Origin of the sequence: Streptomyces sp. SLBN-118 (genome assembly GCF_006715635.1) — a bacterium.
Lineage (GTDB): Bacteria > Actinomycetota > Actinomycetes > Streptomycetales > Streptomycetaceae > Streptomyces.
The window spans coordinates 3,418,894-3,474,579 of the sequence record NZ_VFNP01000002.1; the positions used below are offsets into that span (position 1 = coordinate 3,418,894).

52 protein-coding genes (2 of these 52 cut by a window edge) are annotated in these 55,686 nt (G+C 70.6%); 19 read left to right on the plus strand and 33 right to left on the minus strand.

The features are described 5' to 3' along the window. The 3 genes from FBY35_RS34070 to FBY35_RS34080 all read right to left on the minus strand — a co-directional run. Positions 1-562: the 5' portion of a Zn-dependent alcohol dehydrogenase gene (locus FBY35_RS34070; RefSeq protein WP_142217749.1), read on the minus strand. The gene continues 488 nt to the left of window position 1, outside the view; the window shows 562 of its 1,050 coding nt (coding positions 1-562); it begins with the start codon at positions 560-562; the stop codon falls past the left edge of the window. Further along, on the minus strand, positions 559-1,692 hold the full coding sequence (locus FBY35_RS34075) for an acyl-CoA dehydrogenase family protein (protein ID WP_142218320.1): 1,134 nt from the start codon (positions 1,690-1,692) through the stop codon (positions 559-561). The genes FBY35_RS34070 and FBY35_RS34075 overlap by 4 nt, the downstream gene beginning before the upstream one ends. 99 nt (positions 1,693-1,791) lie before the next feature. Further along, positions 1,792-2,703: an SDR family oxidoreductase gene (locus FBY35_RS34080; RefSeq protein WP_142217750.1), complete on the minus strand. Its 912-nt coding sequence runs from the start codon at positions 2,701-2,703 to the stop codon at positions 1,792-1,794. A gap of 86 nt (positions 2,704-2,789) precedes the next feature. On the opposite strand from FBY35_RS34080, the gene FBY35_RS34085 reads away from it, so the two are divergent. Continuing rightward, a complete protein-coding gene (locus FBY35_RS34085; RefSeq protein ID WP_142217751.1) occupies positions 2,790-3,716 on the plus strand; it encodes a cyclase family protein in 927 nt (308 codons plus the stop codon). Between the two features lie 3 nt (positions 3,717-3,719). Here the strand turns inward: FBY35_RS34085 and FBY35_RS34090 are convergent, their stop codons facing one another. From FBY35_RS34090 to FBY35_RS34105, 4 genes are all read right to left on the minus strand, one after another. Then, positions 3,720-4,187 (minus strand): ATP-binding protein, encoded by a 468-nt coding sequence (locus FBY35_RS34090; RefSeq protein ID WP_186357132.1) that lies wholly within the window; start codon positions 4,185-4,187, stop codon positions 3,720-3,722. A gap of 389 nt (positions 4,188-4,576) precedes the next feature. Then, entirely contained in the window at positions 4,577-5,500 is a 924-nt protein-coding gene (locus tag FBY35_RS34095) for an acyl-CoA dehydrogenase family protein (RefSeq protein WP_142217752.1), read from the minus strand. After that, positions 5,500-6,633: an acyl-CoA dehydrogenase family protein gene (locus tag FBY35_RS34100; protein ID WP_142217753.1), complete on the minus strand. Its 1,134-nt coding sequence runs from the start codon at positions 6,631-6,633 to the stop codon at positions 5,500-5,502. The genes FBY35_RS34095 and FBY35_RS34100 overlap by 1 nt, the downstream gene beginning before the upstream one ends. Continuing rightward, positions 6,633-7,826: an amidohydrolase family protein gene (locus FBY35_RS34105; RefSeq protein ID WP_142217754.1), complete on the minus strand. Its 1,194-nt coding sequence runs from the start codon at positions 7,824-7,826 to the stop codon at positions 6,633-6,635. Before FBY35_RS34105 ends, FBY35_RS34100 begins: the two co-directional genes overlap by 1 nt. Before the next feature lie 142 nt (positions 7,827-7,968). Between FBY35_RS34105 and FBY35_RS34110 the strand changes: the two genes are divergently transcribed. Continuing rightward, complete coding sequence (locus FBY35_RS34110) at positions 7,969-9,480, plus strand: class I adenylate-forming enzyme family protein (RefSeq protein ID WP_142217755.1); 1,512 nt, start codon at positions 7,969-7,971, stop codon at positions 9,478-9,480. A 13-nt stretch (positions 9,481-9,493) separates the two neighbouring features. On the opposite strand, the gene FBY35_RS34115 is transcribed toward FBY35_RS34110, so the two are convergent. After that, the gene (locus FBY35_RS34115; protein WP_142217756.1) at positions 9,494-10,810 is read right to left on the minus strand and encodes a zf-HC2 domain-containing protein; all 1,317 of its coding nucleotides are present in this window, start codon (positions 10,808-10,810) and stop codon (positions 9,494-9,496) included. Next, positions 10,807-11,388: a sigma-70 family RNA polymerase sigma factor gene (locus FBY35_RS34120; protein ID WP_142217757.1), complete on the minus strand. Its 582-nt coding sequence runs from the start codon at positions 11,386-11,388 to the stop codon at positions 10,807-10,809. The genes FBY35_RS34115 and FBY35_RS34120 overlap by 4 nt, the downstream gene beginning before the upstream one ends. Before the next feature lie 263 nt (positions 11,389-11,651). Here FBY35_RS34120 and FBY35_RS34125 point away from each other — a divergent pair, with 263 nt between their 5' ends. Next, on the plus strand, positions 11,652-12,026 hold the full coding sequence (locus FBY35_RS34125; RefSeq protein WP_142217758.1) for an STAS domain-containing protein: 375 nt from the start codon (positions 11,652-11,654) through the stop codon (positions 12,024-12,026). 125 nt (positions 12,027-12,151) lie between these two features. After that, the gene (locus FBY35_RS34130; RefSeq protein WP_142217759.1) at positions 12,152-12,664 is read left to right on the plus strand and encodes an EF-hand domain-containing protein; all 513 of its coding nucleotides are present in this window, start codon (positions 12,152-12,154) and stop codon (positions 12,662-12,664) included. A 291-nt stretch (positions 12,665-12,955) separates the two neighbouring features. Here the strand turns inward: FBY35_RS34130 and FBY35_RS34135 are convergent, their stop codons facing one another. From FBY35_RS34135 to FBY35_RS34165, 7 genes are all read right to left on the minus strand, one after another. Beyond that, positions 12,956-13,963, minus strand: coding sequence for a protein-L-isoaspartate O-methyltransferase (locus tag FBY35_RS34135; RefSeq protein ID WP_142217760.1), 1,008 nt, complete (start codon positions 13,961-13,963; stop codon positions 12,956-12,958). A 15-nt stretch (positions 13,964-13,978) separates the two neighbouring features. Then, positions 13,979-14,398 (minus strand): lasso peptide biosynthesis B2 protein, encoded by a 420-nt coding sequence (locus tag FBY35_RS34140; protein ID WP_142217761.1) that lies wholly within the window; start codon positions 14,396-14,398, stop codon positions 13,979-13,981. After that, positions 14,395-14,682: a PqqD family protein gene (locus FBY35_RS34145; protein ID WP_142217762.1), complete on the minus strand. Its 288-nt coding sequence runs from the start codon at positions 14,680-14,682 to the stop codon at positions 14,395-14,397. Before FBY35_RS34145 ends, FBY35_RS34140 begins: the two co-directional genes overlap by 4 nt. Next, entirely contained in the window at positions 14,675-15,406 is a 732-nt protein-coding gene (locus FBY35_RS34150; protein ID WP_142217763.1) for an asparagine synthase-related protein, read from the minus strand. Before FBY35_RS34150 ends, FBY35_RS34145 begins: the two co-directional genes overlap by 8 nt. A gap of 43 nt (positions 15,407-15,449) precedes the next feature. Further along, positions 15,450-16,334, minus strand: a complete 885-nt coding sequence (locus tag FBY35_RS34155; protein WP_160159366.1) for an asparagine synthase-related protein — start codon at positions 16,332-16,334, stop codon at positions 15,450-15,452. Positions 16,335-16,546: 212 nt separating this feature from the next. Next, complete coding sequence (locus FBY35_RS34160; RefSeq protein WP_142217765.1) at positions 16,547-16,693, minus strand: putative RiPP precursor; 147 nt, start codon at positions 16,691-16,693, stop codon at positions 16,547-16,549. Next, positions 16,686-17,240 carry an ATP-binding protein gene (locus tag FBY35_RS34165; RefSeq protein WP_142217766.1) on the minus strand — a complete coding sequence of 185 codons (555 nt, stop codon included), beginning with the start codon at positions 17,238-17,240 and terminating at the stop codon, positions 16,686-16,688. The genes FBY35_RS34160 and FBY35_RS34165 overlap by 8 nt, the downstream gene beginning before the upstream one ends. A 180-nt stretch (positions 17,241-17,420) precedes the next feature. Here FBY35_RS34165 and FBY35_RS36700 point away from each other — a divergent pair, with 180 nt between their 5' ends. The 4 genes from FBY35_RS36700 to FBY35_RS34180 are packed head-to-tail and all read left to right on the plus strand — an operon-like array spanning position 17,421 to position 19,625. Further along, entirely contained in the window at positions 17,421-17,600 is a 180-nt protein-coding gene (locus FBY35_RS36700) for a helix-turn-helix transcriptional regulator (protein ID WP_222123172.1), read from the plus strand. 10 nt (positions 17,601-17,610) lie between these two features. Further along, positions 17,611-18,576 (plus strand): transcriptional regulator, encoded by a 966-nt coding sequence (locus FBY35_RS34170; RefSeq protein WP_222123173.1) that lies wholly within the window; start codon positions 17,611-17,613, stop codon positions 18,574-18,576. 10 nt (positions 18,577-18,586) lie between these two features. After that, positions 18,587-19,318 carry a 5-formyltetrahydrofolate cyclo-ligase gene (locus FBY35_RS34175; protein WP_142217767.1) on the plus strand — a complete coding sequence of 244 codons (732 nt, stop codon included), beginning with the start codon at positions 18,587-18,589 and terminating at the stop codon, positions 19,316-19,318. 4 nt (positions 19,319-19,322) lie between these two features. Next, positions 19,323-19,625, plus strand: a complete 303-nt coding sequence (locus FBY35_RS34180; protein WP_260848906.1) for a hypothetical protein — start codon at positions 19,323-19,325, stop codon at positions 19,623-19,625. 330 nt (positions 19,626-19,955) lie between these two features. Here the strand turns inward: FBY35_RS34180 and FBY35_RS34185 are convergent, their stop codons facing one another. After that, positions 19,956-20,261 (minus strand): trypco2 family protein, encoded by a 306-nt coding sequence (locus FBY35_RS34185; RefSeq protein WP_142217768.1) that lies wholly within the window; start codon positions 20,259-20,261, stop codon positions 19,956-19,958. A gap of 36 nt (positions 20,262-20,297) precedes the next feature. Between FBY35_RS34185 and FBY35_RS34190 the strand changes: the two genes are divergently transcribed. The 3 genes from FBY35_RS34190 to FBY35_RS34200 are packed head-to-tail and all read left to right on the plus strand — an operon-like array spanning position 20,298 to position 26,397. Continuing rightward, complete coding sequence (locus FBY35_RS34190; RefSeq protein ID WP_142217769.1) at positions 20,298-23,990, plus strand: tetratricopeptide repeat protein; 3,693 nt, start codon at positions 20,298-20,300, stop codon at positions 23,988-23,990. After that, complete coding sequence (locus FBY35_RS34195; RefSeq protein ID WP_142217770.1) at positions 23,987-25,129, plus strand: hypothetical protein; 1,143 nt, start codon at positions 23,987-23,989, stop codon at positions 25,127-25,129. The genes FBY35_RS34190 and FBY35_RS34195 overlap by 4 nt, the downstream gene beginning before the upstream one ends. Then, the gene (locus FBY35_RS34200) at positions 25,126-26,397 is read left to right on the plus strand and encodes an extracellular solute-binding protein (protein ID WP_142217771.1); all 1,272 of its coding nucleotides are present in this window, start codon (positions 25,126-25,128) and stop codon (positions 26,395-26,397) included. Before FBY35_RS34195 ends, FBY35_RS34200 begins: the two co-directional genes overlap by 4 nt. A gap of 182 nt (positions 26,398-26,579) precedes the next feature. Here the strand turns inward: FBY35_RS34200 and purU are convergent, their stop codons facing one another. Both purU and FBY35_RS34210 read right to left on the minus strand, forming a co-directional pair. After that, a complete protein-coding gene (gene purU / locus FBY35_RS34205) occupies positions 26,580-27,431 on the minus strand; it encodes a formyltetrahydrofolate deformylase (protein ID WP_142217772.1) in 852 nt (283 codons plus the stop codon). Positions 27,432-27,476: 45 nt separating this feature from the next. Beyond that, the gene (locus tag FBY35_RS34210) at positions 27,477-27,923 is read right to left on the minus strand and encodes an SCO4402 family protein (protein ID WP_142218322.1); all 447 of its coding nucleotides are present in this window, start codon (positions 27,921-27,923) and stop codon (positions 27,477-27,479) included. Positions 27,924-28,096: 173 nt separating this feature from the next. Here FBY35_RS34210 and FBY35_RS34215 point away from each other — a divergent pair, with 173 nt between their 5' ends. After that, a complete protein-coding gene (locus FBY35_RS34215; RefSeq protein WP_142217773.1) occupies positions 28,097-29,413 on the plus strand; it encodes an ABC transporter substrate-binding protein in 1,317 nt (438 codons plus the stop codon). A gap of 69 nt (positions 29,414-29,482) precedes the next feature. On the opposite strand, the gene FBY35_RS34220 is transcribed toward FBY35_RS34215, so the two are convergent. Together FBY35_RS34220 and FBY35_RS34225 are read right to left on the minus strand one after the other, a co-directional pair. After that, on the minus strand, positions 29,483-31,282 hold the full coding sequence (locus FBY35_RS34220) for a hypothetical protein (protein ID WP_142217774.1): 1,800 nt from the start codon (positions 31,280-31,282) through the stop codon (positions 29,483-29,485). Positions 31,283-31,421: 139 nt separating this feature from the next. Next, entirely contained in the window at positions 31,422-32,804 is a 1,383-nt protein-coding gene (locus FBY35_RS34225) for a transcriptional regulator (RefSeq protein ID WP_142217775.1), read from the minus strand. Between the two features lie 245 nt (positions 32,805-33,049). Between FBY35_RS34225 and FBY35_RS34230 the strand changes: the two genes are divergently transcribed. From FBY35_RS34230 to FBY35_RS34240, 3 genes are all read left to right on the plus strand, one after another. Further along, complete coding sequence (locus FBY35_RS34230; RefSeq protein WP_142217776.1) at positions 33,050-33,748, plus strand: bifunctional DNA primase/polymerase; 699 nt, start codon at positions 33,050-33,052, stop codon at positions 33,746-33,748. A 66-nt stretch (positions 33,749-33,814) separates the two neighbouring features. Then, positions 33,815-34,636: an ABC transporter ATP-binding protein gene (locus FBY35_RS34235; RefSeq protein WP_142217777.1), complete on the plus strand. Its 822-nt coding sequence runs from the start codon at positions 33,815-33,817 to the stop codon at positions 34,634-34,636. Then, a complete protein-coding gene (locus tag FBY35_RS34240; protein ID WP_142217778.1) occupies positions 34,633-36,228 on the plus strand; it encodes a transporter in 1,596 nt (531 codons plus the stop codon). The genes FBY35_RS34235 and FBY35_RS34240 overlap by 4 nt, the downstream gene beginning before the upstream one ends. Positions 36,229-36,326: 98 nt before the next feature. Here the strand turns inward: FBY35_RS34240 and FBY35_RS34245 are convergent, their stop codons facing one another. Then, a complete protein-coding gene (locus FBY35_RS34245) occupies positions 36,327-38,189 on the minus strand; it encodes a hypothetical protein (protein ID WP_260848907.1) in 1,863 nt (620 codons plus the stop codon). A gap of 687 nt (positions 38,190-38,876) precedes the next feature. On the opposite strand from FBY35_RS34245, the gene FBY35_RS34250 reads away from it, so the two are divergent. Next, on the plus strand, positions 38,877-39,350 hold the full coding sequence (locus FBY35_RS34250) for a subtilase-type protease inhibitor (protein ID WP_142217780.1): 474 nt from the start codon (positions 38,877-38,879) through the stop codon (positions 39,348-39,350). Between the two features lie 195 nt (positions 39,351-39,545). On the opposite strand, the gene FBY35_RS34255 is transcribed toward FBY35_RS34250, so the two are convergent. After that, a complete protein-coding gene (locus FBY35_RS34255) occupies positions 39,546-40,409 on the minus strand; it encodes an alpha/beta fold hydrolase (protein ID WP_142218323.1) in 864 nt (287 codons plus the stop codon). Between the two features lie 562 nt (positions 40,410-40,971). Further along, on the minus strand, positions 40,972-41,664 hold the full coding sequence (locus FBY35_RS34260; RefSeq protein WP_142217781.1) for a metal-dependent transcriptional regulator: 693 nt from the start codon (positions 41,662-41,664) through the stop codon (positions 40,972-40,974). Between the two features lie 244 nt (positions 41,665-41,908). Here FBY35_RS34260 and FBY35_RS34265 point away from each other — a divergent pair, with 244 nt between their 5' ends. Then, positions 41,909-42,664, plus strand: a complete 756-nt coding sequence (locus FBY35_RS34265; RefSeq protein ID WP_142217782.1) for an SIS domain-containing protein — start codon at positions 41,909-41,911, stop codon at positions 42,662-42,664. Positions 42,665-42,754: 90 nt separating this feature from the next. Here FBY35_RS34265 and FBY35_RS34270 read toward each other — a convergent pair whose 3' ends face one another. Together FBY35_RS34270 and pdxH are read right to left on the minus strand one after the other, a co-directional pair. Then, positions 42,755-44,140 carry a PAS domain-containing protein gene (locus tag FBY35_RS34270; protein WP_142217783.1) on the minus strand — a complete coding sequence of 462 codons (1,386 nt, stop codon included), beginning with the start codon at positions 44,138-44,140 and terminating at the stop codon, positions 42,755-42,757. A gap of 367 nt (positions 44,141-44,507) precedes the next feature. Beyond that, complete coding sequence (gene pdxH / locus FBY35_RS34275) at positions 44,508-45,140, minus strand: pyridoxamine 5'-phosphate oxidase (protein WP_260848981.1); 633 nt, start codon at positions 45,138-45,140, stop codon at positions 44,508-44,510. A 324-nt stretch (positions 45,141-45,464) separates the two neighbouring features. Here pdxH and FBY35_RS34280 point away from each other — a divergent pair, with 324 nt between their 5' ends. Next, on the plus strand, positions 45,465-46,565 hold the full coding sequence (locus FBY35_RS34280) for a citrate synthase 2 (RefSeq protein WP_142217785.1): 1,101 nt from the start codon (positions 45,465-45,467) through the stop codon (positions 46,563-46,565). On the opposite strand, the gene FBY35_RS34285 is transcribed toward FBY35_RS34280, so the two are convergent. From FBY35_RS34285 to FBY35_RS34315, 7 genes are all read right to left on the minus strand, one after another. Continuing rightward, positions 46,544-47,569: an isopenicillin N synthase family oxygenase gene (locus FBY35_RS34285; protein ID WP_142217786.1), complete on the minus strand. Its 1,026-nt coding sequence runs from the start codon at positions 47,567-47,569 to the stop codon at positions 46,544-46,546. The genes FBY35_RS34280 and FBY35_RS34285 overlap by 22 nt on opposite strands. A gap of 218 nt (positions 47,570-47,787) precedes the next feature. Next, positions 47,788-48,366, minus strand: coding sequence for a TetR/AcrR family transcriptional regulator (locus tag FBY35_RS34290; protein WP_142217787.1), 579 nt, complete (start codon positions 48,364-48,366; stop codon positions 47,788-47,790). Further along, a complete protein-coding gene (locus FBY35_RS34295) occupies positions 48,354-49,124 on the minus strand; it encodes an enoyl-CoA hydratase family protein (protein ID WP_142218324.1) in 771 nt (256 codons plus the stop codon). Before FBY35_RS34295 ends, FBY35_RS34290 begins: the two co-directional genes overlap by 13 nt. A gap of 20 nt (positions 49,125-49,144) precedes the next feature. Then, positions 49,145-50,722, minus strand: a complete 1,578-nt coding sequence (locus FBY35_RS34300) for a 4-coumarate--CoA ligase family protein (RefSeq protein WP_186357133.1) — start codon at positions 50,720-50,722, stop codon at positions 49,145-49,147. Positions 50,723-50,771: 49 nt separating this feature from the next. Then, positions 50,772-51,911, minus strand: coding sequence for an acyl-CoA dehydrogenase family protein (locus FBY35_RS34305; RefSeq protein ID WP_142217788.1), 1,140 nt, complete (start codon positions 51,909-51,911; stop codon positions 50,772-50,774). After that, positions 51,908-53,812 (minus strand): biotin carboxylase N-terminal domain-containing protein, encoded by a 1,905-nt coding sequence (locus FBY35_RS34310; RefSeq protein WP_142217789.1) that lies wholly within the window; start codon positions 53,810-53,812, stop codon positions 51,908-51,910. The genes FBY35_RS34305 and FBY35_RS34310 overlap by 4 nt, the downstream gene beginning before the upstream one ends. A 7-nt stretch (positions 53,813-53,819) precedes the next feature. Beyond that, a complete protein-coding gene (locus FBY35_RS34315) occupies positions 53,820-55,418 on the minus strand; it encodes an acyl-CoA carboxylase subunit beta (RefSeq protein WP_142217790.1) in 1,599 nt (532 codons plus the stop codon). A gap of 124 nt (positions 55,419-55,542) precedes the next feature. Between FBY35_RS34315 and FBY35_RS34320 the strand changes: the two genes are divergently transcribed. After that, positions 55,543-55,686, plus strand: the 5' portion of a protein-coding gene (locus tag FBY35_RS34320; RefSeq protein ID WP_260848908.1) for a transposase. Its footprint extends 1,077 nt past the window's final position; only the first 144 of its 1,221 coding nucleotides appear in the window; its start codon is at positions 55,543-55,545; its stop codon lies off the right edge, out of view.

Here is a 55,686-nt window from a genome sequence, read left to right on the forward strand (position 1 = left end):
GCCCGATGCCGCCGGTCCCGATCACGACGACGGTGTCGCCGCGCTCCACCTTTGCCCGGTTCAGTACGGCTCCGACGCCCGTCAGAACCCCGCAGCCGATCAGCGCGGCTGACGTCAGCGACAGCGCGCTGGGGATCTTCACCGCCTGGACGGCCCTGACGATCGTGCGTTCTGCGAAGACGGAGCTGGAGGCGAACTGGAAGAGAGGTTCGCCGCCGCGGGAGAAGGGCTGCCCGGGACGGCCGATCGCCTTGCGGCACATCGTGGGACGGCCGCGGTCGCAGTCGGCGCAGGCGCCGCAGTTGGCGAGTGTGGAGAGCGAGACATGGTCGCCGGGCACGACATGACCGACGCCCGCGCCGACCGCCTCGACCACGCCCGCGCCCTCGTGTCCGAGGACGACCGGCACGGGGAAGGGGATGGTGCCGTCGATCACGGACAGATCGCTGTGACACAGCCCGGCGGCGGCGACGGCGACCAGCACCTCGCCGGGCCCCGGGTCCCGTATCTCCAGATCGTCGACCACCTGGGGCTGCTTGCCGTCGAAGACGACGCCTCTCATCTCGGCTCCCTCGGTAGGCCGAGCACCCGCTCGGCGATGATGTTGCGCTGGATTTCGTCCGAGCCGCCGTAGATCGTGTCGGCGCGGGTGAAGAGGAACAGGTGCTGCAGTGCGTCGAGTTCGTATGGGCGCTCGCGGCTCCAGTCGTACGGGCCGATGGCCGCGGCGGCGCCCCGGACGGCCATGGCGAGTTCGCCGAGACGCCGGTGCCAGCCGCCCCACAGCAGCTTGGCGACGCTCGGTGCGCCGGGGTCATCCGAACTGCCCAGCGTGCGCAGGGCGTTCCAGCGCATGGTGCGCAGCTCGGCCCACTGGCGTACGAGCCGGTCCGCGAGCACGGGATCGCCCGCGGCGCCGCTCTGAAGGGCCAGCCGGATCACGCGCTCCAGCTCTTCGGCGAATCCGATCTGCTGGGTCAGGGTGGATACCCCGCGCTCGAAGCCGAGCAGGCTCATCGCGACCTGCCAGCCGTTGCCCTCGCCGCCCACGAGATGCTCGGCACGGGCCTCGGCGCCGTCGAAGAAGACCTCGTTGAACTCGCTCGTGCCGGTCATCTGGCGGATGGGGCGTACGTCGATACGGCCCGGCTGGTCCATGGGCACGAGGAGGAAGGAGAGACCATGGTGGCGCCGCGAGCCGGGCTCTGTCCTGGCCAGGACGAAGCACCAGTCGGCGTCCTGGGCGAGGGAGGTCCAGATCTTCTGCCCGTCGATCCGGTACGTGTCCTGGTCCCGGACCGCGGCGGTCCTGATCCCGGCGAGATCGGATCCGGCGCCGGGTTCGCTGTAGCCCTGGCACCAGAGCTCGTCGCCACGGGCGATCGCGGGCAGGAAGCGCGCCTTCTGCTGCTCGGTGCCGTGCTCGATGAGCGTGGGCGCGAGCAGGTTCTCGCCGATGTGGCCGACGCGGGCGGGGGCGCCGGCGCGGGCGTACTCCTCGGCCCAGACGACCTGCTGGGTGAGATCGGCCCGCCGGTTCCCGTACCCGGCTTCGGCCCAGCCGATCCCGATCCAGCCGGCGAGGCCGAGCTCGCGTTCCCAGGCGCGGGGGGTGGGGACGGGGTGCGCGTCGAGCCAGGCGCGGGCGTCGGCGCGGAAGGCCTCGTCGGCTGGGCCGAACTCGAAGTCCACGGTTTCTCCCAGGAGTTGTGCCGCGCATGCGACCTTCGGCCGCATGTCCTCAAGCGCCGCACGGGCTGGATATGCGGCTCGGCCGCACGGGCGGGCCTTCTATCCGTTCGGGCGGTCCCCCGACGCCGCCGCCCTCGCCATGTCCTCGACGCGCGCCAGCATCGGCATCGGGTCCACCCCCACCGTCCCCGGCAGGAAGTCCGCGATCTTCTCCGGGGTCCAGCCGCCCTCCGCGTATCCGGCCCGCAGTTCCCTCGGCTGCGCCCACACCGCGATCTTCGGGCCTGCGATCGTGTAGACCTGGCCCGTGATCCGTTCCTCGCGGGCGCGATCGGAGAGCAGGTAGACGACCAGCGCCGCCACATCCTCCGGCTCGCCGATCTCCTTGAGCTCCGTCGGGACGTTCGCGGACATGCGCGTACGGGCAACCGGCGCGACCGCGTTCGCCGTGACGCCGTATTTGCTGAGGCCCAGCGCCGCGCTGCGGACGAGTGAGATGATGCCGCCCTTCGCTGCGGAGTAGTTGGCCTGCGCCACGCTCCCCTGGTGGTTGCCGCTGGTGAAGCCGATCAGGGTTCCGGCGCCCTGTTTGCGCATCACCGCGGACGCCGCCCGGAAGACCGTGAACGTGCCCTTGAGATGGGTGGCGACCACCGGGTCCCACTCCTCCTCGGACATGTTGAAGAGCATCCGCTCGCGCAGGATCCCGGCCACGCACACGACTCCGTCGATCCGCCCGTACTCGGCGAGCGCGACGTCCACGAGCCGCCGGCCCCCGGCCATGGTGGAGATGTCGTCGGCAACGGCGACCGCTTCGCCGCCCGCCGCGACGATCTCCTTGACGACCGCCGACGCGATCTCGGACGTCGGCTCGCCGCCTCCGACCAAGACGCCGTAGTCGTTGACGACCACCCGCGCCCCGGCCGCCGCAGCGGCCAGTGCGACCGCCCGGCCGATGCCGCGGCCCGCGCCGGTGACGGCCACGACCTTGCCTGCCAAGAAGTTCCCCACGTCCGGCCCCTTCCCGCGGTTTCTGACGGTTCGTTAGATTCTACGGTCAGTCGGACACGTGAGCACAAGCCCCAGGAGGCAGCCCGATGTCACTCCCGGCCGAGTTCCACGAGATCGCCAAACGCGTCAACAACTGGGGCCGTTGGGGCGCCGACGACGAGATGGGCACGCTGAACCTGATCACGGACGACATCGTCAAAGCCGCCGCCGGGGCCGTCCGCAGCGGTCGTCGCGTCCCCCTCGCCCTCCCCCTCCACCAGGACGGCATCCAGACCGGCGTCATCCCGGGCCGGGTGAACCCCCTGCACACGATGGTCCAGATCAATCAGGAGCTCTTCGGCCCCGGCACCGTCGCCACCAGCGACGACGCCGTGACCATGGGGCTCCAGGCCGCGACCCACTGGGACGCCCTGACCCATGTCTCCCATTCGGGGAAGATCTACAACGGCCGTCCCGCCGACACCATCACCCCGCACACCCGGGCGCAGTTCAGCGGCATCGACAAGGCCATGTACATCGTCTCCCGCGGCGTCCTGCTCGATGTCGCGCGCGCCAAGGGACTGGACCGGCTGCCCGGCGGGCATGCCGTGACGCCCGAGGATCTGGACGAGGCGGCGGAGTTCGGCGGTGTCACCGTCGGGCCCGGTGACATCGTTCTCGTACGGACGGGACAGATCCAGGTCGTCCTGGGCGGCGACAAGCACGCCTACGGCTATCCGTCCCCGGGCCTGTCGGTCCGCACCCCCGAGTGGTTCCACGCCCACGATGTCGCCGCCGTCGCGAACGACACCTTCACCTTCGAGATCTTCCCGCCGGAGATCGAGGACCTCTGGCTGCCCGTGCATGCCCTCGATCTCGTCGAGATGGGCATGCTCCAGGGCCAGAACTGGAACCTGGAGAGCCTGTCCACCGCCTGTGCTGAGGACCGGCGGTATGCGTTCCTGCTGTCCGCGATGCCCGAGCCGTTCGTCGGTGCCACCGGAACCCCCGTCGCTCCGGTCGCGGTCCTGTGAGGTCTACAGCGTGGTGACGAAGCCCCGCACTCCGGGCTCGTACACAGCCTCCGGTGCGCCCCGGCCCACCTCACACCGGTCCACCTCGCACCAGATGGACTTGCCCGTGCCCTCCGGCTTCCAGCCCCACCGGTCGGCGAGGCCGTCGACCAGTTCCAGGCCGCGGCCGTTGGTGTCGTCGCCGTCGGCGTGCCGTGGCCGCGGCGGGCAGGAGCTGATGTCGGCGACCTCCACCCGTACCGTCCCGGCCTCGGTCACTCCCGCGCCGAAGAGCATGCGCAGAACCGCCGGACATCCTGTGTGCACGACCGCGTTGGTGACCAGCTCCGAGATCAGCACGATCAGCGTCTCGGCCAGCGGCTCGTCGGCCCCTATCCCTGACCCTGCGAGCCGCGATCGCGCCCACCTGCGGGCTCGTCCCACCTCCGCGGGGTCGGGTCCGACTTCCAACTGAACCAGAAGCACCTGCACCGCTCACACCATCCGAACCGGCGGACACATCGCCTCGCGCCTCGACAAGGTCCTCGACCAGGTCACCGAACGTGACTCCGTTACGAGACAGCATGGTTGACGTACAGTCACCGCAACAAGCGCTTCGGGCATATTCCAGCGCGAAGGAGTACCCGTGGTGCATACTGTGCGACGCACGTTGCGGGGAGTCGAACACAGGCTCGCAGCCCGTACTCTCAGGGGGCGAGCGGCGCGCATTCCCGGGGCCGGAGTCGCCGCACCGGCAACACCGTGACACCTCTGCCTCGGAAGCACTCGCATCCAACGGAGGGTACCGGAGCGTGACCCCGACTCCGGGCCGTGACGAGTCATCCCAAGGACACAACCCGGTATCGACGCACAGTGACGCTTCAGAGTGCTGAGGCCAAGGCATCGGCCTGGATCTCCTCCGCCTCCGCGGCGGTCAGCCACATCTGCCCGCGCAGCCAGGCCCGTTTGAGATGCAGATGCACCTCCGCCTCCCATGTGAAGCCCATCCCGCCGTGCACCTGAAGACAGTCGCGGGCGTTGCGCACCGCGGCCTCGTCGGCGAGCAGCTTGGCGCCGGCGATCTCGGTGAAGTCCTCGGTGATGGCGGCTGCGTAGACGGCGCTGCGGGCCAGTTCCGTGCGTACGAGCATCTGGGCACACAGATGCTTGACTGCCTGGAAGCCGCCGATGGGCTGCCCGAACTGTTCGCGTTCCCCCGCGTATCGCACGGCCATGTCCGTGGTGCGGGCGGCGCTGCCGAGCTGCTCGGCAGCGGTCAGGAGCACGGTGTCCGGGCGTGGCGGGGCCTTCGGCGTCCCGTCCGGGATCCGGTGCAGGGGGGTGAGCGGGTCCATGGACCGCACGGGGCGGGTGTGGGGCAGGTCCTTGGGGCGCCGCGTGCGTATCCCGGTGCCGTGGATCACCAGGGCCGCGTCCGCCGCGGCGAAGTGCGTGATCAGCGAGCGCAGTTGGGTTGCGCAGGTGACGACGCAGGTGCCCTCCGCCGCCTCCGGGCTCCGCTCGGCGGCCACATGGGTCGCGACCAGTGGCCCGTTCAGCAGCGCCCGGCCCGCCTCCTCGAAGACCAGCACCGCCTCGGGCAGCCCGAGCCCGGCACCACCCTGCGCCTCGGGCAGGCGCAGCGAGAAGAACCCGGCCGCGCCGAGCTCGCGCCACAGCTCACGGTCGACCGTGCCGCCGCGGTCCACGGCGGCCCGCAGCGCCTCGGGTCCGAACCGGCCCGCCAACAATTCCCGTACGCCCCTCTGGAGGGCACGCTGGTCGTCGGTCAACCGGAAGTCCATCAGCGCCCTTTCGGCAGGCCGAGGATCCGCTCGGCGACGATGTTCCGCTGGATCTGGGAGGTGCCCGCCGCGATGGTGTACGAGAGCGAGGAGAGCCGGTCGGCGGCCCACTGCCGGTCGAGGTCGAAGGCATCGGGTCCGAGAATCTGGGCGGCAGCCTCGTACAGCTCCTGGCGCGCGTGGGAGTAGCGGAGCTTGAAGACCGAGCCGCCGACGCCGGGAACGCCGCCGGTCTTCTGGGACTCGCTGACGTTCCACTGGATGAGCCGCCACAGGGCGCTGAACTCGGCGTTCAGGCGGCCGAGCCCGCGGCGCAGCACCCGATCGTCCCAGGTGCCGTTCGCGCGTGCGGCCGCGGCCAGTTCGCCGAGCGTACGGCGGCAGGCGACGACCTCTCCCACGAAAGCCGTGCCGCGCTCGAAGGAGAGGGTGACCATGGTGACGCGCCAGCCGTCGTTCTCCTCGCCGACCCGGTTGGCGACCGGCACCCGGACCTCGTCCAGGAACACCTCGGCGAACTCCGCCGACCCGGCCAGCGTGCGCAGCGGGCGGACCGTGACCCCGGGCGCGTCCATCCGCATGGCCAGCCACGAGATACCGCGGTGCCTGGGCGCGTCCGGATCAGTGCGCACCAGCAGCTCGCACCAGTCGGCGACCTCCGCGTGAGAGGTCCAGATCTTGGAGCCGGTGACGACATACGAGTCGCCGTCCCGTACGGCTTTCGTCCGCAGGGAGGCGAGGTCCGAGCCCGCGTCCGGCTCGCTGAAGCCCTGGCACCAGATCTCGTCGCCGCGCAGCACGGGCGGCAGCCAGCGTTCGCGCTGCTCGGCCGTGCCCTCGGCGGCGATCGTGGGGCCCGCGTGCAGCAGCCCGACGAAGTTCGCGCCGACATAGGGCGCGCCCGCCCGCTCGGTCTCCTCCAGGAAGATCAGGCGCTGGGTCGGGGAGGCGTCCCAGTGGACGTCCGCGTATCCGGCGTCGTACAGCATCCGCTGCCAGGTGGTGTCGTACGCCCGGCGGCCCGGCCAGTCCAGCGGGTCCGGCCGGGCGGACAGCTTCGGAAGCGAGAGGTCCAGCCACTCGCGCAGCCGCGCCCTGAAGGCCTCTTCCTCCTCCGTGTACGTCAGGTCCATCAACGGTCCAGGTCGAGGTCGAGCATGCGGATGGCGTTGCCGCGCATCAGCTTGTAGATCGTCTCGTCGTCCAGGCCCTTGACGTGGTCCAGCGCGACGTCCTTGGTGTGCGGGAAGGTCGAGTCGACGTGCGGGTAGTCGGTTTCGAAGGTGGCGTTGTCACGGCCGACGACGTCGAGGGACGCGACCCCGTGCTTGTCGCGGAAGAAGCAGCAGAACATCTGCCGGTAGTAGTACGTCGAAGGCGGTTCGGGGATCAGATCGCGCACCCCGCCCCAGGCCCGGTGCTCCTCCCACACGTCGTCGGCGCGCTCCAGGGCGTAGGGAATCCAGCCCATCTGGCCCTCGCTGTAGGCCAGCTTCAGCCGTGGGAACTTCACCAGGACGCCGGAGAAGAGGAAGTCCATCATCGAGGCCATGGCGTTGTTGAAGCTGAGCGAGGCCTGCACGGCGGGCGGCGCGTCCGGCGAGGCGGCGGGCATCTGGGAGCTGGAGCCGATGTGCATGTTCACCACGGTGCCGGTTTCCTGGCAGATGGCGAAGAACGGGTCCCAGTAGCCGGAGTGGATCGACGGCAGCCCCAGACAGGTGGGGATCTCGGAGAAGGTCACGGCCTTGACGCCGCGTGCGGCATTGCGCCTGATCTCAGCGACGGCCAGGCCGATGTCCCAGAGCGGGATGATGCACAGCGGGATCAGCCGGCCGCCGCTGTCGCCGCACCACTCCTCGACCATCCAGTCGTTGTAGGCGCGTACGCAGGCGAGCGCGACCTCCTTGTCGTGGGCCTCGGCGAAGGTCTGCCCGCAAAACCGCGGGAAGGTGGGGAAGCACAGGCTCGCCTCGACATGGTTGAGGTCCATGTCCGCCAGGCGTTCCTTGGGGTCCCAGCACCCCCGGCGCATTTCCGCGCGGGTGATGCCTTCGAGGGTCATGTCGTCGCGGTCGAAGCCGACGGCGGCGATATTGCGCTTGTACGGGAACTTGAGGTCCTCGTAGATCCACCAGTCGGTCGGGGGGCCGTCGGGATCCATGGTGATCCGGTATTTCCCGCCGATGTACGCGAGCTCGCCGATACCCGCGGTGAGCGGCTGGGGGCCGCGGTCCCGGTACTTCGCCGGGAGCCAGGTCTCGAAGAGGTGGGCCGGCTCGATCACATGGTCGTCGACGCTGATGATCCGAGGCAGTTCGGTCATGGTGTCCCTCCGCGGTGCCCAGCACTCAATCTGATGACCCGTCAGATAGCAGGCTAGCCCCGCACCCCTGGACCGACAAGGCGGTGAGCTCTACGCTCTCGGCACGATCTGACTACCCGTCAGCAACGGAGGGTCACGGACGATGAACGAGACCGCGCACGCCCTGGGCGCATCGCCCACCCTGTGGGAACTGGTCCGGCGCAGGGCGGCACTCACCCCCGACCGGCCCGTGTTCCTCCAGGGCGACCGCAGCCTCACCTTCGGCGAGCTGCGGGACCGCTCGGAGCGGGTCGCGGCCGGTCTGTACCAACTGGGCGTACGGCCCTCAAGCGTGGTCGCCTGGCAGCTGCCGACCCGGATCGAGACGGCTCTGCTCTCCTTCGCACTCGCCCGCATCGGCGCCGTACAGTCGCCGGTCATCCCCTTCTACCGGGACCGCGAGGTCGGCTTCGCGCTACGGGAGTCCAAGGCCGCGTACTTCGCCGTGCCCGGGACCTGGCGCGGCTTCGACCACGCGGGCATGGCGCACCGGCTCGCGCTGGAACTGCCCGAACCCCCGCTGGTCTTCGAGGCGTACGACACGCTGCCCGACGCCGATCCGGCGGTGCTGCCACCGCCGCCGGAATCCGGGACGGACGTGCGCTGGATCTACTGGACCTCGGGCACCACATCCGATCCCAAGGGTGTGCTGCACACCGACCGTTCGCTGATCGCCGGCGGCGCGTGCCTGGCCCACGCGCTGCATCTGTCGGCCGACGACGTCGGCTCGATGGCCTTCCCCTTCGCGCACATCGCCGGGCCCGACTACACGGTGATGCTGCTGCTCTACGGGTTCCCCGCGGTGATGTTCGAGCAGTTCGCGCTGCCCGACGCGCTGGAGGACTACCGCAGACACGAGGTGACCGTCGCGGGCGGATCCACCGCGTTCTACTCGATGTTCCTCGCAGAACAGCGCAAACAGCCCGGGCGGCCGCTGATCCCCAGCCTGCGGCTGCTGGCCGGGGGCGGGGCGCCCAAGCCGCCGGAGATCTACCACGCCGTCGTACGCGAGATGGGCTGCGGGCTCACCCACGGGTACGGGATGACCGAGGTCCCCATGATCACCATGGGCGCGCCGGACGACACCGCCGACAACCTCGCCACGACGGAGGGCCGGCCGCCCGCGGGCATGGAGATACGCATCGTCGACGGCGAGGTCCGTCTGCGCGGCGAGGCCGTCTGCCAGGGCTACCTGGATCCGGCGCAGTCCGCCGCGGCGTTCGACGGCGAGGGCTTCTTCATCACCGGCGACCTCGGGCACGTCACGGAATCAGGGCATCTCGTGCTCACCGGGCGGCTGAAGGACGTCATCATCCGCAAGGGCGAGAACATCTCCGCGAAGGAGATCGAGGACCTGCTCCACGAGCACCCGGGGGTGGCGGACGCCGCCGTGATCGGCCTGCCGGACGCGGAGAGGGGGGAGCGGGTGTGCGCGGTGGTGGAACAGGAGACGGGCGCCGAGGAGTTGACGCTCGACGCCGTCACGTCGTTCTTGCGGGGGGCGGGGCTGTCGGTGCACAAGCTGCCGGAGCAGCTGGAGATCACTGATGCGTTGCCTCGGAACGAGACCTTGCGGAAGGTGCTCAAGTACAGGCTGCGGGAGCGGTATTCGTGAACGCTGCCGCCCCCTAGAGCCTGCTCAGCGACGCCGCCGCGAACAGCACGTCCTGGATCGCCTCCCGGTCGCCGTCCTGGCCCACCGCGGCTTCCTGCGGTGAGACATGCCCCGCTACCAGGCGGCAGAACTCCACGCCGTCCAGTGCGACTTGGGCCACCGCCTGGTCCGCCGATGCGACGGCCGCCGGTGAGTCCAGGGCGACGTACCAGTTCCCGCCTCCCGAGCCCTCGACCTCCAAGTGCAGGGAGCGGCCGGGAGCGCCCGCCGCCACCAGATGCCTGGCCGGTCCGGCGAGCCCCGCACGTCTGCGATCGGCGAGTGCCGCGGGCAGCAGCCGCGCCGCCAGGTCGATCATCCGGTGCAGATGGGAGCCGCTCGGCGGCTCATAGGGATAGTCCACCGCGTCCGCGATGTCGCCCGCGTGAATCCAGCACTCGAAGGCCCGGTCCAGCAGGGAGTCCCGCAGCGGCAGGGTGAAGTCACCGTACGACACGGACAGTTCGGCGACTCCGCGGCCCGCGAAGGACACCGTCCTGATCAGGCTGTGGCTCTGATCGCGCCACGGCTCGCGGACGGTGTGCGTGGGATGCAGGTCGGCGGTGCGCCAGTACGCCTCGGTGCGATCCCCCGGCACCTTCGGTGCGTGCGCCCCGAGAGGATCGTCCAGGCCGAGCGCGCCCGCGACCAGGCCGTCGACGGTCATCAGATGCCCGATCACCCCGCCGACGGTCGTCCGGCGGCTCACCTGCCGCTCGCCCTCGAACCACTTGAGGCGCACCGGCGCGTGCCACTCCGACTCGCCGATGTCCCGCAGCAGCGCGTCGAGCCGCGCGGCCTCGGCGTCGTACGGAGTCGCCCAGGCAGGTACAGGGATACGCGCGGGCCTGCGCCCCAGACAGTTTTCCAGCACCCGGAAGCGCAGCAGCGGGTCGAGGTCCAGATCCCGGTCGGTGTGCAGCAGTGCGACGGCGTCGCGCAGCCGCAGGGCTTCTTCCGCGCAGGGCGCGCATTCGCCGAGATGTTCCTCGACGGCCGCGGTCTCCTCGGCGGAACAGGCGGACAGCGCCCACGCCCCGAGCAGCGACTTCAGCACGTTGTGGGACGGCCGTTCGACGGCTGCAGGACGCGGCTCGGGCGCGGGCGGCACTTCGGGCGCCGTCTGTGGCACCGGCTCGGGCACGCCGCGGAGCGGCAACAGGCGCGCGGGCGGTTCCAGATCGTCCGCCGCCGGCCGCGGTCCCGGTATGCGCGGACCGCCCCGCACCTCGTCGCGGCCGTCGTCGCCGGAGCGGCCGCTTCCGCGGCCGCCGTCAAGTGGCCCGTTCACAAGGAGCGTCCGTATCGCGGCGGAGAGGAGCCTTCCAGCGGGCGCGTGTTGGCGGTGGACAGCAGCTGGAGGCCGAGCCGCAGCCGGCGCCTGGCCTCGTCCTCGGTGACCCCGAGGTCGGCCGCCGTCTGGCGGTAGTCCCTGCGCTGGAAGTACGCCAGCTCCAGTGCGTCCCGCAGGGGTGCGGGCATGGAGGTGACGATGTAGTCGGCGCGGGCGGCGACCGCTGCCCTGCGTACTTTCTGCTCCAGCTCCTCGGTGGTGCCCTCGCCGCCCTCGGCGAGGGCGGCGGCCTCGGTCTGGCGAAGCCGGTGCACGGCCTGGCTGTTGGTGAGCCTGGCCACCCAGGAACGCATCGAGCCGTGCTTGGGGTCGTAGGAGTCGGGGTTCTCCCAGATGTAGCCGAAGACCTCGCGGGTCACCTGGTCGGCGGCCTCGTCGTCGTCGAGCACCCGGTGGGCGAGCATGTGCACCAGCGAGGCGAAACGGTCGTACAGCTCTCCGAGCGCGGCGGCCTCACCCCGCGCCAGCCGCTGCTGCATCCTGCGGTCCCAGCGCGGCGGTGTGTCCTTTGCCATGCGGCCCCCAAGCCTGTCCCCTGTGCCTGTCGCCTCTTCGAATGTAGTGCGCGCCGGCACGAACGCACGCCCCTTTATGGCAAGTGCGCCCCCGAGCGGGCCGTTCAATGGTAGGGCCGCTCCGTTCCCGGGGGCCCGCCCTGAGCTTCGTGTTTCAGGCGGGAGGGCCTGGGCAGTGGAGACGGGAAGGGCAGCCTCCGGATGTGTACGGCCGCACCACAGCGGGCGCGGGTTTCCGGATCGGCGTAAGGAGAGTTCCGGTCGTGATGCTCAGGGTGGACGAGTCCCGGCAGGGCACGTGGACCGTGCTGCACGTGTGCGGCGAGCTCGATCTCATGTCCTCGCCCACGGTCCGGCGGCATGTCCACGACGCGGTCGCCGTCGGCCACCGCGATGTGGTGCTCGATCTCTCCGAGGTGCTCTTCTGCGACTCCAGCGGCGTCGGGGTGCTCATAGCGGCCCGCAGGTTGCTGCGCTCCTGCCGAGGCAGGATGCGCCTGATACTGCCCGCCCACGGCGCCGAGGAAGGCTCGCACGTCAACCGGGTGCTGGCCGCCCTGGGGGTGCGGCGCCTCTTCGAGGTGTATTCGGACACGGACGCGGCCACCGACGACGGGGCCCAGCCGCTGTCCGCCTGATGTGGCGGTCACCGTGTGACGTCCTGCCGTTACCAGACGTACTCGTTGATGTCGCCATCCGGTCGTCGTCACGTAATTGGGGGAGTAGTTGTACGCGTCAGCGCTCGGAGTCGTACGCTCCCCGCATGGACAGCGCAGAATACGAGCGCAAGATCGCTTCCCGCTTCGCCGCCTTCGACCAGGACGGCAACGGCTACATCGACCGTCAGGACTTCAGCGGGGCGACAGCCGCGCTGCTCGCCGAGTTCTCCACCACCGCCCGCTGTGACAAGGGCCAGGCCCTCTACAGCGGAGCGGAGGCGTTCTGGCAGGGCATGGCCGGGATCGCGGACGTGGACGGCGACCAGCGGGTCACCCGCCCCGAATTCATTACGGGCGCGGTGAAGAGACTGCGTGACAACCCCCAGCGGTTCGCCGAGATCGCCCGCCCCTTTCTCCACGCCCTGATCGACATCGCCGACGAGGACGGCGGCGGTGTGACACCGTCCGCCGCCGAGCGCGTGCTGAAGGTGCTGGGCGTCGAACCGTCGCTGGCGGCGGCGGTGGCGGTGGGCCTCGACGCGGACGGGGACGGCCGGATCGCGGAGGAGGAGATCCTGTCGGGCTTCGCGTCGTACTTCGTCACGCCGGAGCCGTAGCGATACGGGGCTCCGCCTCGGACCCTGGTGTCCTCAATTGAAGGACGGACTCACGGCGCAAAGGCAGCCGGCCCACTCAAGGATGATCACGGCGTCAATTGTGGCGTGCAGTGGCGTCGTTGGGCTCCGTTCGCAGGTGTCGTGCGGGCGCCCGCCATCCTGCCCCCCTTTGAGCAGGGGACGATGGCGGGCGCGGTCGATCACAAGGCTCTGCTCTTCTGTTGGCGATGGGTATGTTTAAGCTGCGTGTGAGCCGGTCAACGGGCTGGCTCAGGCGCCGCCACCGTTGATTCAGGCGCGGGTGACACGGGCGTGCCAGACGTCACCGTCGCGGGTGAGACGCGCTGGGAGCTCGTGGGTACGGAGAGCCCCCTCTTCCAGCCACTCGTGGATCAAGGCACGGAGGATTTCGAGTGCCGGGGATTCGGCGTGGTCGGTGATGATGTGCTCGTCGGTGACGATGGCCGCGTGGGCGGTGCCGTCCGGAGTGGGGGAGCCGATGCCGATGCCGGTGCCTTGGCCGATGGTCGCTTCGAGCAGGCCGGCGGGTTCGGCGGCGATCAGCCAGTTCTTCATGTGGAAGTAGTCGGAGTCCGGCACTGGGGTGGGCTCAACGTGAGCCGTCTCGCGCAGGGCGGCGAAGAGCGATGCCACGGTGCTGGGCTCGTGATCACCAAGGATCGCGAGCAAGAACTCTGGCCGCTGCGGATCGACAACGCGGGTAACGCTGCCTGGTGGGCTGGCCGCGATCATGGGGGTGTATCCGCCGTGGTGGATCTCGACTTGGTGTGGCTGATGCTTGTCATCAACGGTGATGCGGGCAATCGCATAGGCGCCCGGCAGGTCGGCGATGCGTACGCCGCAGAGAAGGATGCCGCCTGGCTTCAGTTGCTGGAGCCAGGCGTGTGGGATCGCCGGCGGAGTCGTGCCGACGAGGATGCGGTCATAAGGGGCACCTTGCGGATACCCGAAGAGACCGTCGCCGACAACCACGGTGACCTGGTGACCGTGCTCGGCGTAGAGCGCCTCGGCCCGCTTGGCGAGGCTGGGTTCGGTCTCAACGGCGGTGACCCGTCCGTCGGGGCCGCCCAGTTGGGCGAGGAGCGCGGCGGAGAGACCGGAGCCGATGCCGATGTCCATGACGCGCGCACCAGGGCGGACATCGAGCATCCGCAGGTGCCGGTGGGTGACGACGGCAGGAGTGCACGGGCGTACGGCACGGCCGTCAGCGCCATGGAACTGCTCGGTCGGCACGGCGTAGATGGCGCGGTCGAGCTCTTGACTGGAGGTGTCGGGCATCGAGCGGTCCTCGGTTCAGATGCGAAGGGTGACGTGGAAGGGACGGTCTGGGGTATTCGGCTCCCCGACAGGTTGGGTATCCGCTTCGACCCAGGCGTGGGACTCGCACGGGTCGAAGCGGCAGCCTATGCACCAGTCCACAGCCTTGCCGTGCAAAGCCGAGGCCATAAAGGCAGCCAGGGACATCTCCAGGCAGGCGGCGCGGCTGGGGAAGAACTGGCTGGCCCAGTCGCGTGCGGCAACCACTCGTCCGGCTTCCGCTGCGGTCGCGGGGCGGCGGGTGCAGCGCTTGGCGGTATGGGCGAGGGCGAGGGTGACCCGTAGCGGGGCCACTTGCACCAGCGTGGTGGCCAGGGCGAGTGCGGCGATGGCCACGAAGCGGTCGGACAGGGGCGGACGGGCGGTCCGGGCGGGCACGGCCATGGGGATGCTCAACGGTGCCACCTCCTTCGGGCGGGGACGTACAGCATGTGGCGGTCGCGGAGCTGCTGGGCGAGGTCTCGCATGTCGGCGCGTACACGGTCGGCATCGGCGCCGAACAGGGCTGCCACGTGATCGGCGGCCTCGTCGACGGTGGCGCCCTCGGCCAGGTATCGCCACCACAGAGCGCCGGAGAAGGTGAGGGCGTACCACCGCCCCCTGCCGCGCAGGTCGAGCAGCATGCCGCCGCGCTCTGTGATCGTGACGCGCACCGTGGGCGTTGGCCGGAGGTCAAGCATGCGAAACCCCCGCCGCCGTGCTGATGGGCGTGCTGGTGCGGTGCTGGCGCAGCCAAAGCTCGGCGGCGATGAGCGCTTCGAGCGCGGCAAGCTCTCCGGGTACGCCAGCCGCCAGACGGTCCAGTTCGACACAAGCGGCGGCGGCGTCGATCCAGCCTTCGGCGGCCAGTTCGCTGCTCGTGAGGAGATCACGCAGGGAATCGGCGTGCCGGCGCAGACCGGTATAGGCGTTGCCGTCGTAGGCGCCTTTGGTGCGCCGCCGCAGAAGCCAGTCAGGTACGAGGTCGTGGAGGGCGACGCCGAGCAACGGCTTCTGAACGGTGGTGGAGGCGCGGGAGGACGCCGGTACGGCCATCGCCGCGCGGACGACGGCGTTATCGAGGTAGGGGGCGTGGTGCGGCAGGCCCAGCGCATGAGCTTGGTTGCGCAACTCTGCCTCGTACGTGCCGAATTCGCGCAGCTCAGCCCAGGCGCGGTGGCGGCTGGTGTCGATCGGGCGAATGCTGCAGTGTTCGGCCGCGATCGCGGCGCGTATCGAAAGGTGGCGGCGGGCTTCCGGGGTCAGCCAAGTGTGGAGCCCGGAAGCCCTGACCCAGTGGAGCCGGGCCGGGTGTTCTGGCCTCGAGCTGGTCGGGTTGCCGGCGATGTCCTGGGCGAGGTGCTGGAGGGCCATGGAGTGGGTGGTGCGCGAGAGTCGGACGGCCGCCACGACGACCGCGTACATCGGCAGATGGCGCAGACGGGCCCGGGCCAGAGAGCGTGGCCGATCAGCGCCGATGCGCTATGCCACGAGCCAGGTCGGCGAGGTAGTGCGGGGAGGTGGCGAGCAGGGTGTCGGCGCCGGAGCCGGTGAGGTGCACATCGCTGCCGTGGGCGATGCACGGGCGCTGATAAGCGGCGCGCATGCGCCACCGGGCGGCATCGGGAAACGGCTGGTCGGTAGAGGGGGCGTCCAACAGCCCGGCGAAGAACAGGCCCTCGTCGTCCGTCACGAGTGCGTGATGCAGGCCCGGCCGGTCCGCAGCCGCTCGCTGGGCGTACGCCACGTCCTCGTTGGTACTCGTGGCGTCCGCATCGGTGACGGCGAGGACGTCCGCGCCTGCGGTGCCAGTGGCCAGCAGTACCAGCGAGGTGGAGTCGAGGCCGCCGGAGAAGTCGGCGGTCAGCTTCCCTGCCGCTTGAGCTCGGCTGGTGACCGCAGCGACGAGCGCCTCGCGGAGTTCTGCCGCCGCCTCGGTGAAGCTCAGTGTTTGGGGTGCCTCGTACTCCTCGATAGAGTGCCGGCCATCGTTGTCGATGATGAGGACGTGGCCGCCGGGCAGGCGCCGTACGCCCGCGAACGCGGTTCCGTCTTCCGTGACTTCGGGCACGGTGGGGCACACGAGCCGCGCGGTCACCGAGGCATGGTCCAATTCCGCGCCAACACGGCACGCAAGGGCTCGGGCCGACGTTGACCAGTGAGTGCGCTCGGGCGTCTCGAAGAAGTACACCGGACGCGTTCCGGCCACGTCGGTGATGACCGACGTCGTGGCCCCGTTGGCTGCCACCACCCAGTAGCTTCCGGGCCAGGCCGTCAGCGCTGACCACTGCCCGGAGCGGGCCGCGTGCAGCCCGTCGCGCAGCTGCCGCTCGGTGGCGTAGCAGTTACCCACGACCGCCACCCGTAACGATCCGCCGCTGACGACCCGATGCATGGTGCCGACCGGTGTGCCCTGTATGACGGGGGCGCGAGGGCCGGACCAGAGCGCCGACGAATCCGCCGACGGCTGTCCAGGGCTGCTCAAGCGGAACATGCCTTCCCTTTCTGATGGCTGCCAGGTGCTGGGAGGAGCGGCATGCCCCGCCCAGCACCCGTCAGGTGGCCCTACTCGAAGTAGCGCCCCTTGTCGGCACTGTCCTCGGCGTACTTGCCAAGCGTCACCTTCGACACCACGTCCAGATCGATCAGCTGGGGAGCGGTGTAGCCCTCACGGACCTCGGAGCCCTGCTCTTCACTGACGTGCTCATTCATCCGTGCTTCCTTTCGTCGATGGGATGGGAGCCGCCTCCATTCCGTCCGTGGCGGACGGTCGTTGAGGCGGACATCTGGAGTCGGCGACGTAAGGTCGAGGGATTAGCCGCGAGCATGCGATCACCTGGGGCAGCGCCGCGATGATCTTGAATTCGGCCCATACCACCTTGTGTTGTCCGGTCCTCTCAGTGCCCCAGCCGTCGGCGTACTTCGAGACGAGAAGGAGTCCCCGTCCGCTATCGCTGTCGTCGTCCGGTTCGCGGCGCTGTGGCAGGCCAGGCCCGGTGTCGTGGACCTCCACACGCAGCAGGTGATCAGCGACCGAGATCCCCAGTAGAAATCCGGTTGCACTGCCGTCGCCATGCACCACCGCGTTGGTGGCAAGCTCCGACACACACAGGCGGACGTCATCGCACCGATCCGCGATTCCCCAGTCTGCGAGCGTGCCCTTGGCGAACTCCCGTGCTGCACGTACCGATGCAGGGTCGTGGTCGAACGCCCACTGCCGCGCCAGTGGTTGCCCTGGGGCGCGTGGATCCGATGCCATGACGTCTCCGTCTCGGGTGGAAGTCCTTGTTCCGTGCGGTGCACCTCAACAGAACCGCCCCCCGCAGACGCGAACCAGAGCAGAATTGCCGCACGGATGAGGCATTCATGACGCACAGCAGGGCATGACCTGTGGTGTTTCGACCTAGGAAAACGCAGTCACTCTCGGGAGATTCGACCCATGGCGCTGAAACGGCACAGCTTCGTGCGCCGCCGCCTCACGGCGGGCTTCACGCAGGAGAGCTTGGCCGAGGCGTTGAACGTCGAGCGTTCCACCGTCTCCCGTTGGGAATCGGGGAAGGCGGCTCCGCAGCCGTACCTGCGGCCACGCCTCGCTGCTGAGTACCGACCAACTGAGTGAAGTCCTCGTGGTGAGGACCGACGACGAAGCGCCGGCCACCGAGCGGACCCGATACGCGATGCGCTACCCGTCACGAGTGGACCTCGTCACGATCGCCGAGTTACGAGGCGGCATGCAGACGCTTGCCGAGCGCTATGACCGGATGCCCTCCGCCACACTCCTCGGCCATGCGGGACAGCACGTCAGCCAAGTCACCTTCCTTGCCGGCGAAGCCCCAGCGGGGCGCGTGCAGCGGGAGATGCGCATTCTCCAGACCGACGCTGCCACCTTCATGGGCCAGCTGGTCTGGGACGCTTCCCAGCGTCACGACCATGCGACCGCGCGGTCGTACTACGCGCAGAGTGTCGAGGTGGCGCGGCATCTGCGCGACCGGACTGCGGAGGGCCACGCCCTCTTACGTACGTGCTACGTCGCTCTCTACGGTGCCAACGACTACCGCGAAGGGCTCGAACTCGCGCTGGAGACCGCCCGTACGACGCGATACACGAGTCATGTCCTCACTGGTCTTGCGATGCTGCACGCCGCTGAGGCGCACGCCTTCCTCCAAGAGGGCCGTCAATGCGAGCGAGCTCTGGCGGGCGCGGAAAGGCATCTGGAGCAGGCCAACAGCTCGGACGCCGCCCATGATCTTCTCTCCCCCACCCACTTCGGACGGCTGGCGGGCTCCTGCTACCTCACCCTCGGCGACTACCGCAAAGCCCAGCGGCTTCTTGAGGAGACTGCGGCGGAGCTGCAGGACCGACGCAAGTCCCGCGCGATCGTCCTCGGCAATCTCGCGCTGTCCTGGATCCGCGAGGGAGACCTCGACGCCGGGCTGGCCACGTTCAATGACGCCGTAAACGAACTGCAGGGCACCCGGGGAGGTGGTGGGATGAACATTGTCTTCCGGGCTGCCCGCGAGCTGCGTCCCTGGCGGAGCGAAGCGGCAGTGCAGGAGGCTCAAGACAGGCTCATGGCTCTGATGGAAGCGGCATGAAGGGACCGACGTGCTCACACGGGTAGATCAGGAAAAGCAGAGGGTACGCGAGCGCGTCTGGGATCTGCTCGATTCAGCCGACGCGATCCACGATGTCTCAGCGCGCGGGCGTATCCCGAACTTCAAGGGTGCCGAGCGTGCAGCGGACCGGCTTGCGAAGCTGCCCCAGTGGCGCGCCGCGCACGTCATCAAGGCCGTGCCGGACAAGGCCCAGCTCCCTGTACGCGCTCGTGCACTCAGCGAAGGCAGGACGGTGTTCATGGCTGTGCCCAAGCTCGCCGATGTACGCCCCTTCTACCTGCTGGACCCGGCCGCGCTGACCATTCCGCCCGCCGAAGCGGCATCGAGCAAGGTCGCAGCGTCCGTGGCCCCGAAAGTCGATGTCGAGACTCTGCGTCCCGTCGATATGGTGGTGGTCGGAAGCGTCGCGGTGAAACGCGCGGGCGTGCGCATTGGAAAGGGCGCCGGCTATTCGGATCTGGAATTCGCCTTTCTGATGGAAGGCGGGCTGATCAGCCCGGAGACGGTAGTAGTGACCACCGTCCACACCTTGCAAGTGCTGGACGAGGAACTACCCGCGACGGGACACGACTTCGGAGTGGACCTGATCGTCACGCCTGACGAGGTCATCACTTGCCGCGATCCTCACCGCCCGAAGGGGCTGGTTTGGGAGCACTTGGACGCGGAGAAGATCGCATCCATCCCTGTCCTGGCGGCCCGCGCCCCTGCCAGCGGTCACTGAACCGGTGAGCCATGCCAAGGCCGCCCTCACCTGGAACCAGCAGGCCGCCGCAATGCCACCCGGAGTGTTCACCCGCTCCGTCGGCATGCGTCTCGCGATCGTCGGAACCGCCCACCTCCAGGCCCGCGACATGGACCACGGCCTCGAACTCGGCCACCGTTCCGTCGACATCCTCGCCCGCGTCCAGTCCAGCCGAGCCAAGGACTACGTATCCGAGTTCAACGCCGCCCTCGCCCCTTGGCGCCGCGAACCGGCCGTCCGCGAGTTCATCCACCGAACCAGGAAGGAACTCGGCGTCGCCGCCTGACGAGCCCGAAGGTGCAGTCGGCGTGGTACGTCACCAGCTCAGCGGTCAGGAATCCACAGGGGCTTCCGGGCCTTGGCCAGTTCACCGTTGGAGTTCATCCGCCGCCGCACGTGAGCATGTGGCGACCCGGCAGCCGAGCGAGAAGGGTTCGACAGCAGGTGCATGTCCTCCCGGCGCAGGCCCCGGTGACCTCCACTCGGCGGAGGTGCTCCCCTGCAACGTCGGGCGCCGCGGGTGTGCGACGGCCGCGGCTGCCAGGACTGCGCGGCGCTTGCACGAACGGGCTCGTGCAGCCACCGGCCAGGTTCCCGTGCAGCGCGAGCCGCAGGCCTACTCCCCGCCCACCGCCACGTTCGGGTTCCCGTCCCGTCCCTGTGGCTTGAGCTCGATCTGGATCGTGTGCGTCGACTCTCGCGCCGCCGAGCCGCCCCCGCCCGCCGTCAGCACGCCGATGCGCAGCTCCGCGCGTCCGCTGCCCTCGCGGCGGACCTGGACCGCGAACTCCAGGTTGACCTTCTCCACGCTGAACTTGAGGTCGCGTCCCTCGCCCGCTCGCTGGGCCCGTTCCAGCTCGTCGCGGACCTGCCCGATCACCTCGGCCAGTCCCGCCACAGCGGCATCGTCACGCTCAGCCATCGCGCACCCCGTCTCCTGTAGTTATCGTTGTGAAGTATGAGGGAGCCGTTGCACACGTCCAACTCGGTGTCGCCGGATGAGAGTTGGCGGGTCTGTCTGCTTCGTACGCGGGACCGCTCGGGCCGCCCGCTCGGCGCGGGGGTGCTGCTTCCCGGGGGACTGGTCCTCACGTGCGCCCATACGGTGCTCTCCCGGCCGGGACGCGAGGGCACCCGCACCCCCTTCGACACGGTCTATGTCGACGTGCCCGGCGCCGCCGCGCTGTCCGGTGAGGCGGCGGAGCCTCTGCGCGCCCGGCTGCTGCGGGAGTATCTGGTCCTGCCCACCGCGCACTTCAGCGGGGATCTCGCCCTGCTCAAGCTGGACCACGAGCCGCCGGTGCCGCATGCCGTGCTGCACCGCCAGATCCCGGCGCGCAATGAGCCCGTCCACTTCACCGGCTATCCCGAGGACCTGCCGGGCGGTGAGCATCTCGACGCCCGGCTGATGGGGCGCGGCGGGCCCGCGCACCGGCCCGAGTGGGTACAGCTGGACACCGAGGGCTCGCCCTATGTGGTCCGGCACGGCTACAGCGGCGGCGGGGTCGTGCACAGCCGCTCGCGCCGTCTCATCGGTATCGTGGCCCACCAGTTCGGCACCCCGCAGGCACCCGTGCGGCGGGAGCACGCTTACATGATCCCGACCGAGACGGTGCTCAAGCACCTGCCGCTGGAACGGCTCGGTCTGACCGTCACCGGCCCCCGCGCCGTCTCCCGCGATGTCGCCGTGGCACCCGACCGGACCGCGTCCGGCCGCGTCCCCGGTCTGCACCGCAGGCTCACCCGCTGGCTGGACGGCGAGCCGGACACCGACCCCGTGGAGCTGGTCTTCGCGGGTGAGGGCGAGCACGCGCTGCTGCACACGATCCGCTCGGCGCTCACCCTCGCCGACCGGGAGCAGAGCCCGCCGTCCGCGTCCGGGAGTACGGTCGGCGAGCCGCAGGTGGGCAGCATCGACATCGCCGTCGACGCCACCAACCGCACGGCCGAGGATCTCGCGGTCCACGCCGCCGAGCGGATCGGTCTGGAAGGCAGCGGCTCGCCCCGCGCGCTCCTCGCTCAGATCGCCGAGGAGAGCCCGTCACTGATCGCCGCCTTTCTCGCCGTCGACCGGTCCGCCTCCGAGGACGCGGAGATCACGGCTCTGCTGCGCGCCCTGCTCGCACGGGGCGACAGCCGGCTGCTGCTCGTCTTCAGCGATCCCGGCTCCCCGCTGCTCGCGCGTGTACGGAGCGAACTCCTCGGCCCCGGGTGGGCCGAGCGCCGCACGGACCGGCTCGCCGCTCGTGTGAACCGGCTCGCCGAAGGCGAGCTGCGATTACGGCAGCTGCCCGCGCGCCCGGCCACCGCGGGCCGTCCCGCACCCCGGCGCCCCGAGGACCGGTCGCCCAAGCTGCGCCGCGAGCTCGAACAGCTCTGCCGTGGCGGCCCGTTGTTCGACTCACCCGCACTGCCGCACGCCCTGTTCCGGCTCTCCGTCGACGTCGAGACGGCGCTCCTGGACGCCGAGGCCGCCGAGCAGTCGCTTGCCGGGCCGCTGGGCCCGCACGAGTTCGTCGTCGAGCCGCCGGGCGACGGGCTCACCGATCTGCCCGGGGTCGCCGTGCGCGACCCGGACGCCCTCGTCACCGCACCGGCGGGACCCCATCTGGCGGGCGGCGACCGGCTGCACCAGCAGTACGAGGTGGTGGGCCCGTTCGGCCAGGGCAGCCACGGGCAGGTGTATCTCGCCCGCGATCTGCTGCTGGACAACCGGCCGGTGGCGCTGAAGGGAATCCTCGACCCGGGCAATCCGGCCGCGGTCCTCCAGGCCCATCAGGAGCGGCTGCGGCTGGTCAGCCTCAACCATCCCTCGGTGATCCGGGTCGTCAACTACGCCCGTCATCCGTCGGCTTCGGCCGAGTTCATCGTGATGGAGTTCGCCGACGGGGCGCCGCTGGAGTGGGTCGCGGCCCGTATCGGCGGGCAGCGTCCGCCGTTCTCCGGGCCCCGTGTGCGCGAGTTCATCGTCGTCTACGGGCTGCTGATCCTGGACGCGCTCAGCTATCTGCACGACCAGGAGGGCCTCGTCTACGGCGATCTCTCCCTCACCAACGTGCTGCACTGCGGCAACGGCATCAAGCTCATCGACGTCGCGGGCGTCCGCAGACCCGGCACACCGGGACCGGTCAGCCACCGCCCTCCGGAGACCGGCGCCTCGGGCGAGATGACGACCGCGGGCGATCTGTACACCGTCGGCGCGGTCCTGGACGAACTGCTCGCCAAGGACCCCGTGCCGCCCGCCGACCTCGGCACCCAGTCCCTGGAGCGCGCCCTGCGGCGCGCCATGGCACGCGACCCCAAGCGGCGGTACGCCACCGCCCAGGAGATGGCGCTCCAGCTGCGCGGAGTACTGCGCGAACTGCGTTCCCTGCGGCTCGGCGAGGAGACCTTCGAACCGTCGCCGCTCTTCGACCCGGCCGCCACCGCCCTCGACGGGCAGCTGGGCAAGGCCCCGCCGCTGACCCGCTGGCGGGCCGACGGAAACGGCGGCCCGGGCGCGCAGGTGCCGGCGCCGGCCGAGGCCGCGGTGGCGCTGCCTGTGCCCAAGGCGGACCAGCAGGACCCCAACTGGAAGGAGCTGCAACGTACTTCGTACGCCGATCCGGCCGGTCTGCTCCAGCTCAGCGACGAGTGGCTTCCCTCTCCCGAACTGCACCTGCTGCGCTGCCGCCTCCATCTGGAGCTCGCCCGTGACCAGCAGCGCGGCCGCGACCAGCAGCTGGTCGCTGCGGCGATGGAGCTGGACCGGGCGGGGCGGCGGCTCGGCGACCGGGCGGCCTACGACTGGCGTCTGGACTGGCACCGGGGCCTGACCCGGCTCGCCCACGGCAGCGTCCGCCAGGCGCTGACCTGCTTCGACGACGTGTACGACGCGATTCCCGGCGAGTACGCGCCCAAGCTCGCCCTCGGCTACTGCCACGAGAAGCTCGCCGACTCCAGCCGGGACGAGGAGATCCGCGAAGGGCACGAGCAGCAGGCCATGCGCTTCTACGACGCGGTGTGGCGGCGCAACCACGCGCTCGGGAGTGCCGCCTTCGGCCTGGCCCGTATACATCTGGCCCGCCACAGCCCGGACCTGGCCCTCGCCTCGCTCGACGGCGTGCCGCCCGACTCGCGGCATCGCACCGCCGCCCGTACGGCGATGGTCCGTATCCACGCCGGCCCGCCCGCCGACGGGTCGCCGCCGACCGTGGCTTCGGCGGTGCGCGCCTACGCCGCCCTGCGCCGGCTCGTCAGCCACGAGGGCCTCACCGACCGGCAGGCGTACGAACGGCTCACCGCCCAGCTCCTGGAGCTGCTGCTCGAACTGGTCGCCACCGCACGGGACAGGGACCCCCTGGAGGAGCTGCGTGGCTCGCTGCCGCCCGGGATCCCCGTACCCGCCGGTGAGCGGGAGCTGCGCGAACAGCTCTCCGCCTGCTACCGCAAGCTGGCCGAGCAGGCGCCGCGCACCGACCTCGCCGAGGACGCCGCGCTCGCGGAGGCGCTGCTCGACAATGCGTACCGCACGCGCCCCCTGGGACTGAGACACGACCGGGACGGGAAGGGGAACCGGCACCGCGGCTCCGGCGCGGGCCGCGGGCCGGGGTCCCTTGCGGTGTGGCTGCCGCGCCGGTTGCGGCTGCGCGATTCGGGGGAGGGCGCATGAGGCTCCGTGAACGCGTCCGGCCCGTGCTCACCCGGCTCTTGGCCGCTCCTCGCGCCCTGCCCGCGCTGCGCGGGCTCTACCCGGCGCTGTGGCGGCGCGCCGCGGGCCGCCACAGCGCCGGGGGCAGCCTGCCGACGGCCGCGTTCCTGCGCCGCCGCATGCTCGTGCTGCCCGCGCTCGCCGTGGTCTCGCTCGCGCTCTCGGCTGCCGCCTACGCCGACGTCCACGGGCGTACGCAATGGCTGCGCGACCGGTGCGCACCCGCGCTGGTCGATCTGGCCCAGGCCCGGACCTCCCTCGAACTGGCCCAGGGACAGGCGGATGTGCGCCTGCTGCAGACGAAGAAGCCCGGTCTTGTCGAACTCGGCGAGACCTACCGCTCCCTGCTGACCGAGGCCACGCAGAGCCTCAGCCGGGTCGCCCGGTCGGGGGCTCTGCACAAGGGGCAGGAGCAGGAACTGCGGGTGGTCTCCGGCCTGGTCGTCGCCTACGGGGACAAGATCGCCTGGGCTGAGCGCAACCGTACGAGCGATGTCCTGCGCCGGGCCGGGGTCGCCTACGCCGAGGACATGCTGCGCGGCCGGCACCGTGCGGTCGCGCCGGGAACCGCGCAGGAGCCGATCTCCATCCTCGAACGCCTCCAGGAACTGGAGCGCCAGCTCCACCGGAAGAACCACGACCTGGCGGCCTGGAGCCCGCTCACACTGACCGGCGCGGCCGCCGCCGCACTGGCGGCCGTACTCTTCGCCTTCGTCCTGCTGGGCACGTCGGTCTTCCTGGTGGACCGACTGCGGCTGATCAGCGTGCAGTTGGCGGTGGCCGCGGTTCCGGTGCTGCTGACTCCCGTACTGCTGGCCTGCGGCGGGTTCGGGGAGCATGCCGCGCAGGAGCGGGCGCGTGCGGCCGTCGGCGGCCTCGACGCCGTGCCCGCCGGCGCCACGGCGCCGCGCCGGATCGAGTCGGCCGCGCAGGAGGCCAAGGCGGCGATGCGCGAGGCCCACCCGGAGGGCTGGTCGCTGACGGCGGGCATCGTCGTGCCGGCGGGCGGTGTCGGGGCGCTCGCCTGCGGCGTCACGCTCTTCCTCTACGGCCGCCCCTACCCGGCCGTCCGCACACGGCGAAAGCTCAGGAACGCATGACGCGCTTGAGGACACTGCTGGCCTGCCTGCTGCTCACCGCCGCCGCCGTGACGGCAGGCGGCTGTTCGGACGTGGCCGAGGAGCGCACCCTGGTCGTCCTCGGTCCGTGGACGGACGGCGAGGAGCGGCCGTTCGTGGAGGCTCTGCGGCGTATCGGCGAGCGGACCGGGCGCAGTTACGTCTACAAGGGCACCCGTTCCCTGCGCGAGACGCTGCTCGCCCAGCTCCAGGCGGACGCACCGCCGGACCTGGCGATCCTGAGCAGCCCCGGCGATCTGGCCGAGTACGCCCGCACGGGCGACGCCTATCCGCTCCCCGAGAAGGTCGCCGGGGCCGCGGTCCCGCCCTGGGCGCCGGCCGTGACCGTCAGGAACGAGCGGGGCGAGGCTCGTACGCACGCCTACTGGGCTCCGGTGCGGGTGGATCTCAAGTCGCTCGTGTGGAGCCGCTGGGCGAGCGCCGGAAAGAAGGTCGACTGGTGCCTCGGCATGGGCTCCGGCGCCACGTCGGGCTGGCCGGGCACCGACTGGGTGGAGGATCTGCTGCTGCAGCGGCAGGGACCCGCGCAGTACGAGAGCTGGGCGACCGGGAAGACCTCGTGGCAGCTGACGAGGCCGGCCTGGGAGGAGTGGGGCAGGCTGCTGGCCGAGAACAACAAGGACGACGGCAGGGCCCTCGGCGCGGAGGGTCTGCGCTCGTCCTTCGACTTCGACCATGGCCGCTACGGGCTGCTGAACGGGGGAGGCCGCTGCACCCATGAGCACCAGGGCTCGTTCATCCGCCGCCACTACGGCGACGACGTCCTGCCCGAGCCGACCGCCCGCTTCCTCGGGGCGCGGAGCGCGGGGAAAAGCGTCTACGAGGTCTCCGGCGACCTGGCCGCCGTCTTCAAGCCCGGCGCCGCGGCATGGGACCTGCTGGGCCGCCTCACCTCCCGCGAGGCACGCGAGGACTGGGCGGAGGCGGCGAAGCCCGGGGAGCGGCCCTACTTCCCCGGCGGCACGTTCGGCTCCGTACCCCTGTCGGGCAGCACGCGAGCCGTGCAGGACCTGCTCGACGGGGCGGGAGAGATCTGCCTGGACGCCTCGGACGCGATGCCGCCGACGCTGCGGGACGCGTTCTACCGGGCGGTCCTGGAGTTCCTCGGCGCGCCCCGGAGCGGGGCGCTGCTGACCCGGCTGCTGGAGCAGCTGGAGGCGGAGCGGCTGCTGCAGCTCAAGGAGGACGCGTTCGTCCTCGACGACCTCTGCGACAACGCGCCCTGGTAATCGACCTAGGGCGTGTTTTGGAAGTGGCGCCGTCCGCCCGCAGGGCGGGCCCCGCGGCGTCTGGTGCGTGCAATCGCAAGGCGGAGGATCGCCCTCGTACTGGACGTACTTGGGCGACTCCGACAACACCGCGAGTGGGCGTGCCAGGCGTCGCGGGGCGGGCGAGACTTCCAAAACACGCCCTAGCCGAAGACGACGGTACGGCGGCCGTTTCGCAGGATCCGGTGTTCCGCGTGCCACTTCACCGCGCGGGCGAGCGCCTGGCACTCGACGTCGCGGCCGATCGCCACCAGTTGTTCCGGGGTGACCTGGTGGCCGACGCGTTCGACCTCCTGCTCGATGATCGGGCCCTCGTCGAGGTCGGCCGTCACATAGTGCGCGGTTGCACCGATCAGCTTCACACCGCGGGCGTGGGCCTGGTGGTACGGCTTCGCACCCTTGAAGCTCGGCAGGAAGGAGTGGTGGATGTTGATGATCCTGCCGCTCAGCTGCTTGCACAGATCGTCCGAGAGCACCTGCATATAGCGGGCAAGCACGACAAGTTCGACATTCTCGGCGCGTACCAGCTCCAGCACCTGCGCCTCGGCGGCCGCCTTGGTGTCCTTGGTGACCGGAATGTGATGGAACGGGATGCCGTACGAAGTGACGAGCTCCTCGAAGTCCGTGTGATTGGAGACGACAGCGGCGATCTCCACCGGCAGCGCGCCCGTCCTCCAGCGGAAGAGCAGATCGTTGAGGCAGTGGCCGAACTTGCTGACCATCAGGATGATCCGCATCGGCTCCTCGGCGGGATGGATCTCCCAGTCCATCCGGAAGGACTCCCCGACGGCGGCGAAGCCTGCCCGCAGTTTCTCCACGGTCACCGGCTCGTCGGCCGAGAAGTGGACCCGCATGAAGAACAGACCCGTGTCCCGGTCCCCGAACTGCTGACTGTCCTCGATATTGCAGCCGGTGATGTAGAGATAGCTCGACACGGCATGCACAATGCCCTTTTTGTCCGGGCAGGAGAGCGTCAGGACGTACTGGTCAGTCATCCTCGTAGACTGCCATATCCGCCGGTCCGGGCAGGACGACGTCCGTCAGGCGGACCGCGTCATGATACGGAGGACGTCCAGCGAGCGCGGCGGGGCGTCCGGGTCCTCGCCGTCACTGGACGCGAGGCGGACGTGTGCCTCACGGGCGGCCCGTACGGCCTCCGGCCAGCCATGATGCTCCAGATACGCCGATACGGGAGCGTCCGCACCGACTTGGTGCATGATCCGCAGCACGCGCAGGACGGCGACGTCGACCAGGGCGGCCTCGCCCGAGTCGCGGAAGATCGTGCCGACGTACTTCTCGGCGGACCAGTTGTCCAGCCAGGTGTCCTCGACCAGGCGGTACACGGCGTCGGTGACGTCGCCGTACCCCTCGCGTCCGGCCAGCCAGCACTCCTGGTGGAAGACGGGATCGGAAAGCATGTGCAGCGCCGAGCGCACATTGCTGCGCCAGCGCCACCAGGGCATGTCATTGAGCGGCATGCCGCCCATGGTGGATGAGCGACGGCCGCGACGGGAAGAGGGGACCGAACCTTGCTGCACGCCGTCGATCGTACGTTCCCCCGCCGGACGCTCCGACCGCCCCCTGCAATTCACCTTCTCGTCACCCTTCGTTGAGCAACGCTCACTGCGCCGTTACCCGGGAGGAGGAAGCGTGTTTGACCATGACCGGTTGGCGACGTTCCTCCTCCCCCCGCCCCTCCAGGACCGCACGGGTTCGCGCAGTATGGACGACCGCCACGGCAGCTGTGGCCGCCGGAACGTCGCTGGTGGCGGCCTGTGGCGTACTCCCTGGCGCCTCGGGGGGCTCCAGGGAGCCCGTCAAGGTGATGACCTTCGCGCCCGAGGACACCCGCACGACGAACATGCCGGGCATGCCCGCGATGGCGAAGGCCTATGCCAAGTGGGCCAGGACACAGGGCGGCCTGGACGGGCACGAGCTGCGGGTCATCTCCTGCAACGAGGAGAACACCTCGACCGGTGCGGCCGCCTGCGCCCGGCGGGCGGTCAAGGAGGACGTGGTCGCGGTCGTCGGCTCCTACAGCCAGTTCGGTGACGCCTTCATGGCCCCCCTGGAGGCCGCCGGCATCCCCTTCATCGGCGGGTACGGGATTTCGGGCGAGGAGTTCACCAGCTACCTCTCCTACCCCGTCAACGGCGGCCAGGCATCCCTCCTCGCGGGCAACGGCCGGCAGCTCGCCGACGTCTGCGAGCGGGTCTCCCTGGTACGGCCCAACACCCTGGCGGGCGACGAACTGCCCCAGCTTCTCAACTCCGGCCTCTCGGAAGGCAGCCGCGGCAAGTCCACCGACATCCTGGCGGCCGAGGACGCGACCGACTACACCACGCAGGCCAAGCAGGCCCGCAAGAAGGCGGGGGCGAGTATCACGTTCGGGTCGGAGCGCCCCGGGTGTGTGACGGCGGCGCTCGGGGACCGTACCGAGACCTTCGTCGACTCCTTCCGGCGGCTGCCCGAGGACAACCGCAAGATCCGGATCTCCTCCGTCATGGGCAGTGTCGGCCAGCCGCTCATCGACCGCACGGGCGGCCGCAACGGCCCGCTCGAAGGCGCCTACGTCACCGGCTGGTACCCCGACGCGGGCGATGCCCGCTGGAGCGAGATGGAGCGGGTGATCCGCGCCCACGCCTTCGGCGACAACCGGATCGACCCCGCCGACGCGGGCGTCCAGACCACCTGGATCGCGTACACCGTGCTGCGGACGGTCATCAAGTCGCTCAACGCGGAAAGGATCACCCCGGGGATGATCTCGAAGGCTCTGGACGACGGGGTGCAGGTGTCGACCGGCGGGCTCACACCCACGCTGCGCTGGGAGTACGAGGACATGCTCGGCACTCCCAGCTTCCCGCGGATCGTCAACCGCGGCGTGACCTTCCAAGTGGTGCGCGGCGGGCGGCTGGTGGCGCAGAAGCCGGGCTTCGTGGACGTCACCAAGACGATGACGGAGTCCTCGACCCTCTGAGCCCGTCCGAGGGCCTGGCCCTTCCGAGGACCTCGCCCATCCGAGGACCTCGGAGAACCGCGAACGCTTCTACAGCTGGTCGCTGCGCCGCTTTGTGAGCCCGTACTTGTCGGCGATGTCGTTCCAGAGCCCGGAGGCTTCCTTCTTGGCCTTGCTCGCCTCGCCGCTGGCGCGGTTGGCCAGAGCGGTCTGGCCGGTGTTGCGCGCCCTGTCGTCCTTGCAGCCCTTCTTGCCCTTGACCTGCTGGGCCCAGGCCGCGTAGTGGTCGTCGGCCGAAGCGGACGCCTGCCAGGCCCTGGTGAGCGCCGAGGTCAGCTCGGCGTGGCTGGGCAGCTTGTCGACAGTGAGACCCCCCAGCCGGGTCACCAGACCGCGGCGCTGCTGCGCGGCGCCCTGCAGATCACTGGTCGCCTGGTCCAGGTCCTCGCACCGCTTGATGTTCTCCACCGAGCGGATCACCACGGAGCGGCTGTTGTTGCTGTCCGCGAGAAGCTTGTCCAGTGCCTCGGCCTGCGCCTTGGCGGGGTCGGCGGCGGACTGGGGGCTGTTGCTCGGGACGGGGGACGTGGCGGCGACGTTCTTGCCGGTGCCGGAGTCGTCCTTCTTGTCGTCCCCGCTGAACATCACCATGCTCACGCCGAGCCCGAGTACGGCACAGCCGACGACGACCGCCGCGATGACCGGCATACGCGAGGACCTGCGCGCGCGAGGTTCGGGGTCGAAGTCGTCCGGCTCGTACTGCGGCTGCTGGTACTGCTGTTGCTGGCGTTGCTGCTGCTGGAACTGCACCCGGGGCGCCTCGACGCGGGGCAACTGCTGGGTGGAGCCGGGAGTCTGAGCCCCGGGCGCGTCTGTACGGAAGAGGCTGTCGAACTCCGCGGGAGGCTGCCGGTCCCCCGGAGCCCCCGGCCGGATCCCGAAGGGCGCGGCGGTGGGCGCGGGTGGTACGGGCGCGATGTATTGCGTGGCATCTGCGTCGGACCCCGAAGCGGGCCCCGGTCCGGGCAGGGCGCCGAGGAACTGCGTCGACTCGGCGGGGTTCTGGGGCAGCGGCCCGCCCGGGGCGACCGGCGGGATGTACTGCGTGGCGTCGGAGTCCGCGCCGACGGCGGCGTGCGGGGGCAGGGCATCCGGAAGCGGCTGCGGCTGCGGCTGCGCGTGTGGCTGCGGCTGCGGCTGCGGCTGCGCACCGTACGCCCCGGGCTGCGGCGGCAGCACCTGCGTGCCGTACTCGGCGCCGGTGGCCGGTCCCTGCGGGTATCCGCCCGGCGCGGCGGGGCCCTGCGGGGACAGCGGCTGACCGCCGTACCCGCCGGGGGCGGGAGCACCCGGCGCGGGCTGCGGCCGGCTGCCGTACTCGGCCTGGGCGGGCGGCCCCTGCGGAGGCAGCGGCTGGGCGCCGTATGCGCCCTGTGCCGGCGCCCCGGCAGGAGGCAGGGCCGGGGAGGACGCGCCCGACTCGCCCGACGGCTGGGCGTCGTACCCGCCCTGGGAGGCGGGCCCGTGCGGCGGAAACGCATGGGTGCCCCGCGGCTGCGCGTGCCCGCCGTACTCCGGGCCAGGCGCCGGCGACGGCTGCCCCTGCGGCATCGGCTGACCGCCGTACCCGGGCTGCGGAGCCTCGCCCCACCCGCCCTGCGTACCCTGCGCACCCTGACCGCCGGACATGTCCGGCATACCGGGCGCGCCGGGTCCATCCTGCCGCGGTCCCCACGGCTCGCCCCACGGACGGCCACCCGCCGGAGATGCCTGGGCCCCGGATACGCCCGGTATCAAGGGCTCGCTTCCGTCGGCGGGCAGCACGACGCCTTCGTGCGCGGGCCGAGCCGCAGACTGCTGCTGCTCGTCACCCTGTCCGCTTTGCGTCACCGGGACTCCTACGTGTGGACCTACGGAATCGACGGCTCACGCTACCGGGTGACTCAGCCGCTCCGCACACGCGTGTGAGAGCGGTAACAAGACCGCTGCACAAGACGCTGGTAAAGTCCGCCGATTCCCCGCAGCTCCCTCACGCCGCCTGGAGTTCGAGACGCGCCCCGAACTCGCGGACCGCCGGCTCCTCCCCGTACGGCTGAAGCCGCTGCTGGAGATCGTCCAGATATTCCGAACCCCGGCTGGAGCGCAGCCCGCCCAGCAGTTCCACCGCACGCGTGCCCGTGTGGCAGGCCTGCTCGACCTCCCGCTGCTGCACCTGAGCGGTGGCCAGCAGGACGAGCCCGATCGCCCGCCGCCTCGCCCGCGACTCCGGCAGGCCCTCAAGCGCGTGGGACGCATGGTGCGCGGCCGCCTCCGGCTGGCCGAGATCGCGGTAGCAGTGCGCCAGCTCGTCCGCGAGATAGGCCTGGTCGAAGTGGGCGATCCAGGCGGGGTCGTCGTCCGCCGACGGCTCGGCGCGCTCCAGCGCCCGCAGCGCCTTCCCGGCCACGTCGTGGCAGGTGCGCGCGTCCCCGAGCAGAGCGTGGCCGCGCGCCTCGGCCGCGAGGAACATCGCCTCGGCCCTCGGGGTGACCCTCCCCCGGGCGCCTTCCTGCGCGGCCCGCGCCAGCTGGGCGATCTCGCGCGGGTTCCCGAGCTGGGCCGCCAGATGGCTCATGGAGGCGGCCAGTACATAGCCTCCATATCCCCGGTCGCCGGCCGCCTGGGCCAGGCGCAGCGCCTGGATGTAGTAGCGCTGGGCGAGACCGGGCTGGCCGGTGTCGACGGCCATGTATCCGGCGAGCTCCGTCAGCCGGGCCGCCGCGGCGAACAGTTCGCGGCCGACCGATTCGCGGTACGAGCCCGAGAGCAGCCCGGAGACCACGCTGTTCAGGTAGTGCACGACGACCGGCCGGACATGCCCGCTGCCGAAGCGGTGGTCCAGCTCGGTCAGCGCCGCCGTCATCGCCCGTACCGCTTCGACGTCCGAGGGCCCCACCCGCGCCCCCGCCGTACGCGCCACCTGGGTGTCCGCGCCGGTGATCAGCCAGTCGCGGCTCGGCTCGACGAGCGCGGACGCGGCGACCGTGGAGCCGGACAGGAAGTCGCGGCGGCCGACATCACTGCGCCACAGCTCGCAGACCTGCTCGATGGCACCGAGCACGGTCGGCGAGAACTGCAGGCCGACGCCCGACGCGAGGTTCTTGCCGTTCGCCATGCCGATCTCGTCGATCGTGACCGTGCGCCCGAGCTTGCGGCCCAGCGCCTCGGAGATGATTCCCGGCGCCCGGCCGCGCGGCTGCTGTCCGCGCAGCCAGCGCGCCACCGATGTCTTGTCGTAGCGCAGGTCGAGACCCCGCTCGGCTCCCACCATGTTCACTCGACGGGCGAGGCCGGCGTTGGAACACCCGGCTTCCTGAATGAGCGCCTGCAACCGTTCGTTCGGTTGTCGGGCGACGAGAGGCCTGGCTGCCATGATTACCCCCTGAGGCCGCGATGATCCATGAAGTGATCAATGCCCGGCTGATGTCGGACAATGCAGACTTGGACTGAGTTGGTCGGGTATTTCCCTGACGCCCCGGTCCGCGTGACGCCCATTGGCAGTGGGTACCCGCCCGCCGCGGCCCGGCCCCATGCGCGCCCCCGCCCATGCACCCATGCGCCCCGCGTGCAGGATCGATGCTCCCGGCCCCACCCGAGACCTGCCCGTAACCCAAGGTGATGGCGGGAGTTGAGTGTGACGTGGAAGAGACCATCGGACTCACGGAAGCCGCACGGATCCCCCAGCAGCGAGGTGAGCAGCTGCTGGACAGTGCCGTGCGGTACGCGGAAGAGCGGCACTGGGACGTGTTCCCGGGCACCTGGCTGGAGGCGGCGGAGGGCAGGGAACGCTGCTCGTGCGGCGACGCCGCGTGCCCGGCGCCCGGCGCCCATCCGGCAAGGCCGGACTGGGCGAACCAGGCGACCGGAAGCGCGGTCGCCGCGCGCCGGCTGTGGTCAAAGCACTCAAGGGCGTCGATCCTCCTGCCGACGGGGCGCACCTTCGACGCCCTCGAGGTCCCGGAGTCCGCGGGCTTCCTGGCGCTGGCGCGCCTGGAGCGGATGGACCTCCCGCTCGGCCCGGTGACCTGCACCCCCGACCGCCGGATGGTGTTCTTCGTCCTGCCCGGAGCGGCTCCCAAGGTCCCCGACATGATCCGCACCCTCGGCTGGACACCGAGCGGCCTCGACCTGATCGCGCGGGGCGAGGGCCACTATGTCGCCGCCCCTCCGACCCGGATCGGCGGCCACGGCGCGGTGCAGTGGGCGCGCCGCCCCACCCCGGCCAACCGATGGCTGCCGGACGCCGACGAGTTGATCAGCCCCCTGGCCTACGCGTGCGGGCGGGACGCGGCCGCCGAACGGGCCCGGCGTGGATAGGACGCGCCGTACATAGGGTGGTCCCCGTACAGACATACCTACGGGGACTTCGAAGGGCAGGGCACCATGCCGGACCAGGCAGTTGGAGCCGAGAAGGCGGGCGTAGCGCGAACAGCGCCGCCCGCCGTTCGCATTGAGGGACTGTGGAAGAGGTTCGGCGAGCAGATCGCGGTCGGGGGTATCGATCTCGAGCTTCCCGCCGGCAAGTTCATCGGCCTGGTCGGCCCGAACGGGGCGGGCAAGACCACAACCCTGTCGATGGTTACCGGCCTGCTCCGGCCCGACCAGGGCCGGGTCGAGGTGTCGGGCCACGACGTGTGGCGCGACCCGGTCGAGGTCAAGTCCCGCATCGGCGTGCTGCCCGAGGGCCTGCGCCTGTTCGAACGGCTCTCGGGCCGTGAACTGCTCGCGTACAACGGGCGGTTGCGGGGGCTGCCGGGCGACGAGGTCGACCGGCGCGCAACGCAGCTGATGGACGTACTGGACCTGGCGGGCGCGCAGCACAAGCTGGTCGTCGACTACTCGACGGGCATGCGCAAGAAGATCGGTCTCGCGGCCGCGCTGCTCCACAACCCCGAAGTGCTGTTCCTGGACGAGCCGTTCGAGGGCGTCGACCCGGTCTCGGCACAGACCATCCGCGGCGTCCTGGAGCGGTACACCGCCTCCGGCGCCACGGTCGTCTTCTCCAGCCATGTGATGGAGCTGGTGGAGTCGCTGTGCGACTGGGTGGCGGTGATGGCGGCCGGCCGGATTCGAGCGCACGGCCCGCTGGCCGAGGTACGCGGCGACGCACCCTCGCTGCAGAGCGCGTTCCTGGAGCTGGTCGGGGCCAACGACCGCGGCACCGGGGCGTCGCTGGACTGGCTCGGCGGCGGTGGCGCCAGGTGAGCACCTCCGCACTCACCCCGGTCTTCGTCCGACTCAAGCTGTCGCTGCTGCGCAACGGCCTGCGCCAGTCGTCCGGCCGCAGGGCCGCGTACATCTCGTCCGTCGTCGTGACACTGCTCTTCGCGGCGCTCCAGCTCATCGGCCTGATCGCACTGCGCGGAAACGACCACGCCGCGTCGGTGGTCGTGCTGCTGACCGGGGTGCTCGCCCTGGGCTGGGCGGTCATGCCGCTGTTCTTCCCGAGCGGAGACGAGACGCTCGATCCGACGCGTCTGGTGATGCTGCCGCTGCGGCCGCGACCGCTGGTATCGGCGCTGCTCGTGGCGTCGCTGGTGGGCATCGGGCCGCTGTTCACGCTCTGTCTTGCGGTCGGCTCCGCGTTCGCGACCGCTCACGGTGCGACGGCGGTTGTGGTGTCCGTGATCGCCGTGCCCCTCGCGCTGCTGGTGTGCGTGGCGCTCGCCCGCGCGGTCGCCGCGGCCAACATCCGCCTGCTGACCTCACGCAAGGGCCGCGACCTGGCCGTGCTCAGCGGCCTGGTGATCGCGGTGGGCATCCAGATCGTCAACTTCGGCGCCCAGCGACTCGGCGACGCGGGCGGCCTCTCGGCGCTCGACCCGGTGGCGGCGGTCCTGCGCTGGCTTCCGCCGGCGTCCGCGATCGGCGCCGTGGACTCGGCGAGCGAGGGATCGTACGCGGCCGCCGCCGGCCAACTCGCCCTGTCCGTAATCGCCCTGGCCCTGCTGCTGGGCTCCTGGCAGCGCAGCCTGACGAAGCTGATGACGACCCCGGACGGCTCGACACTGGCGGCGGCCTCGGAGCCGACCCGCAAGGAGTCCACCTCCACCTTCCACCATCTGCTCCCCGAGGGCCGTACGGGCACGGTCATGCAGCGCAGCCTGCGCTATGTGTGGCGTGACCCGAAGACGAAGGCGGCCTGGGTGACGGCACTGGCGATCGGTCTGATCGTGCCGATGTTCAACGCCCTTCAGGGCACCGGCTCGGTCTACTTCGCCTGTTTCGCGGCGGGGATGCTCGGCATCCAGATGTACAACCAGTTCGGGCAGGACACCTCGGCGTTCTGGATGGTCGCGCTGACCATCTCGTCCACCAAGGACGCGTACGCCGAACTGCGCGCCCGCGCCCTGGCGTTGCTGGTGATCACCCTTCCGTACACGGCGCTCGTCACGGTGCTCACTGCTTCTCTGCTGGGCAACTGGAAGGCTCTGCCGGAGGTGCTAGGCCTGTCCTTCGCGCTGCTCGGCGCGATGCTGGCGACGGGCGCGGTGGCCTCGGCCCGCTTCCCGTACTCGATCCCGCAGGACAGCGCGTACAAGAACGTCGCACCCGGGCAGGGCGGGCTGGCCTGGATCTCGATCTTCGGCGGCATGATCTCGGCGGCGGTGCTGTGCGCACCGGTGATCACCCTGACGATCCTCCTGCACGCGAAGAGCGGCGAGTCGGCGACGTGGGTCCTGCTGCCTGTCGGCGCGGCGTACGGCCTGCTGATCGGCTGGGCGGGCGTAAGGCTGGCGGCGCCGCAGACGGCGAAGCGGCTGCCGGAGATCCTGACGGCGGTCAGCAAGGGCTGAAGGGCCGGGAAGGTCCGGAAACCCGCCAGCCGATCGGCTGACGGGTTTCCGTACTCCAGTTGCACCCGGTCGCTCCGCTTACTCGGTTCGCGAGTTACTCAGTTCGCGAGCAGCGACTCCAGTATCGATTCGTCCGGCGGCCGCACCCTCGCCCCGTCCCCGCTCGGGCACCACGGGTCGAGCCGGAGCCTGGCCAGATCGCGGCCGGCGACACCCCAGGCGTGCCAGGACGACCGTTCCCAGGCCAGCTGCGGCGGGTTGTACCAGCCGTCGCCGAGGCCGCCGAGCACCAACTGGGGCTCGTCGAGATCCGGTCCGATCCGGTAGACGAGCCCGCCGAACACGGAGGCGTACACCTGGTCGCGGTGAACGCTCAGCTCACCGTAGCTCGGCAGCCTGCCCGTCCGCAGGACCGTACGCGTCTGGAGGTCCATCGCGAACCAGGCGCCCGCGAGCCGTTTGTAGAGCCCGTACAGCACGCCGTCACACACCTCGATGTGCTGAATGCTCGCGTACCCCTCGACCGGTGCCACCTCCCACAGCACCTCGCGGCGCCGCAGGTCGAAGGCGACGACCGTCGCGCTCGGCCGGGCCGGCGGCACGCTGCCGCCGCCCCAGGTGTCCCCGGCGAGGTAGGCGATCCGGCTGCGGGGCCGGTCGTCCAGCGCGACCGACATCACGCTCTGGTCGGCGATCACGTCCTTGTAGACCTGGAGTCTGCACCGCCACGTGTCCACCACGGTCAGCGCGCCCTTGAGCAGGCCGACGCCCGGCGCGCTCGACAGCAGCAGGCCCTCGTGCCCGACGCGCGCGAAGTCCGTCGGCCGCTGCTGCTCGTGGTCGATGAAGCCCAGTGACCTGACCCTGCCGCGGTCCGGGTCGAGTTCGATCACCTCGGTGCTCGGGTACATCGCCGCGTACACCTTGCCGTCGATCACCCGAAGCTGTTTCGGCTCGCCCGCGACCGTGACCCGTTTGGGCGTGCAGCCGCTCTCCGGCCGGTGGGTCGTGATCGAGAAGTGCCCGCCGACATGGACCGTCCCGTGCTCCCCGTACGTCATGGACTGCACGGGATCCGGACCGGACAGGCCCGCGTCGATCAGTTCGAGTATCTCCGACCGGCCGCCGGCCAGATCGAGCCACCAGAGCCGGCCGCTGCCCGCGCCGCCGAGCAGAGTCCTTCCTCCGTCGAGCGGCAGCAACGCGCGGTGCTCGTCGCCGCTCACCGGCGCGACGACCGGCACGAGCGTGTCGCCGTCCCGCCGGTAGACGGTTCCGGTGGGGCGGCCGACGCAGTACAGCGTGCCGTCCTCGGTCATCGTCATCGCGTCTATCAGCCGCTCGGCCGCGGGCGTCGCGATCACCCGTGCGTCGCTGCCGTCGGGCGCCATGTCGACGAGGTACTTGGTGAGTGCCGCGATCACCCGGCCGCCGCGGGCGATCATGGCGGCAGCGCCGCCGTAGGGCGCCGGTGTGAGGTTGGTCTTCACCCCGGTCGTCCGGTCGTAGGCGACGACATAACCGGACGGCAGCGTGCCCGCGTAGACGTACCGGTCGTCGGCGGCGATCGCGCGTACGTACTGCTGGCCGGGCACGGCGTTGCCGAGATTGCGCAGGGTGCCGGTGGCCGGCTTGTACTCCCACACTTCGCCGCGCGGCGAAGTGCCCGCGTAGACCGTCCCGTCGGGCGCCGTGGTCAGACACCAGACGAAGCCGCCCGACGGACCCACCGTGGCGATCAGTTTCACCTCGCCGGTGGCCGGGTCGAAGCGGTAGATGTCAGGGAACGGGTAGGTCCCGAGGTAGACCTGCCCACCCGATACGGTCGCCGCCCAGCCGCCTTCACCGCGCCCGAGCCGGGCCGTTCTGATGAGGGTTCTGGACCTCAGATCGATCTCGCCGAGGAGCGGCGGGCTCTGACCGCGGGCGACGACGTACGCGCGGTCGCCGAGGCTTGTCATGCCTACTATCGCGGCCGTCAATGACGCCACGCCGTAGGTGGAAAGGGGAGGGTCCGAGCAGTCCTTCCCACTGGTCGTGCTCCTGTCACCGGTGGTGCTGGTCGCGCCGGCTCGGCCGGCTGGGTCTGCCGTGCTGGTTGTGCTTGCCGGTTGGGCGTTCGCCGTGCTCGGGACCGCGATCTGCCCCGCCACGGAGGCCAGGGCCAGCCCGGCCCCGGCATGCAATAACCGCCTGCGTTCCATGCGTCACTCCCTGAGACTCGGAGACCGTACTCAAGGTAGATGTGAACCGACGGACCGTCAGCGATCTCGCACGGGTCGGCCCAGAATGTCTTGCCGCTCGCCCCTGCCGGAGGAATTAGCACCCGTATACGTTCCGCCCCCGCATTCGGAACTCGGGACCGCCGCAAGGCCCCTGACCGAGCGGCAGTTTCCAGACGATGCGGCTTCCCCGCGCAGAAAGTCGTCCGTACATCCGTGCAGCTCAGAGGATAGTTTCCTCTTGGACCACCGAAGATCGTCCACATGCTGGACGCCTGGTCGCACCCGCTCCGAGCTGCCCGAACGACCATTCGGTCGACCTCGAACGAACGTACACGGCCGGAAACGCGCGATCGATGTGCACTCACTGTCCGCATGCGCAAGACTCCCGACCGCAATCAACCCCCGAATGAAGGAGTTTCACAAATGCGTTACATCCACAACACAGTCGCCGCAGTCGCCACGGCATCCGCACTTCTGCTGACGGGCACCACCGCGACCGGCGTCGCCCAGGCCGCGCAGCCGACGCAGCAGCCCGCCCAGCAGCCCGTCCAGGCGAAGAGCCTGTACGCCCCCTCGGCCCTCGTCCTGACCATCGGCATGGGCGAGACCGCCGCGACCGCCACGGTGCAGCGCGCCGTCACCCTCACGTGTGCGCCGCGCCCCGAGGGCACGCACCCCTCCGCCGCGGCCGCGTGCACGGAACTGCGCACCGTCGACGGCCAGTTCACCGCGCTGGCGAAGAAGGAGTCGCACAAGATGTGCACGCGCCAGTGGAACCCCGTGGTGATCACCGCCGCCGGTGTCTGGCAGGGCAAGCGGGTGGACTGGTCGGCCCTGTTCGGCAACCCGTGCGAGATGGAAGGCAGCATGGCCGACAGCACGGTCTTTTCGTTCTGACCGGTCCGCTCACCCGAGGTTCCACGAGGCCGACAGTTCTCCCCCGCGGCGGATGGCCTCGAACCTGAACGTCACGAAAGCGACCTCGCCGACCGCCCAGCCGTTGCCGCCGCGGCTGAAGGCGGTCTCCCCTCGGGACCACCGACAACTCCGGTGTCCCGCTCAGGAGCTTCGCGATCCGGCGAGGCCCCTCACTCATGGCGTCAACACGCCGTCCAGGAACGGTTCGATCGCCGTGCGCCAGCCCTCCGGCTGGTCGTAGTGCACCAGATGGCCCGCGTCCGCCACTTCCCCGTACTCGCCCCGGGGCAGGACCCGCACCATCTCCTGGGCTTCCGCGCGGCCCAGTTCGCCGTCCAGGCCGCGGACCACGAGCGTCGGGCACTGGACCTGGGCCAGTTCCTCCCAGTGGGCGTCGTGGACCCACGTCTCTCGGGACGTGAGCATCTGGCGGCGGGAGAAGACCGGACGCCAGCCGTCCGCCCGCTCCGCCATGACCTCCGCGAAGAACTCACCGCGCGCCGGATTGTTGCGCTCCACCCACGGGTCGTCCTCGCCGAACCACTTCCGTACGTCCGCCAGCGTCGCGAAGGGGACCGGCCAGGAGCGGAACCAGTCTTCCCATTCGCGCTGCGAGGCCGCCCCGAGCGCCGAGGCGCGCATGTCGCAGATGATCAGGGCCTGGACCAGGTCGGGGCGCTTGGCCGCGAGCTGCCAGGCGGTGAGCGCGCCCATCGAGTGGCCGATCAGGGTCACCGGGGCCAGGCCCAGCTGTTCGACCGCCGCCTCCGCGTCGGCCACGTACGCCTCGCGGGCGAAGGGGCCCTCGGCCGGCTTTTCACTGCGGCCGTGACCTCGCTGGTCGAGCGCGACCGCACGGTGGCGCTCGGCCAGCCAGCGGGCCGTAGAGGCCCAGTGCGAGGCGCGGCCCATCAGGCCGTGGAGCAGTAAGACCCCGGGGGAGCGCTCCGCCTCGCCGCGTCCCTTGGGCGGATCCGCGAACTCCCAGGCAGCCAGGCGAACTCCGCCGGCTCCGGTCACATCGATGCGCCGCACCATCTGGCCTGGCACCCCCTTCTCTTCCCCGGTGGTCGAGCTCCGTCTCGTCCTGCCAGACTATCGAACCTTTATTCGAAAACTGGCCTCCGGCGCGCAACATCGCTCATTCGAGTGACCGCGCTCAATGATTGACTCCCGTGGTCGTGGGGAGATCTTTTGCGGGAGGCGGGCCGCTCGGGGAAGACGGTCCGAGGGGATTGACCTTGGGAGCTCGGGGCTCCGGGTCAGCACAGGGGAGGACAGGCCCCGGCGCCCATGGGCGCCGGGGCCCTCCTGCGAAGAGAGGACGAACGAGTCGTCGAGCGGGGAGTCCGGGCCGCGCGTGGTGGTGACGTTTTTCCCGGTGCACCGGACATGCCGAGCGCGCCGCGGTGCGCGCGGGGCGTACGACAGGCGCATACCCAGATCCTCCCCCTGGCTTCGCCGGGTGGACCCCACCCCGGCCACGGGTCATATGCCTCAGCCACAGCGTGGCACGCGATTCGCCCGGGCGCTGCCATTCCGGACGGAAAACGGTTACTGCTGGGTGAACAACAGCTACCGGCAGGCGTCGGCGAACGCCCTACTGCTTGGCCACGAACACATGCGAGGCCACGTCCGCCTCCAGCTCCGCCGCCTCGCCGCTGCTGCCCACCAGCACTCCGCCCGCGGACTCCGTCACGCTGACCACCGAACCGGGCTGCACGCCCGCCCGCCGAAGTGTGTACATCAGCTGCGCATCCGTCTGGATCGGCTCCCCAATTCGGCGTACGACCACGGTCTTGCCGTCCACGCCCGGGTCCAGGTCGGCCAGCGAGACCATGCCGTCGTCGAGGAACGGATCGGCCTCCGCCTTCTCGCCCAGCTCCTCCAGGCCCGGGATCGGGTTCCCGTACGGAGACTCCGTCGGGTGGCGCAGCAGCTCCAGGACCCGCCGCTCCACCGCCTCGCTCATCACATGCTCCCAGCGGCACGCCTCCGCGTGGACCTGCTCCCACTCCAGGCCGATCACGTCGACGAGCAGACACTCGGCGAGCCGGTGCTTGCGCATCACGCGCGTCGCCAGCCGCCTGCCCTCATCGGTCAGCTCGAGGTGTCGGTCCCCCGCGACCTGCACCAAGCCGTCCCGTTCCATACGCGCCACGGTCTGGCTCACCGTCGGGCCGCTCTGGTCGAGCCGCTCCGCGATACGGGCGCGCATGGGCACCACACCTTCCTCTTCGAGTTCGAGGATGGTGCGGAGATACATCTCCGTCGTGTCGATCAGTCCGGACATACGTGCCCCTCGATGCTGTGACTTGGAAAACAGTCGTGCGCTGGCCCCGACTCAATTCTTGCGCATCCCACTGACAACCGTGCCGCGCCCGCCGAAGCCGGTCGGTGAGACCGTATTGACAGAGGAATGGTCCAGACCGCAACGTGATCCGCGGCACTGGTATTCCCCCAGCAGTCCATGCACGTACTCCTTGTACTCCGTACGTACCCGTCCGCGTTCCCCACCCCCCGGAAAGGGCTCGGCGATGAGCGAGAGCAAGCTGGCCGGTCAGTTCTTCGACGCCGCGATCGGTCTGCTGCAGCGCGTACGGGACGAGGAGGCCGCGAACGTCGCCGACGCCGGCACCGCGATCGCCGACACCGTCGCCGCGGGCGGCCGCCTCTTCGCCTTCGGCGCCGGGCACTCCTCACTCGCCGCGCAGGACGTCGTCTACCGCGCGGGCGGATTCGCCCTCATGAATCTGCTCGCCGTCCCCGGTGTGGTGGGCGTCGACGTCATGCCCGCAACGCTGGGCTCGGCACTGGAGCGCGTGGAAGGCCTCGCGGGCGCGGCGCTGGACTCCAGCCCGGCCAGGTCCGGCGACGTACTCGTGATCATCTCCCTGTCCGGGCGCAACGCCCTGCCCGTGGAGATGGCCATGAACGCGCGGGCGCTCGGGCTCAAGGTCATCGGCGTGACGTCGGTGGCGTACGCGGAGAAGACCACGTCGCGGCATGTCTCCGGCACCTTCCTGAAGGACCACTGCGACATCGTCCTCGACTCGAAGATCGCGGTCGGCGACGCGGAGCTCACCCACGAGGGCATCGAGGCGCCGTTCGCACCCGCGTCCACCGTCGTCACCAGCGCGCTGATGCAGGCGACGATGGCGGCGGCGGCCGAACGGCTCGTCGAGCGGGGAATCGAGCCGCCGCTGCTGCGCTCGGGGAACGTGGACGGCGGACACGAGTGGAACGGACGCGTGATGACGGAGTACGGGGACCGGATCTTCTACCGCCACTAGCTAGGGCGGACGGGCCGTCCGTCCGGCGATCAGGGACACGGAAGCCCGCACCGAGCGGTTCGCAGTGCGGCAGGCGGCAGCGGGCGCCCGTCACTCCTCCGTCAGCAGCGCCAGGTCCAGCGACGCCGCTGCCAGCACCGCCACACTCTCCGCATACATCGCGTCCGCCCGCTCGAACGCCGGCCGGCTCGTCCCCCGCAGGAACGTCACCACACCCAGCGTCCGCCCCCGGCTCCGCAGCACCGCGCACAACGCGTGCACCGCGTCCCGAGGCCACTGGCGGTCCGCCCCCCAGTCACCCGTCGCCGCGGCCGGCGCGGGCGCGCTCGCCCGGACCGAACCGTTGCGGTCGGCCGCCTGGAGCGCCGGATGGCCCGGCGGATAGCGGACCGGGAACCCGCCGTCCGCCACCGGCACGCACGGGCCCGGCGCACCCGACGGGGTCGCCGCCGCCCGGATCAGGCGCTCCCCGTCCGGCTCCACCAGATCGATCAGCGCATGGTCCGCGAAACCGGCCAGCGCGAAGTCCAGATACGCCGTCGCCGCCTCCATCGGGTCCTCACACTCCGCCGCGGTCCGCCCCGCCCGGTGCAGCTGACTCGACCGGAAGCGCAGCCGGTCCGCCTCCTGCTCCGCCAGCTTCGACTCCGTCACGTCGTGGAACAGCCAGCCGACCCCGAGCGGGACCGGCTCCTCCGCCAGCGGCGAGGCAAGCCGCAGAAAACCACTCCGCCAGCACCGGCGCCGCTCCCCCTGCGCCGTGCCCAGCGTCACCCACAGGTCCGCGAGCCCCCGCGGCGCGCCCTCCGCCAGCACATGGTGGAGCGCGCCCTCCAGCTCCTCCACGCCCTGGACGACCAGCTCACCCAGCGGCCGCCCGAGCGGAGACGTACGCCCCGCCCCCAGCGCCCGCGCCGCGTAGCCGTTGACCACAGTCGGCCGCAGATCCACGTCGACCAGGACGACACCCCAGGACGCGTCGTCGAACAGCGCCTCACTCAGCGCGATCGACCGCTCCAGGTCGATCTGCGCATGCACCTCGCTGAAGGCGCAGTACACGCCCGCGGGCTTCCCGTCCGCGCCCAGCACCCGCGCCGACTGGGTCCGTACGAGAACCCGCCCACCGTCCTTGCGCAGCAGCGCGAACTCATGGACCTGCCGCCCGGGAGCAACCATGGCGGCCATCAGCCGCCCCTGCACCTCCTCGGCATCGGCGGTCCGCACCGCCCACCCCGCGAACCCGTGCCGCCCCACGGCCTCCTCGGAGGACCAGCCGAGAATCCGCTCGGCCTCGCGGTTCCAGTGCGTGATCGTGCCGCCGGCATCGAACGCGCACAGGGCGGCGTCCATCCCGTCGAGCAGCGCCGCAAGCAACTCCGACCCGGGCACCGGCGCCGAATCCTCCAACCCAGCGCCCTCCCGGTCCGGCTCGTCGGGCCCCAGCGCACTGGTGGTTTCACTCCTGGAAGCACTCATCCTGAACCCCCTGGCAGGACGTGTCCGCGCGAGCTGTGCACGTCAGATCATTCAACTGGAACGTGACGCAGGACACACCCTGTTCCCGAAAATCGTTGTCTCCCGGAAATTCGCTTGTGGGGTTCCGGACCGCTTCCTAAGGTGTGGGCCACACGGTGAAAGGAGGTGATCCGGAAGTGATGTCTTTTCGGATGCGTGAGGTGACTGCGGGCTGACGGCCCGTCGTCGCACTCTGTGTGCAGCCGACTGACCGTCGGCCGAAATTCCCAGCAGTCACCGACCCGCGGGCTCGCCGGCACATCCGGCCGGCCCCTCCGCAAGGAGGGACCAGAGCCCGCGGGTTTCTGCGTTCATGGGCTCCCGCAGGTCACGGCGACAGCCGCTCCACCCGCCAGGCCGCCTCCTCCGCCCCCGTACGGACATACCGCAGCCTGTCGTGCAGCCGGTTCGCGTGGCCCTGCCAGAACTCCACCGTCCGGGGTTCGACCCGGTAGCCGCCCCACTCCGGCGGGGCCGGGACCTGTTCGCCCTCGGGGTAGCGGGTTGCCAGTTCCTCGTATCTGCGCAGCAGCTCGTCGCGTGAGCCGATCACCGAGGACTGTTCGCTCGCCCAGGCGCCCAGCTGCGAGCCGTGCGGGCGGGTGCGGAAGTACGCGGCTGTCTCGTCGCGGCCGATGCGGGCCGCCGTGCCCGTGACGATGACCTGGCGGGCCAGTGGGTGCCAGGGGAAGAGCAGTGAGATGTACGGGTTCGCCGCGAGTTCCCGGCCCTTGCGGGAGGCGTAGTTGGTGTAGAAGACGAAGCCGTGCGCGTCGTACTGCTTCAGCAGCACCGTGCGCGAGGACGGGTGGCCGTCGGGGGTGGCGGTGGAGACGATCATGGCGTTCGGCTCGTGCAGGTTCACGGACGCGGCTTCCTTGAACCACCGGGCGAACTGGTCCATGGGGTCGTCGGCCAGATCCGTCTCCAGGAGGGGCGTGGAGCGGTACTGCTCGCGCATCACGGCGGGGTCGTGAGAGGCGGGAACCGGGTTCGGGGCGGCATGGTCGGTCACGTGGCCATACTGCCGCAGGGGCCGAGTTTGCCCGGCACGGAGTGCCGCTAATCCTTCCCGCCGGGAATGGGGCAGTGTGCCGGATGTCACGCTTCCCCGCATGAGGCGGACCCGCCAAAATCTTGGGTCGGGCCACTGTGGCCTTCATACAGCAGGGGATATCGTGCCTGCCTCCCCGGCGGTTGGGTGACCACCTCCCGCACGGGGCATCACCGGAGTGAGAGATCCACGCCGGCCCTTGCCTGTCGCACACATCGTGAGGAGCAGCTGATGTCCGACTTCGTACCTGGGCTCGAGGGAGTCGTCGCGTTCGAGACGGAGATCGCCGAACCCGACAAGGAGGGCGGCTCCCTGCGCTACCGCGGTGTCGACATCGAGGATCTGGTCGGCCATGTCTCGTTCGGGAACGTGTGGGGACTGCTGGTCGACGGCGCTTTCAACCCCGGTCTGCCGGCCGCGGAGCCTTTCCCGATTCCCGTGCACTCCGGTGACATCCGTGTCGATGTGCAGTCGGCGCTGGCGATGCTCGCCCCGGTGTGGGGTCTGAAGCCGCTGCTGGACATCGACGAGGCTCAGGCCCGTGACGACCTGGCCCGTGCCGCGGTGATGGCCCTGTCGTACGTTGCCCAGTCGGCGCGCGGCCAGGGGTTGCCGATGGTTCCGCAGCGGGAGATCGACAAGGCCGAGTCCGTCGTGGAGCGGTTCATGATCCGCTGGCGCGGGGAGCCGGATCCGCGGCATGTCAGGGCTGTGGACGCGTACTGGACCTCGGCGGCCGAGCACGGCATGAACGCCTCCACCTTCACCGCGCGGGTGATCGCTTCCACGGGTGCGGATGTCGCGGCGGCACTGTCGGGCGCGGTCGGTGCCATGTCGGGGCCGCTGCACGGTGGTGCTCCCTCCCGGGTGCTCGGGATGATCGAGGAGATCGAGCGCACCGGTGACGCGACGGCGTATGTGAAGCGGGCCCTGGACAAGGGTGAGCGGCTGATGGGTTTCGGGCACCGGGTCTACCGCGCCGAGGACCCGCGGGCGCGGGTCCTGCGCCGTACGGCCAAGGAGCTGGACGCGCCGCGGTTCGAGGTGGCCGAGGCGCTGGAGAGGGCCGCGCTGGAGGAGCTGCACAATCGCCGCCCGGACCGGGTTCTGGCGACGAACGTGGAGTTCTGGGCAGCCATCATGCTGGACTTCGCGGAGGTCCCGGCGCACATGTTCACGTCGATGTTCACCTGTGCCCGTACGGCGGGATGGTCGGCGCACATCCTGGAGCAGAAGCGCACGGGCCGGCTGGTGCGGCCCTCCGCGCGCTACGTCGGTCCCGCGGCACGGGACCCGCGCCAGATCGTCGGCTACGAGGACATCGCGGTCTGACGCTCCTGAGTCAGCAGGTCCGCGTGATGGCGGGCGGCGACCAGCGGGTGTGCCCGCAGTTTTCCCTTGAGTTCGTTGCGTCCGTACTCCGCGAACAGCGGGTTGGCGGGGTCCGCGGTCACGCCCGGCGCCTTCGCCGCGTACGGGAAGGGCAGCGGTTCGATACGGGCGTCCAGGCGTGGGTTGTAGAAGAACGGCACGGAGTAGCGCTCGACGGCGCCGGGCGGGCTGACCACACGGTGGTTGGTGGCCTTGAGATAGCCGTTGGTGGCGACTTCGAGGAGTTCGCCGAGGTTGACGACGAAGGCGCCTGGAAGGGGCGGCACCTCGTGGAACTGCCCGTCCGAGCGCTCGACCTGGAGTCCGCCTGTCTCGTCCTGGTGGAGCAGGGTCAAAAAGCCGTAGTCCTTGTGGGCGCCGACGCCCTGGCCGCCGTCGGGGCCGCTGCCCGGGTAGCGCACCAGCTTCAGATGGAGGTGGGCGCGGTCGCCGAAGATGTCGTCGTAGAAGCCGGGGGGAGCGCCGACGGCGGCGAGCAGTTCTTGCAGCAGCCTGTCGGCGACGGAGCTGAGCCGGTCCATCCAGGCGAGTGCGGCGGTACGCAGCCCGGGCAGGGCGGCGGGCCACTGGTTGGGGCCCTGGAGCCACCAGTAGCCGGGTTCGCCGGGGCCCGGCACGCGGGCGGGCCGTTCGGCGCCGATGTCGAGCTGGTCGCGCCAGTCCTGTGTGCCACCGGTGCGTTCGTCGCCGGTGCGCGTGTAGCCGCGGAAGTGGGGCGAGTTGATGTTGTCGATGGCGAGCCGGTCGGCCTCGGGCAGCGCGAAGAAGGCTCGCACGGCGACGGTGAGGGCGGTGGTCTCGGCGTCGGTGACGCCGTGGCCGGTGAGCTGGAAGAAGCCGACGTCGTGGGCGGCGCTGTGCAGCTGGGCGTGCAGCAGGGCCCGGGCCTGGGAGCCGCGGTCGGCGGCCGAGAGGTCGATGACGGGAAGCTGGAGGTATGACATGGATGCATCCGCGGGGTGTACGGGTCCCTTGGGGCCACCGGGGGTGGGGCGGGGCCAGGGGGAGACGGGGGCTGTGCGCTGGGTCAGACGGAGCGCGGACAGCCCATGCTCGTGACGCGGACGTAGTCCACGTGGCGGCGTCGTACGAGCAGAAGCATTCGCCCAGGGTACTGCGCGGCGAGCGGTGGATGCGTGGCCGGCGCCACAGCCCCGTCGCCTCAGCCCAGGACCTCCTCCAGCAGCCGCCCCCACTGCCCCACCACCCGCTTGCGCCGTGCCGTGTCGTCCGTGAGCAGGTTCGCCAGGCCCAGCCCGCGGGCCATGTCCAGCAGGCCCTGCACGGTTTCCCGTACTCCGGGGTGTGACTCGTCGACCTCCAGCAGCTGGACGGCGATCCGGTGGGTCTCGCGGCCGACGCGTGCCTCCAGTTCCGTGACGCGTGAGCGCAGTTGTTCCTCGTTGGACGCGGCGACCCACAGGTGCAGGGCCGCCCGGAACAGCGGGCCCGTGTAGAGGTCGACGAGGGCCGCGACGACCGCGGTGCGGTCCTGCGTAGGGAGCGTGCGCAGGGCCTGCGAGCGCTCTTCAGCGACGTACTCGACGGCCGCCGTGAACAGGTCCTCCCTGGTCGGGAAGTGGTGCTGCGCCGCGCCCCGCGAGACTCCCGCCCGCTCCGCGACGACCGAGACGGTGGAGCCCGCCCAGCCGTGTTCGGCGAGGCAGGACACCGCGGCCTCCAGGAGTCGCTGCCGGGTCGCCCGGCTGCGGTCCTGTTTGGGGGAGGTCACCACACCCATGCGGGGTCCCGTCGTTCGAGGAAGGCCGTCATCCCTTCGCGGGCCTCGGCGGACGCGAACAGGGACGCCGAACGCTGCACCAGGTCCTCGGCGTCCCGGTCGAAGGCCTCCAGAACCCTGGCCGCCAGCAGTTCCTTCGATGCGGCGAGGCCCTGCGGGGATGCCCGGCGCAGCCCGTCGAGCACCGGGGCGAGCGCCGCGTCCACGTCGTCGGCGGCGAGGGTGAGCAGTCCGGTGCGGGCCGCCTCCGCCGCGTCGAAGCGCTCGCCGGTGAGGTAGTAGCGCTCGGCCGCGCGCGGGTCCATGCGCGGCAGCAGGGGCAGGGAGATCACGGCGGGCGCGACCCCGATGCGAACCTCCGTGAAGGCGAAGTCCGCGCCCGTGGCGCCGGCCGCGATGTCACAGGCCCCGAGCAGGCCGATGCCGCCCGCCCGGACGTGCCCGGTGACGCGGGCGACGACCGGTTTGGGCAGGGTGACGATCTGCCGCAGCAGGCCGACGAAGGTGTACGGGTTGGGCGGGGCCTTCAGGTCCGCGCCCGCGCTGAACGTGGACCCGGTGTGGGTGAGCACCACGGCCCGTACGGACTCGTCCTTGGCGCAGTCCGCCAGCGCCTGCGCCAGCTCGCCGACCAGCCGCGCCGACAGGGCGTTGCGGTTGTTGCGGGTCCCCCCGCCGGAGGTAGGGGGAGAGTCCAGCGTCAGGGTGGCGATGCCGCGCTCGTGCGCGGTGGCGACGAGCGGCGGGCGCTCCGGCATGCCTTCCGGCGGGCTTTCCGTCACGTGTTCTCCCTCTCCCGGTCCCTCAGCTCACGCCTGAGGATCTTTCCCGACACGGCGCGGGGTACCGCGCCGATGAATTCGACGCGGCGGATCTTCTTGTACGGCGCGACGCGTTCGGCGACGAAGGCGGTGATGTCGTCCTCGGTGAGGTCTTCGGCGGCCGTCTGCCGTACGACGTACGCCTTGGGGATCTCGTTCCCGTTCTCGTCGTACACACCGATCACCGCCGCGTCGGCGACGCCCTCGTGGGTGAGCAGCAGTGCCTCCAGCTCGGCGGGCGCGACCTGGAAGCCCTTGTACTTGATGAGTTCCTTGACCCGGTCGACGACGAAGAGCCAGCCGTCGTCGACCCGGCCTATGTCGCCGGTGTGCAGCCAGCCGTCGGCGTCGATCATCCGGCCGGTGTCCTCGGGGCGTCCGAGATAGCCCTTCATCACCTGCGGGCCGCGGATCGCGATCTCGCCCTCCTCGCCGGGTGCGGCGTCCTTGCCGGGATCGTCGAGGGAGCAGATCCGCATCTCGGTCGACGCGATGAGTTTGCCGACGGTGCCGGGCGGCGCGTTCTCGGCTCCGAGGGGGACGAGGTGGGTGCCGGGCGAGAGTTCGGTCATGCCGTAGGCCTGGCCGATGGGCGGCAGCCCGAGCCGTTTCGAGCAGGCCGCGGCCAGATCGGCGTCCAGGGGTGCTGCCGAGCTGATGATGTATTCCAGCGAGGACAGGTCGAAGGACGCGACCGCCGGGTGTTTGGCGAGAGCGAGGACGATGGGCGGGGCGACGTAGATGGCGTTGATGCGGTGCTTCTCGATCGCCGCGAGGAAGGTCTCCAGCTCGAAGCGGGGCAGTACGACGACGGTGGCGCCCTGCCGCAGCGGCGCGTTCATCAGCGCGGTGAGTCCGTAGATGTGGAAGAAGGGCAGTACGGCGAGGATGCGGTCGCCGGGGCCCATCGGCATCAGCGGGTGGAGCTGGGCGAGGTTGGTGGCGATCGAACGGTGGGTGAGCATCACGCCCTTGGGGATGCCGGTGGTGCCCGAGGAGTAGGGCAAGGCGGCGATGTCCTCGGCCGGGTCGAGGACGACATCCGGCTCCGGGGCGGCCCCGCCGAGCATGTCGAGGATGCTCACATGCCCGTCGGCGCGGTCGCAGACGAAGATCTCCTCGATGCCCGCGGCCAGTTCGGCGGCCCTGCGGGCGACTTCGAGCAGCGGCGAGACGGTGACGATCCAGCGGGCGGAGGAGTCACGCAGCTGCTTGGCGAACTCCTCCGCCGTGGCGAGCGGATGGACGGTGGTGACCGAGGCGCCGGCGCGGGTCGCCCCGTAGAACACGGAGGGGTAGGCGACGGTGTTGGGGCTGTGCAGGGCGAGGACGTCGCCCTTGCGCAGGCCCGCGTCGGCGAGGGCTGCGGCGATGCGCCGGTGGAACCGGTCGAGCTGCGCGTAGGTGACGGTGGTGCCGTTCACGCCGTCGACCAGGGCGATCGCGTCGCCGTATTCGGCTGCCCGGCCGAGGACCGCGTCGTGGATCGGCTCGGTGACGGGCGTGACATCTGCGTACTCGCTCTGAAACACCATCGTGGGCCCCTCGCTGTGTCCTGCGTGTGGACGCCCAGAATCTCCTTTGTCAGTACGACTTGGGGAGACCCAGGGACTGGTGGGATACGTAATTGAGGATCATCTCGCGGCTGACCGGGGCGATCCTTGCGACGCGGGCGGCGGTGATCAGGGAGGCGAGGCCGTACTCCCGGGTGAGGCCGTTGCCGCCGAGGGTGTGGACGGCCTGGTCGACGGCCTTCACACAGGCCTCGCCGGCCGCGTACTTGGCCATGTTGGCGGCTTCGCCCGCGCCGATGTCGTCGCCGGCGTCGTAGAGGCCCGCGGCCTTCTGCATCATCAGGCGGGCGAGTTCGAGCTCGATGTGGGCCTGGGCGAGGGGGTGGGCGATGGCCTGGTGGGCGCCGATGGGCTCTTTCCAGACCTGCCGCGTCTTGGCGTAGTCGATGGCGCGGGCGAGTGCGTACCGCCCCATCCCGATCGCGAAGGCGGCCGTCATGATGCGCTCGGGGTTGAGCCCGGCGAAGAGCTGGAGGAGTCCGGCGTCCTCGTCCCCGACGAGCGCGTCGGCGGGCAGGGTGACGTCGTCGAGGACCAGCTCGAACTGCTTCTCCTGGGCCTGCAGTTCCATGTCGATCTGCGAGCGCCGGAAACCTTCGGCATCGCGGGGGACGATGAAGAGGCAGGGCTTGAGCGCCGGTGCGGCCCCCGGAGAAGATGCAGTCTCGGTTCGGCCGACGATGAGCGTGGCGTCGGCAATGTCCACGCCCGAGATGAAGACCTTGCGCCCGGTCAGTACCCAGCCGTCGCCGTCACGGCGCGCGGTGGTCGTGATCCGGTGCGAATTGGACCCGGCGTCGGGCTCGGTGATGCCGAAGGCCATGGTGAGGCTGCCGTCGGCGAGCCCGGGCAGCCACGTGTGCTTCTGCTCCGGCGTTCCGAACCGGGCGATGACGCTGCCGCAGATGGCGGGTGAGACGACCATCATGAGCAGTGGACAGCCCGCGGCGCCCAACTCCTCCAGAACGATGGACAGTTCGGCCATGCCGCCTCCGCCGCCGCCGTGCTCTTCGGGGAGGTTCACGCCGAGATAGCCGAGCTTGGCGGCCTCGGCCCACAGCTGTTCGCGTTCGTAGCCGCGTCCGTGGCGCTGTCCGAGCGCGGCGACAGCGGCACGCAGTGCGGTGTGTTCCTGGCTCTCGATGGTCATGACGCGGTGTCCTCCTCCTGTGTGGCTTCGGCCGTTACTTCGTTGACGACGGCGAGCAGGGCGCCGACCTCGACCTGACGGCCGGGTACGGCGTGGAGCGCGGTGAGGATGCCGGAGGCGGGCGAGAGGATGCGGTGCTCCATCTTCATCGCCTCCAGCCATACGAGCGGCTGCCCCTGGGTGACCGTGGCCCCCGGGGCGAGCCCGTCACCGACGCGGACGACGGTTCCGGGCATGGGCGCGAGCAGCGACCCGGGCTCGGCCCGGTCCTGCGGATCGGTGAACCGGGGCCGCACGGCGAGCGCGTGCGCGCCGGTGGGGCTGTCGATGTGGATGTACCCGTCACCGTGATCGGTGACGTCGAAGGGCCGCACGACACCGTCGATCTCCAGGCGCACACGGTCCGGCCCGGCGTCGACGACCCGCACCCCGGGGTCGTCGACAAGCTCGAACCCGCCGCCGCGGGCGAGGCGATAGCGGACCTCGTGCTCGCCGTAGCCCTTGGCCTGCGGCTGCGAGGGCAGATTCCGCCAGGCTCCGGGCCGGGCCGCGGCATCGGCGATCGCGGCGGCGATCGCCGCGTACCGCTCCCCGTGGGCGGGCGCGGTGAGGGCGTCGAGGTGCCGCTCGTAGAACCCGGTGTCGAGCCGGGCCGCGGTGAAGTCGGGGTGCTCCAGCGACCGCACGAGCAGATCCCGATTGGTCGCGGGCCCGTGCACGCGCGCCCGCCGCAGGGCCTGCGCGAGCAGCCGCACGGCGGCGTCGCGGGCCGGGGCCCAGGCGACGACCTTGGCGATCATGGGGTCGTAGTGCACCCCGACGGTGTCCCCGGCGGAGTACCCGGCATCGACGCGCAGACCGGGGGCGTCCGCCACGTCGAGCGCCCGCAGCACCCCCGTCTGCGGTGTCCATCCCGTCGCCGGGTCCTCCGCGTACAGCCTCGCCTCCACCGCGTGGCCCCGGGCTTCCGGTGGGGTTGCGGGGAGCTGCGAACCCTCCGCGACGCGCAGCTGGAGCGCGACCAGGTCGAGGCCGAACACCGCCTCCGTCACCGGGTGTTCGACCTGGAGGCGGGTGTTCATCTCCAGGAAGTGGGCGCGGCCCCCGGGGGAGATCAGGAATTCCACCGTGCCCGCGCCCCGGTAGCCCACCGCCCGCGCCGCCGTCACCGCCGATTCGTGGAGCGAGGAGACCAGGTCGGCAGGCACGCCCGGCGCCGGGGACTCCTCGATGACCTTCTGGTGGCGGCGCTGGAGGGAGCAGTCGCGCGTCCCCAGCGCCCATACCGTCCCGTACGCGTCCGCCAGCACCTGCACTTCCACATGGCGCCCACGTTCGACGTAGGGCTCCAGGAACACCTCGCCGTCGCCGAAGGCCGACGCCGCCTCTGAGCCGGCCGCCTCCAACTCGGCGCCCAGACGGGACAGTTCGCGGACGACACGCATACCGCGGCCGCCGCCGCCCGCCGCCGCCTTGACCAGCAGCGGAAGGTCGGCCTCGGTGACCGTCGCGGGGTCGAGGGGCGCGCCGCCCATCAGTTCCTTCGCACGTGTCTTGGACGCCATCGCCTCGATGGCCGAGGGCGGCGGCCCGATCCACAGCAGGCCCGCGTCCGTCACCGCACGGGCGAACTCCGCGTTCTCCGACAGGAATCCGTACCCGGGATGCACCGCGTCCGCGCCCGCCGCCCGTGCCGCCTTCACGATCAGGTCGCCGCGCAGATATGTGTCGGCGGGCGCCGCCCCCGGCAGGCGTACGGCGGCGTCCGCCTCCCGCACATGCAGTGCCGACGCATCCGCGTCCGAGTACACCGCGACCGTCGCGATGCCCAGCTCGCGGCAGGTGCGAAAGACCCGGCAGGCGATCTCGCCCCGGTTCGCGACCAGCAGAGTGGAGATCATCAGTGCCTCACATCCGGAAGACGCCGAAGCCGCCGCGCGCGCCCTCGACCGGTGCCGTGTGGATCGCCGACAGGCACAGTCCGAGGACCGTACGGGTGTCGCGTGGGTCGATCACGCCGTCGTCGTACAGCCGCCCCGACAGGAACATGGGCAGCGACTCCGCCTCGATCTGCTGCTCGACCATCGCGCGCAGCCCCGCGTCCGCCTCCTCGTCGTACGGCTGCCCCTTCGCCTGCGCCGACGCGCGCGCCACGATCGACAGCACGCCCGCCAGCTGCTGCGGCCCCATCACCGCGGACTTGGCGCTGGGCCAGGCGAAGAGGAAGCGCGGGTCATACGCCCGCCCGCACATGCCGTAGTGCCCGGCTCCGTACGACGCGCCCATCAGTACCGACAGATGCGGCACCTTCGAGTTCGACACCGCGTTGATCATCATCGCGCCGTGCTTGATGATGCCGCCCTGCTCGTACTCCTTGCCGACCATGTAGCCGGTGGTGTTGTGCAGGAAGACCAGCGGCACATCGCGCTGATTCGCCAACTGGATGAACTGTGCCGCCTTCTGGGACTCCGCCGAGAAGAGCACGCCCTGCGCATTGGCCAGCACGCCCACCGGATAGCCGTGCAGCCGCGTCCACCCGGTCACCAGGCTCGGCCCGTAGAGCGGTTTGAACTCGTCGAAGTCCGAGCCGTCGACGATCCGCGCGACGACCTCGCGCGGATCGAAGGGCGTCTTCAGGTCCTCGGGCACGATCCCGAGCAGCTCGTCCTCCGCGTACTTGGGGGGCTCGGCCGGCCCCGGATCGCCGTGCGCCTTACGCCAGTTGAGGCGGGCGACCACACGTCGGGCCTGCCGCAGCGCGTCGGGCTCGTCGAGGGCGAAGTAGTCGGCGAGCCCGGACGTACGGGCATGCATCTCCGCGCCGCCGAGCGACTCGTCGTCGCTCTCCTCGCCCGTCGCCATCTTCACCAGCGGCGGCCCGCCCAGGAAGACCTTCGACTGCTCCTTGATCATGATGGTGTGGTCGGACATGCCGGGGACGTACGCGCCTCCGGCGGTCGAGTTGCCGAAGACGACCGCGATGGTGGGGATCCCGGCGGCCGACAGCCTCGTCAGATCGCGGAACAGCGCCCCGCCGGGGATGAAGATCTCCTTCTGGGACGGCAGATCAGCCCCGCCGGACTCGACGAGCGAGATGCAGGGCAGCCGGTTGGCGTACGCGATCTCGTTGGCGCGCAGGGCCTTCTTCAGCGTCCAGGGGTTGGACGCCCCGCCGCGCACGGTCGGGTCGTTGGCCGTGATCAGGCACTCGACGCCCTCGACCACACCGATGCCGGTGACCATCGACGCACCGACGGGATAGTCGCTGCCCCACGCGGCGAGCGGGGACAGTTCCAGGAAGGGCGTGTCGGGGTCGAGCAGCAGCTCGATGCGCTCGCGGGCGAGGAGCTTTCCGCGCTTCCGGTGCCGGGCCACGTATTTCTCGCCGCCGCCCGCGAGCGCCTTGGCGTGCTCGGCCTCCAGCTCGGAGAGCCGGCCGAGCATGGCATCGCGGCGGGTGGCGTACTCGGGTCCCGTGGGGTCGACGGCCGAGGCGAGCACAGTCACCGGAGCCCTTCCGAGGATGTACGGCTTTCTAGGGCCGGGATGAATCGGATGCCAGCACTGCTTTGACGTGCACGGATGCACGGATTTTGGCTCATTGTCAGTGGCTCCCGTTACGGTCAATGGGATGAAAACGGTGGTGCAGGTGAAGTTGGTGACGACGCCCGAGGTGGCGGCGGCGCTGCACTCCTCCCTGTGCGCGGCGAACGAGGCCGCGAACTTCGTGTCGGTGGTCGCGTTCAGGGAGAAGGTGTTCCGCCCCTACACGACC

Excerpts from the sequence above, each read along its gene's own strand:
- FBY35_RS34130 (WP_142217759.1), top strand. The coding sequence starts at position 12,152 with ATGGACAGCGCAGAATACGAGCGCAAGATCGCTTCCCGCTTCGCCGCC.
- FBY35_RS34245 (WP_260848907.1), bottom strand. The coding sequence starts at position 38,189 with ATGACAAGCCTCGGCGACCGCGCGTACGTCGTCGCCCGCGGTCAGAGC.
- FBY35_RS34265 (WP_142217782.1), top strand. The coding sequence starts at position 41,909 with ATGAGCGAGAGCAAGCTGGCCGGTCAGTTCTTCGACGCCGCGATCGGT.
- purU (WP_142217772.1), bottom strand. The coding sequence starts at position 27,431 with ATGACTGACCAGTACGTCCTGACGCTCTCCTGCCCGGACAAAAAGGGC.
- FBY35_RS34160 (WP_142217765.1), bottom strand. The coding sequence starts at position 16,693 with ATGAATGAGCACGTCAGTGAAGAGCAGGGCTCCGAGGTCCGTGAGGGC.
- FBY35_RS34195 (WP_142217770.1), top strand. The coding sequence starts at position 23,987 with ATGAGGCTCCGTGAACGCGTCCGGCCCGTGCTCACCCGGCTCTTGGCC.
- FBY35_RS34190 (WP_142217769.1), top strand. The coding sequence starts at position 20,298 with ATGAGGGAGCCGTTGCACACGTCCAACTCGGTGTCGCCGGATGAGAGT.
- FBY35_RS34200 (WP_142217771.1), top strand. The coding sequence starts at position 25,126 with ATGACGCGCTTGAGGACACTGCTGGCCTGCCTGCTGCTCACCGCCGCC.
- FBY35_RS36700 (WP_222123172.1), top strand. The coding sequence starts at position 17,421 with ATGGCGCTGAAACGGCACAGCTTCGTGCGCCGCCGCCTCACGGCGGGC.
- pdxH (WP_260848981.1), bottom strand. The coding sequence starts at position 45,140 with ATGCGCGAGCAGTACCGCTCCACGCCCCTCCTGGAGACGGATCTGGCC.
- FBY35_RS34255 (WP_142218323.1), bottom strand. The coding sequence starts at position 40,409 with ATGGTGCGGCGCATCGATGTGACCGGAGCCGGCGGAGTTCGCCTGGCT.
- FBY35_RS34235 (WP_142217777.1), top strand. The coding sequence starts at position 33,815 with ATGCCGGACCAGGCAGTTGGAGCCGAGAAGGCGGGCGTAGCGCGAACA.
- FBY35_RS34215 (WP_142217773.1), top strand. The coding sequence starts at position 28,097 with ATGACCGGTTGGCGACGTTCCTCCTCCCCCCGCCCCTCCAGGACCGCA.
- FBY35_RS34135 (WP_142217760.1), bottom strand. The coding sequence starts at position 13,963 with ATGCCCGACACCTCCAGTCAAGAGCTCGACCGCGCCATCTACGCCGTG.
- FBY35_RS34095 (WP_142217752.1), bottom strand. The coding sequence starts at position 5,500 with ATGGACTTCCGGTTGACCGACGACCAGCGTGCCCTCCAGAGGGGCGTA.
- FBY35_RS34280 (WP_142217785.1), top strand. The coding sequence starts at position 45,465 with ATGTCCGACTTCGTACCTGGGCTCGAGGGAGTCGTCGCGTTCGAGACG.
- FBY35_RS34210 (WP_142218322.1), bottom strand. The coding sequence starts at position 27,923 with ATGGGCGGCATGCCGCTCAATGACATGCCCTGGTGGCGCTGGCGCAGC.
- FBY35_RS34120 (WP_142217757.1), bottom strand. The coding sequence starts at position 11,388 with ATGGCAAAGGACACACCGCCGCGCTGGGACCGCAGGATGCAGCAGCGG.
- FBY35_RS34270 (WP_142217783.1), bottom strand. The coding sequence starts at position 44,140 with ATGAGTGCTTCCAGGAGTGAAACCACCAGTGCGCTGGGGCCCGACGAG.
- FBY35_RS34260 (WP_142217781.1), bottom strand. The coding sequence starts at position 41,664 with ATGTCCGGACTGATCGACACGACGGAGATGTATCTCCGCACCATCCTC.
- FBY35_RS34300 (WP_186357133.1), bottom strand. The coding sequence starts at position 50,722 with ATGGTGTTTCAGAGCGAGTACGCAGATGTCACGCCCGTCACCGAGCCG.
- FBY35_RS34165 (WP_142217766.1), bottom strand. The coding sequence starts at position 17,240 with ATGGCATCGGATCCACGCGCCCCAGGGCAACCACTGGCGCGGCAGTGG.
- FBY35_RS34290 (WP_142217787.1), bottom strand. The coding sequence starts at position 48,366 with ATGGGTGTGGTGACCTCCCCCAAACAGGACCGCAGCCGGGCGACCCGG.
- FBY35_RS34185 (WP_142217768.1), bottom strand. The coding sequence starts at position 20,261 with ATGGCTGAGCGTGACGATGCCGCTGTGGCGGGACTGGCCGAGGTGATC.
- FBY35_RS34230 (WP_142217776.1), top strand. The coding sequence starts at position 33,050 with ATGGCGGGAGTTGAGTGTGACGTGGAAGAGACCATCGGACTCACGGAA.
- FBY35_RS34250 (WP_142217780.1), top strand. The coding sequence starts at position 38,877 with ATGCGTTACATCCACAACACAGTCGCCGCAGTCGCCACGGCATCCGCA.
- FBY35_RS34110 (WP_142217755.1), top strand. The coding sequence starts at position 7,969 with ATGAACGAGACCGCGCACGCCCTGGGCGCATCGCCCACCCTGTGGGAA.
- FBY35_RS34150 (WP_142217763.1), bottom strand. The coding sequence starts at position 15,406 with ATGTACGCGGTCGTCGTGGCGGCCGTCCGACTCTCGCGCACCACCCAC.
- FBY35_RS34295 (WP_142218324.1), bottom strand. The coding sequence starts at position 49,124 with ATGCCGGAGCGCCCGCCGCTCGTCGCCACCGCGCACGAGCGCGGCATC.
- FBY35_RS34310 (WP_142217789.1), bottom strand. The coding sequence starts at position 53,812 with ATGATCTCCACTCTGCTGGTCGCGAACCGGGGCGAGATCGCCTGCCGG.
- FBY35_RS34105 (WP_142217754.1), bottom strand. The coding sequence starts at position 7,826 with ATGACCGAACTGCCTCGGATCATCAGCGTCGACGACCATGTGATCGAG.
- FBY35_RS34305 (WP_142217788.1), bottom strand. The coding sequence starts at position 51,911 with ATGACCATCGAGAGCCAGGAACACACCGCACTGCGTGCCGCTGTCGCC.
- FBY35_RS34285 (WP_142217786.1), bottom strand. The coding sequence starts at position 47,569 with ATGTCATACCTCCAGCTTCCCGTCATCGACCTCTCGGCCGCCGACCGC.
- FBY35_RS34100 (WP_142217753.1), bottom strand. The coding sequence starts at position 6,633 with ATGGACCTGACGTACACGGAGGAGGAAGAGGCCTTCAGGGCGCGGCTG.
- FBY35_RS34085 (WP_142217751.1), top strand. The coding sequence starts at position 2,790 with ATGTCACTCCCGGCCGAGTTCCACGAGATCGCCAAACGCGTCAACAAC.
- FBY35_RS34145 (WP_142217762.1), bottom strand. The coding sequence starts at position 14,682 with ATGCTTGACCTCCGGCCAACGCCCACGGTGCGCGTCACGATCACAGAG.
- FBY35_RS34225 (WP_142217775.1), bottom strand. The coding sequence starts at position 32,804 with ATGGCAGCCAGGCCTCTCGTCGCCCGACAACCGAACGAACGGTTGCAG.